Genomic DNA, 57671 nt, shown 5'->3' with positions numbered 1-57671 from the left:
CGGTGACACATTACAGAATATAATCACTGACTCCTGTGATGTTCTTGATTCCATGGCATCCAATGATCTTACAAGAAAAGTCAAGGTCCGTGGTGTCGGAGACTTTATGCAGTTGACCGATGGTGTGGAGAACTGCAGAGTATCTTTGAATGATATAGTAGTTCTTGTAACTGATAATGCAGAATGTATAGCTGCCACTGCACAGGAAATGTCATCTTCCAGTGAACAACTGTCGGCAACAGCAGAACAGTTAACAACTACGGTGACTGAGATCTCCCGTGGTACGCAGGTCCAGTCCAGCAAAGCCGAAGAAGTATCAAAGGCCATGAGTGATATGAGCCTGACCGTCCAGGAGGTTGCTTCAAATTCCGGCAGGGCTTCAGAAAATGCTGTTCAGTCTAATAATCTGATACAGAACCTCGGTCAGATGTCCGAGGATCTTAAAACCAAGATGGGAGGCATAAAGTCTGCTGTAGGAGAGTCTTCTGAAGTTATCAATGACCTTGATGATAAATCCAAGCAGATAGGCGAAATTGTCAACCTGATAACCAATATTGCAGACCAGACGAATCTGCTTGCCCTTAATGCCGCTATTGAGGCTGCAAGAGCAGGAGAACATGGTCGTGGATTTGCTGTGGTTGCAGATGAGGTAAGAAAACTTGCCGAAGATTCAGGTAATGCTGCAAAACAGATAGCACAACTGATCGGCCAGATGCAGAATGGAACCAATGAAGCAGTTGCATCCATGAAGAAAGGTGCTGAAGAGGTAGATACCGGAGCTGAATCCCTTGAACAGTCGGTAGCTGCCATTGGTGAAGTTGTTGAGGCTGGCAATACCATCGTAAGAATGGTGCAGGAGATCGCTGCAGCTGCCGAGGAACAATCCGCTTCCATTGAACAGGTTACAAGCTCTGTTGAAGAAGTCAGTGCAATATCCGAGCAATCCGCAGCAGGGTCGGAACAGGCTTCTGCTTCTGTCCAGGAACAGACAGCTTCCATGCATGAACTTGCAAAAGCTGCCGAAGGACTTGCTGATGTTGCTTCCAACATGCAATCTGTGGTTGCCAAGTTCCGTCTGGATAAACAATGTGTCAGTTCATCAGTTAAACAAGAGGATGTTGAATTTGACGACTCGATGGAATCCAATGACATGTTTGCCTCATTCTCGGCAAATGCACTTGTGTGATATATAATAGAATATAGTAAGAATAGCGGCTCTTTTTGGAGCTGCTTTTTTGTTTTTTTACATTGATCAGAAGATGTATTCCGGTTTATAGTCTCTCTAATTCCTGGACCAGTAGTTCATAGTTCTTTTCAAGTTCCGGAAGCATTTCCACAACCGCATCTATTTCCCCGGAGCCAGCCAGTTTTTCAATTTCAGCAGAAATGTTGCTCAAAGATATTCCGCCAACACTAGCAGATGAACCCTTCAGAGAATGGGCATTTTTAATAATATTTTCAATTTCTTCCTTGTTTACGGATTCTTTCAATTCATCAAACTGCCGGGGTGCATTTTTCTGGAAAATCCCTATTATTTCCCTGGCCATTGTTATGTCATCCATGATATTTTCCATGAATGAACGTCTGTCAAATATCAGCGTATCTTTGTTTTCTTCATCAGTTATATTTTCATGGTGCTTTTCTTCAGAAACCTGATCCGTCCATTTATCGATCACTTGTGCAAGTGCTTCCAGATTAACAGGTTTTGGCAAATAGTCATTCATTCCCGCTTCGATGCATTTATCTTCGTCTCCTTTCATTGCATGTGCTGTCATTGCAATAATAGGAACATTATGATTGATCACTGAGGATTGTTCATTGCGGATATGTCTACTTGCTTCCAGACCATCCATCTCAGGCATCTGTATGTCCATAAATACAAGATCATAAGCAATCGTTTCGAGAGCTTCGATGGCTTCCAGTCCGTTGTTTGCAACGTCTGCAGTAATGCCAAGCTTTTGCAGTATACTTTGTGCAACATGCTGGTTCACAACATTATCTTCCACAAGCAGGATCCTTGCTTCTTTTTTGTACATTCCGGATGCTTCAATTCCCTTTTTGGAAGTATCTTTTCTTTCACTTTCGTCATCCTCGGAAAACATTGCAGATAATTTAGTGAGCAACACAGAAGATTTGATCGGTTTTGAAAGGCATGCTGTAAAGTTGTTTTTATTCTGCTTCCAGCTATCAGACATTTGTGTTGCAGAACTCAGCATTATCAATTGAATATCACTCAGATCCTTGTCTGATTTTATGATACGTCCAAGCAGAACCCCATCCATTCCTGGCATTTGCATATCCAGAAGAGCTACTTTAAACGGATCACCTGATTCATAAGCTTTGAAAAGAGCCTGTATGGCAGAAGGTCCGTCAACTGCTTCTTCGACCTTCATATTCCATGATTTAAGCAAATTTGTCAGAACTTCGCGGTTTGTCCTGTTGTCATCAACCACAAGTGCGTGTATTCCTTCAATTTCTGAATATCTTTGTTCTGCTTTCTTACTACCAGAGTGCTTCTTGAAGTTCAGCCTGAACCAGAATTCAGAACCTTTGCCTTCTTCGCTTTCAAATCCAATTTCTCCATCCATCAATTCCACAAGCTGTCTGGAAATTGCAAGTCCAAGTCCTGTTCCTCCATAGTAGCGGGTAGTTGAGGAGTCAACCTGGCTGAATTTCCGGAAAAGCAAATTCTTTTTGTCATCAGGGATCCCGATACCTGTGTCTCTAACAGAGAAACGTATTGTTGCCCTGGAAGTTGTTTCGGATACAAGACTGGCCCTGATGACAACTTCACCTTCATGTGTGAATTTTATTGCATTGCCGCCCAGGTTTATGAGTAACTGTTTAAGTCTGACAGGATCCGCTTTGATGTAAGTCGGCACATCCGGGTCAGCCATACATATGAGTTCCAGTCCGCTGTCATTCGCTCTGACAGACAGAATAGATGCTATTTCTTCCAGTATCTCCTGTAGATTTATGTCAACTTCATCAAGTTCAAGTTTTCCTGCTTCTATCTTGGATATGTCAAGTATATCGTTTATAAGTTCAAGCAAAGCTTCTCCGCTTTTATTAACAGTGTCAACGTAGTGTCTCTGCTCTTCACTCAGTTTTGTAGTTAGCAGAAGGTTTGTCATTCCTATCACACCATTCATTGGTGTGCGTATCTCATGGGACATATTAGCAAGGAAATCAGTTTTTGCTCTGGTAGCTTCCTCTGCTCTTATCAGGGCTTTGTCAAGTTCTATGTTCTTATCTTCCAGTTCCTCAGCATACTCAAGCAGTTTTTCTTCTGCACTCTTGTGTTCTGTAATGTCCTGCAGTGTGCCGGTTATTTTTACTATTTTTCCATCCACTATCTTCGGATAACCGCTTGTCCTTACCCATTTATGATTTCCTTTAGCTGTTATGAATTCAAGTTCGAGTTCATATGGTTCGCCTTTTTCTATGAGTGTATTAAATGCTTTTTCCAGTATCTCCCTCGAATCCGGAGTGTAATAGGATAATCCCATATCAACATCTGCTGCATCATTCATATCCAGTTCATGTATCTTTGCAACTTCAGGTGTCCACGTAGGTTTATTGGATATCAGATCAAGTTCCCATCCACCGATCTTTGCAATGTTTCCTACATTATTCAGAAGGGCTTCCCTCTCAAGCAGTTTCTCTTCGTATTCTTTACGTTCTGTGATATCTTCTGTAAAGATAATTATGCCACCAATAGAGCCATCTACTGCTTTCCATGGTCTGAGTTCCCAGCGCAGCCATTGTACACTACCATCCTTTTTCTCTAAATAATCTTCATTGCTGTGTACAACTTCTCCTTTCAGGGCTCTTTGATGTGCTTCTCTCCATTCTTCCTTTACCTGTGGCATTACCTCATAATGTTTCTTCCCTATTATGTCCATATCAAGGGAGAAGTCGTCAAGCCAACGCTGACTCACGGCAATGTGTCGCATATCACGGTCCAGCATTGTCAAAGCTACCGGTGCATGTTCAATGAACAATCTGAGTTTTTCCTCGTTCTCAAACAGTTTGTCTTCTGCTTCTTTTCGCTTGGTAATATCCCTAGCTACTGCGTAGACCAGTTCTCCTACAGGAACAGAACGCCACTCAAGCCAGTGGTAAGTTCCATCTCTGGCACGATAGCGGTTTACAAAGTTCAGGACTTCATTCTGGTTAGCCAGTGTGAAAATGGATTCAATGGTAGCTTTCTTGTCATCCGGATGTACAAAGTCCATAAAGTTCCGTCCTTCCAGCTCACTGACAGGATATCCAAGCACCTTTTCCCATTCAGGGTTCAATCGAATAAAAATGCCTTCTGTGCTGGCAATGCAGAGGAGGTCAAGGCTGGATGTGAAATAACGATCAAGTTCTTCAGTCTTCTCGCGTAGTTCTTCCTCTGCTTTCTTTCGTTCAGTGATATTCCTGAATTCAACGACCCTTACCTTTTTTCCTTTATAGGGTATGTTTTTTGCTTCAAGTCTGAGGGGATACTCGCTGCCATCTTTACGGCGTCCAATTGCTTCATATGGCTTTTCATATTCCGCAAGGATGTTGGACATGACAAGGTCTCTGTGGCTTTCGGCTATCAACTGCAGCCCATCCATTCTTATGAGCTCATCATGGGAGTATCCTGTTATATCTGAAAGACCAAGATTGCAATCAATTATCCTGCCTTTATCATGAATTACAATACCGCCAAAGGATGCGTTGTGCAGAGCTCTGAATCTTTCTTCACTTTCTTTAAGATCCTTTTCGGCTTTTTTACGTTCAGTAATGTCCCTTACCGCTGCAACACGAACCTTTCTTCCTTTGTAGCTTATGCGATAGGATTCAATTTCAACCGGATATTCGGATCCATCTTTTCTGATACAGCGAACTTCATAGGGTTTTGCAACCTTGTTTTCCATATTCCGGATAGCTATGTTTATGTCTTCAGGATGGATGACCATTTCTACAATATTCTTTCCAAGGAGCTCATCTTTTGAATATCCTGTAGCACGGATAACGGCTTCATTTACATCCAGGACTACACCGTTATCATGGAATATGATGCCTTCAAAGGTCGCATCCGAAAGCATCTGGTACTTTTCATGGCTTTCCCTGAGTTCCTGCTCCATATCTATGCGCTCAGTTATATCCTGCAGTGTACCTGTTATTTTTATGACCTTTCCGTCAACAATTTTTGGACGAGCGCTTACTCGGACCCATTTATGAGTACCTTTGGCAGTAATGGTCTCCAGCTCCAGATCAAATGGTTCACCCTTTTCGATTGAAACGTTCGTTGCTTTTTCAAGTATTGCTTTTGAATCAGGAGTAAAGCGTTCTATTGCCTTCTCATAAGTGTCAATTTCTTCAGTTTCATGGATCCTTGCAACTTCTGGTGTAAATGTGATCACATTTGATCCTACATCAAGATCCCATCCTCCGATCTTTCCGATTCTCCCGACTTCGTTCAGAAGTGATTCACTTTCCCGCAGCTTTACCTCAGCATTCTTACTTGCCGTTATGTCCTGAAGTGTGCCTGTTATTTTTACAACCTTATGATTCTCAATTACCGGTTTTCCAATTGCATTGACCCATTTGTGTTTTCTTTTTGCTGATATGAGCTCCAGTTCAAGGTCATAAGGTTCGGCCTTTTCAACAACATTATTAAGTGCTTTTTCCAGCATCTTTTTTGATTCAGGCAGGAAGAGTTCCAGGCTTTCTGCAGGGTCTGAAATGTCATCTTTATCCTGGATCTTTGCAACTTCTTCTGTCCATGTGACTTTATTTGACTCAACATCCAGAGTCCATCCACCTATCTGTCCGAGCTTGCTTACCTCACTCAGAATAGCTTCATTTTCACGTAGTTTATCCTGTATTTGTTTTCTTTCAGTGATATCTTCTGTTAAGATCACAATACCGCCAATAGTACCTTCTGATGTTTTCCATGGTCTGACCTCCCAGCGTGCCCATTCTCCACTTCCATTGGCTCTCAAGATGAAATCTTCATCTTTGCTGGTAACCTCCCCTTTCAAAGCGCGGCGGTGTGCCTCTTTGAATTCTTCCTTTAGATCCGGGAAAACATCATAATGGGATACCCCGATAATATCCCTGTCAGCAAGGGAATATTTATCAAGCCAGTAACGGCTCACTGCTACATGTCGCATATCGCGGTCAAGCATCGCCAGTGCCACAGGTGCATGCTCTATGAACAGCCTTAGTTTTTCTTCACTCTCTAGCAGTTTGTTCTCAGCATTCTTACGCTCAGTTATGTCCTGGAATGACCCGGTTATTTTCACCACTTTTCCATTTTCTATAGTAGGACGTCCGATCGTCCTGACCCATTTGTGATTACCTTCTGGAGTAGTTAATTCAAGTTCAAGGTCATATGATTCTGCTTTTTCTATAGCATCTTTGAATGCTTTTTCCACACTTTTCCTTGAACCAGAAGAATAGAATCCCAGTGTATTTCCATAAGCAAGTTCGAAATCGAGTCCGAGGTCAAATGTCTTGTAAACTTCAGGAGTCCATTTGACGGTTGATGTTGGAATATCATACTCCCATCCCCCTATCTTAGCTATTTCTCCTACTTCATTCAGGAGAGCTTCACTTTCCCTGAGAGCAATCTCAGCTTCTTTCCTTTTTGTGATATCTTCAGAAAAGATGATGATTCCACCGATGGTGCCATCTGCTGTGTTCCATGGTCTGACCTCCCAACGGGACCATATCATATTTCCATCAGGCATTTTAAGAAAGTCTTCTTCTTTGCGGACAGTTTCCCCTTTCAGAGCACGCTTATGTGCTTCTTTGAATTCATCACTCAACTCCGCGTATACTTCATAATGTGGTATCCCAATGATATCCCGTTCTGTAAAGGTATCTTCAAGCCATCTATGACTTACTGCTATGTGTCGCATATCACGGTCCAGCATTGCTATTGATACTGGTGCATGCTCTATGAACAACTTTAGTTTTTCTTCACTTTCCTTCAGTTTTTCTTCAGCTATCCTGCGTTCGGTGATATCCTGGAAAACGGCAGCAGCAATGTCCTCTTCTACGGGATATGCAGCAATACTGAAATATTTATTCAGTTCTTCAGAATATAGTTCAACATTATAGGGACTTCTGCTCAGTATCACATTTCTGTGCAGATCGATAAAGGTGTTCTCCCTTTTTTCAATATCGGGATACACTTCAGTTGCACGCTTTCCTATTACATTTTCAGCTTTTAACCCAGTATGTTTCTCAAAAGCATCATTCACATCCAGAAATGTAAAATCTATTGGATGTCCGTTTTCGTCTCTGACGGATTTAGTGACAAGTATGCCACTCATGTTATTCTCGAACAGGGCGCGATATTTCTTTTCACTTTCTTTGAGGGATTCTTCAGCTTCTTTCTGCTCTGTTATATCTCTGAACTCAACAACTCTGACTTTTCCATCTTTGTATGGGATGTCTTTTCCATGTGCACTGATCGGATACTGGCTTCCATCTTTACGTATTCCAATTACTTCATATGCTTTTTGATAATCTGTATTGATATTGTTTATTACTTCATCCCTGTAAGCTTCAGCTGTAAGCAGCAGTCCATTCATTCCGATAAGTTCTTCAACTGTGTAACCAGTCATTTCTGCAAGTCCCTGGTTGCAGTCAATTATAATATTGTCTTTGTGGATGAAAATACCACTAAAGGATGCGCTGTGCAGTGTCTTGAATCTCTCTTCACTTTCCTTTCGTTCCTTTTCGGCTTTTTTACGTTCTGTGATGTCTCTTGCCGCAGCTACACGAACTTTTTTTCCTTTGTATGTGATTATGTGAGATTCGATCTCAGTTATAATTACAGTTCCATCTTTTCTAATGGTGCGGATTTCATAGGGTTTTGTGCTATCCTTTTTCATCTGCTTCTTTATGTTGTCAACGTCATCAGGGTGTGCAAGAACTTCCAGAATATTCTTGCCTATAAGTTCTTCTTTTGTATATCCTGTCAGTTGACATACAGCTTTATTTATCTCAAGGATAGTTCCATTGTCATGAATGGTGATTCCTTCGTAGGTCAGGTCTGAAAGCATCTGGCACTTTTCCTGATTTTCTGCCAGTTCTTTTTCTGTTTCTTTGATCTCGGTTATATCTCGAATGCTAAAACAGAGGATGTTTTCGTTTTCTATTTTGACCGGTATTGTAGATATTTCAACATTATATTTTTCTTTACCTGGAAACCGGGAAGTACAGATGAATTGATCCTGTTGTCCTTTGAGTGCTCTTTTGACACATTGACTGCAGTCTTCCCCGGGATGTGAGATGATTTCAAATATTTTCATCCGGGTCAGTTCTTCACAGGATGACTCATAATAGTAGCATGCAGCGCTATTAGCATCGATGATGTCCAGGCTGTCAGGATCAACCAGCAGCATAGCATCATGATTGTTTTCAAATAATGCTCTGTATCCTGTTGTACTTTTTTGCATTTTGCTGCCTGCTTAAAAGCTGACAATTTTTTTGTGTACCAGGTATTCTGTATGTTTGTACGATCAGTTTCTGATATGTCAGCTGCAACTTTTCAAAATCAACACAATTGGAGACCTGCATTCCTGTTTACTCTTGCCTGTTATCAGCAGATATGAACCCAATATCAATAAGCTGATCAAACCCACACAAATCATTAAATTGTCAATATTCTTTTGAAATTTATTTCTGCATTAGTGAATGCCACTAATATTATATTGGTGAATTGTATTATATTAATTTACTGATTTGAAGGTTCATGTATCGATTTTCTTCATATGATATTTTCATATTTTTATTTCTAATTCAATTTTCTGACTTCTAATTGGTGGCTATATTTTTTGAGAAAATTGTGGCTTATATGGTGATATAATCAGTGATTATAATAAATTAAAAATTCAATTGCTATTGCGTTATTTTCAGGGAATCTTTAAATAGACATTATCTAATATCTTTAAGTGGAGGGGGTTAAATTGACAAACAACTTAGATGGTGATATATCTTTACGTAAAGCTGCAATTATTGCCGGTTTCAGTTATCTGATCATATTTATACTTGGTATTGTTGCTAATTTTGTTGTGCTGATGAATCTTTTTGTACCTGAAAATGCTTCAGCGACCGTGGACAACATAATGTCAAATCTGGGTCAGTTCCGCATGGGAATACTTGGATTTATTATCATGGTCATTTTTGATGTGATTGTTGCATGGGCTCTTTACCTTTTGCTCAGTCCTGTAAGCAAAGGTCTTTCACTGCTAGCAGCCTGGCTTAGGCTTGTAAATGCAACGATCTTCGGAATTGCCATGTTTAACCTGTTCAGCGTGCTGCGACTTTTCGGAGAAGCCAGTTATCTTACGGAGCTCAGTACGGGTCAGATGCAGGTTCAGGTCATGTCGCTTCTATATGCTTTCAATGATACATGGCTTATAGGTCTGATATTCTTCGGACTTCATCTTGCGGTCCTTGGCTATCTGATTTTCAGATCGGGTTACATACCAAAATTCATAGGTATACTTCTGATGATAGCAGCTATTGGTTACCTTGCAGACAGTTTTGCAAGTTTCCTCATGAGTAACTATGCTGATTACGCAGGGATCTTCATGATAATAGTTATCGTGCCGGGAGTTATAGGAGAATTATCATTCACTTTGTGGCTTCTGATAAAAGGACGCAAACTTGAATTACAGCCAGAAATGAATTAACAGGGAATTTGTAGAAAATGATTGAAATTTGCACAGAACTACAGATATGTCTAAGGTTAAGATATTTGAATTTCCTCCAAAAGAAGTAAACTAAATAATAAACCGCACATTTAGTATTCTATTCTGAGCTATCACATGACTAATGTGTGTACTTTTCTTATTTTGAGGGATGCCATTGCAGGCCAGAATATTATATCTAGATGTCACGTATTGCTCAAACCGGCTAAAAGAGCAACAACAAACATCATTAACAGATATAAAGATATGACTACCGCTATCTTTGTATTATTAGATCTCATACCACCATTTATAAAAACACAACTACCTAATATAAATCTTTTTAATAAGTGATGTTTAATTAAAATGACCTGAATATATTGATTATTACATGAATATTATCGACGTGAAGGGGAATATTGATGAATAATTGGGTCAAGAATTTACTTGTAACTCTGGACGAAAATCTGGATGAATCAACCAGGATCAAAATAATGCAAACATGCGGTGAAGATTGTCCTTTCACCCACCTTAAAGATGATAAGCTGCTGGAGATCAAGAATTCATCTGAGGATGAATTCGATTTTCTTGAAAAAATGTCTCTGGAGTGGCGTGTAAGATTCGAGAACGGAAATGTCTATGTGGTCTTTGACAAATGCTACTGTCCGCTTGTTAATGAAGATATTGAAGGTACTTCAAAGACACTTTGCTATTGTACAATGGGGAATCTTAAAAGGAAGTTCAGGCTTGGACTTGGCAGGGATGTGGATGTTCTGATGGAGAAAACTGTACTTGCCGGGGATGATGAGTGTCGTTTCAGGATAATGGTGTGATTTTTCAAACTTAGCGAATAGTATTTGCATGTGAAGAACGATTGAGTAAAGGAGAAACATGCTTTCATTTGTTCTGACATTCTTCATATTCATCCGCTCGCTTTTCAATATGTTCAAGGAGCCTGAATTTCGAAGCATTTTTACTCTTGTTATTTTCACTCTTTCTCTGGGAACTGTTACCTACCATTCAATAGAAGGATGGACCTGGCTTGATTCTCTATATTTCTCTGTGATAACCCTGACCACAATAGGGTTCGGTGATCTAACTCCCGCAACTGATCTGGGAAAGATCTTCACCATTATCTACGTTTTCATAGGACTCGGAATACTGTTGGGTTTTGTTAATGCAAGCGGCGAACATTTCAGAAAACAACAGGTAGAAAGAATGTCCCAGCGCAATCCAAATTTCCTGTGGGATTCAGGCGATACTCTGGAAGAGATGGAAAAGGATATTCTGGAGAATATTAAGGATGAGTAAGAGGGTGATATTGGTAGGTAGGGTTTTGTTTTTTTATCCACTTGACAATTAACTGATATCTACTGCACAATGACACAGATGAAATTGCGACACAAGCTGTGTCGTAAATGGAGCAACACTTATTCCTTGCTATCGTTTAACCCTTTTCAAAAAAGTGCTTCTTTCTGAGGAACTACGATTAAGGCCGAATCTGAATGAATCTTTTGGCCAGTCTTCTTTTAATAACAATTGGAACGTTTCAATTTCTTTGTTATTTTCAACTGCAAAGGGCCAGGACAACTGGATTCATGTCGTATAACATACCGATAAAGATAATTGACAGGAGATGAACTGATATCAACTTACAAATAAACGATAGGTAATGCCTGATTAAAAGGTGTAGAAACAGATATTTAATCGCGACAATATCAATAATTTAAGGTGACTTTTAGAAGCAAAAAATAAAAATAGGTTATTTAAACCTATTCATTTGTCATAGAAGGTGGTAGTATTACCTTATCAATTACGTGAATTACTCCATTACTGGTTTCTATATCTGCCTGAACTACGTTTGCGTCATTGACCATTACATTTCCATCTGTTATGTATATCGTAACCTCTTCACCCTGCAAGGTTTCAAGTACCATCATATCTGACAGATCACCTGACATTGCTTTTCCTGCGACCACATGATATGTAAGTACGGATGTAAGTGCTTCCTCGTCCTCCAGCAATTCATCAAGTGTACCTTCAGGTAATGCGGCAAACGCTTCATCGGTTGGCGCAAAAACTGTAAATGGTCCTTCTCCGCTTAAGGTTTCAGCAAGTCCAGCTGCCTGAACTGCAGTTACCAGAGTATCAAATGAACCTGCAGCGACTGCTGTCTCAACAATGTTCATTTCTACTGCTTCTTCCTCTTCGGTCTCCGTCTCTTCAGTTACCATTTCTTCAGTTTCCATACTTTCTTCTTGGGTTTGTTCTGCACAGCCCGACAAGAGTAAACTTGTTGCAATAAGCAAACATAGTACTATTTTTAATAATTTCATTTACTCCACTCCTACTTTTCTATTAAATTTTGATCGCTTTTTTGCAAATCGATAAATAAAGGTGTTCTTCTATAGAATATATATATTTCGAATATTTACTAATCAGTCTATTAATTTCACTCCATATATAGTATAATAATAAACGTAATTGTAAAGATAATTAAAGATATATCTTATTACTTAAATAGAATCCACAAACTAAAAAATTATTTGTGTTTAATTGTAATTTTTGATACTGGTTAAGAATAAAGGATTTTTGACACTGCCATTATTCTCTTCATTCCAATTTGCTCAATAAAATAGTCATTCTGGGCTTTGTCTTAATTTATTATTGTGCATCCTTAAAAATCTCAGAATAAAGTACCCCATTAATTTATTTTAAATCAATCATTCTAAGGACATAAATAGTAGTCTCACAAGATGGTACATCTGTTAAGTCTTAATGATTAAAATAATGAAAAACATTTGCTTTCATTCGATTTTTTCTATAACAACAATTCCAAGATATCCATCAACGGTAACTTCATCCCCGTTATTTATGATATTTGTAGCATCAGGAATCCCTGTGACACAGGGAATCCCATATTCACGTGCGATTATGGCTCCGTGTATTAACATACCTCCCCTCCGTTCGACAATTCCTGCTACAAGTGGGACAACAAATGTCATGTTTGGTTCAACTGCATCACAAACCAAGATATCTCCTGCTTTCACGTAGAATAGATCATCTTTTTGTTCAATAACCCTTGCCTCCCCTGTAGCAAGCCCTTGACTTGCAGGTTGTCCCTGTAATTGTCTAACGACGCTTTCTCTTGAGAAATTAGGAACTTGACTAACTTCTTCTACCTTTGGAACATAATCCTTTTGTTTCAGAGCTTTTATTATTTCATCTGGACTTATATTTTTTTGAATACTCCTTTTAACAAGTCGCTTTTTTCCTTCTTCCAGCGAATTAAGATAATGTCCTTCAATAGTTCCAAGGTATATGTTGTCATCATCACGAAGTCGATAGCTTGCACGTCCCAGATCAAGTAATTCCGATGCATATTCTTGCTCTTGTAATTCAAACTTGGAAAAAAAAGTAATTTCCATTGACTTTGAATCATCTGAATTTTTTGTTTCGTTCTTCTTTTTCTCAGATAATTCAATAATAAGCTTTAATAATTGGTTCTTATCCTGCACATAGGATGATTTGCCAAAAAGTTCTACGAACTTATCGAGCTCTTTTTCAAAATTTCCCTCAAGTATCCTTTTTTCAATATTTTTCCTTAAATCCTTATCTTCTTTAACCATGGTTGCAAGTTTAGTCAATTGCCTGTTTCTCTGGATGCTTAGAAGGTTTGAATTTACCAGAAGGTGCATGAACTCATAAGGGTCTGAAGGTTTTATTTTCTTGTTATAGACATCACCAAAAAGTCTCATGCCATGAGCAAAAGGAATGAAATCTTTTCTGTAAATCGATTCCCATTTCAAAAATACTTTTCTTCTGTAATCAATAAGATCTGAGATTTCAGAATCGTTGAGGTTTTCAAGATGTTCTTCCTTGATTGATTTTGCATCTTCTATCATTTCTGGAATCAAAGTGTTTTCTATTTTTAAACGCAACTTCTTCAAGTTCTCAAAGGTTCTTTTCAGAGATAAATACCACTGCTTTTCGTTATCCTTGAGGGTAGTAATAGGTCTTGACTGTAGAAGGAATAATTCGCCATCTTTCATTGTCCACTCGATGTCCTGTGGACAAGAAAATATATTTTCTAAGGAGATTGAAACCTCGTATAATTTTTTAATATCATTATTACTCAAGGGCTCATTTTTTGAATAAGTGGCTTCCAACTCATTAATAGTAGTTCCAATTTCTTTCAGTATAATATTTTTTATCCTGGTTGAAGGAGCTGTATGCTGTAGAATTACACCTGTTTTTCTGTCAAGTATCCATCTGTCAGGTTCAATATCCCCACTAACCAATCCTTCATTAAGTCCATAAACTGATTCTAAAACCATCTGTTCTTCGTTGGTTGGATCTTTGGTAAATATAATTCCTGATTTATCCCCTTCAACTAATTCCTGAATAATTACAGCCATTGTGCTATTTTTAATATCAAGATTCAACTCTTCCCTATAGAGAATTGCAGCATCTGACCAGAGAGATGCCCACACAAGCTTTATACTTTCCAATATGTCCTGAATTCTGATTACGTTAACATAGGATTCGTGTATTCCTGCAAAAGAAGTGGTATCAGAATCTTCACCTGGTGCTGAAGAACGAATAACCAGTGATTTTTCAGTGTATTTACCTGCTATTTCAGCTCTGATTTCATCTTCAATATATTTAGGAATATTTTCACTCAAAAAGAGATTTTTTAGACGAAGGGAAGTATCCCACATCTCTTCCCATCTCATTTTTGAAAAGTCTTTTCTGGCCAGCTCAAGTAATATCTTACCTTCCAGTCCACTTTCTATTAAATAATTGCTGTATGCATTAACTTTAACGCAGAAAAAAGCAGGTACTTTGAATCCATTTTTGTGAATTATGGCCATGGAATAGGCTTTCCCACCCACATCAATATTGTCTTTTTCAGAAATATTTTCTACAGAGATTATGAAATCAGACATCTATGTTTATCTCCACAACATTCTGGAAATTGGTTGCAATAATGTACTTTTCAATGTACATCATCATAAGTGCAGAGGAAGGGGCATAAAAAAAATCATGAAGATGTTTATTTTTTGAAAGATATATTTCAGAAAGGATGGGGTCTTTGTCTACTTCTTTAATAGTTCCCATTGCATTGATTACTTTTGTAGCTTTAAAATCGGAAAGTTCATTTGACCGGTTATCAATCATAATTGATGCATTGTGTGAAGATAATATGTTAGAGTATTTTCTTGTGAATCGAGGTGTGACAAAGATTAATTTTTTGAAGTCTTCTGTTGTTGCAAAAGCTATTAAATTTGTGTATGGCTGTCCTTCTTTTTCAGTGGCAAGAACGGCAAGTTTTTCATTATTCAGAAGGTATTCTATAATACCTTTTGGAGACATTTCTACCATTTTAATCCCTTTACTGTAAAACTTTGCTTGAATCTATATATCCTTGCTTTACCAAATATGACATGAATTTACATTTTTATATTTACTACAGTCAAACATTGATTATTTTATAACTGTTATTTTGACTGTTCCTCAGAATTTGGAATAGGGAAATTCGACCAGAAATCCCTACCTCTATCAGCCTCAGATTCAGTTTTTAATTCTTCAGGGTAAGGATAGAATAATCTTGAATATTTGGATTTAGAATGGCTAAAACGAATAACATAAAGCTTGAGTATTTCTAATAAAGTTTCGTTTCCCAACCTGTTATCAGCATACTTTTGAATAACTTTGTTAAGATATTTCTTTTCGGCTTTGTTAAGGTAATCATCCACACTTAAGAATATTACATTTGCAAGATTTGTGTATTCATTTGTTCCTGGATGATTTAAAAAAATACGATGAAATAGCTTTTCATAATTTTTAGATTCAGTGTCAAAGCTATTATCAGTTATATTTTCAATAATTTTTTCCATTTTTGTTGCTATATCCCTTTCATACAAACGAAATAGATAACAGTTCTGCTTATGAAATTGACACAATTTTTCCGCTGATTTTTTCATTTTAACTTTTCTAAAGTCTGCAAAAGAGAAAAGCATTGTAAGAAAATGATGCCTTATTATTTTATTTCTCAGCCTATCATCTTCTTCCATAGGATAATGAGCGTACTTATTTAATATTTTTTCTGCAAAGAATCCACTTCCATGATCTATAACAGGACTGTTTTCTGCCGCTGAATATATTTTTATGTTCCTGATTCCAATTGTCGGAGATCCTGATTTAAAAATGAATCCATCCACATCATTCAGATTTTTTAAGAAATCATCAGTAAAAGAATTCATTAATTCGGTAACATCCCTTTTGGTTTTTGGTTGAAAAAGTTTTTTTTCTCCACCTGTTCGAACGATTCTAATCGTTTCTCTTGGAACCCCAAGTCCAATTTCTACTTCGGGACATACAGTTATGAAGTCAACTAAATGTTCAATGTCATTGATGATCTGACAATGAACTATTCCTCCGTCATAGCGTACATTTTCAAATCCAAGACACTTACTGACAACTACGCAGGGTCTTTCAAAAGGATACTCTGGAATTCGGTCTAATGCCATTCATTTCCTCATTAAATTCACTTACTGTATAAGAAAAATAAAAAATAAATAAAATGACAGTAGGATAACTACCTTAATCTTTTTTAGTTGCGAAATATATCATATAAACTGCTGATAAACCAACTAGGATGTAAACAACTCTTGCAATTATACTATAGCCAAAAATTAAAGCTACAAGATTCAGATCCTGTGATATTCCAAATAATCCCCAGTTTAATCCCCCGATTATTACAAGAACAAGTGCTAGCCAATCTAATGTTGTCTTTTCTACTATGAATATACCCCCATGTATTGTTAATTCTATTTTATATTACATTGTACTTAAATTTAGTTACCCGCTGAATAAAATAACATATATAATATCTTTTAGTTTATTTTTAATTTAGTAATTAAACCTGTATTGCTATGACTCTGCAGAAATCTAAATTTTTAATATTTAATGCAAAACTCAGTTATTGATGCGCATTATTTTCCATCAATTCGATTTTTTCCTTGAAACCCGATAATTTCTACAGAGCCAAAAAATCATGACTTGAATTATATTGCTTTTATATTGATATTTGTTCATTCATGGTTGATTGGTACTGATTTCCAATCAGGAATAATGCAATTACTTTGTTTCATCATGTTTATTCTGATAATAGGTATATTCATCCATAAACACATTATTAACTCAGACTTAATAAAATATTAGACATTAGAATTTAAATGACTACTTATCCCTCTGGAAAAATATCAAGTCCATTTGAACCACCTGTCTTGGTTCTATCAAGACAGGTGAGGCTTTGGACTGCAATTTATAGAGCCCCTGGAGAGATTCGAACCCTCGGCCTGCTGATTACGAATCAGCCGCTATACCGCTAAGCCACAGAGGCAAAACTGAACGACAGTATAATTCTATATAATGATTTAATAATTTCGCTTAAGCTTTACTAATATCGGCTAGAGCACTCTCACTTCAATGCAGACATTGAACTGGTGCGGAGCATAGGAACGGACGACACGTGACTCTATAAGTTCAGTAGTTCTGCCTGCTCTTTTTGCAGCCTCATTGATAAGTTTCAGTGAACTATCGAAAAGGTCGTCCTCAGGAGTGATATCGTAATAGTGAATAATTCCATTTGGAGCACAAAGTTTCACAGCAGCGTCAAGAAATTCATTTGCGTTATGAGGCAGGTTCATAATCACATGATCTGCAATACCGGCATATTTTTCAGCTTCAAGGTTCGCGTCACCTTCTATAGCTTCCACGTTTGGAACTGAATTGAGATCAACATTGCGGCGCAGGAACTCAACAGCATCCGGATTTTTGTCAATGGCAACCACATGGATGTCGGGACTCTTCCTTGCCAGCATGATGCTGTACGGACCGACACCTGCGAACATGTCCACAACTGTTTCGCCCTCTTTTACCTGTTCCAGTATACGTGAACGTTCGGTTGCAAGACGTGGTGTGAAGTAAGCTCTCTCAAGATCAATGTAAAATCGCGAACCATATTCCTTGTGGATTGTGGATGTTCTGTCCTCTCCTGCTACAGTCCTGAACCTGCGTGTTCTGAATTCTCCCTCAACAGGACTCTGGGCCGCAAGAACGGTCTTAACGTTCTTCTTCACTTTCATAATGGCATCAGCCATTTTCTCAGGTTCGGGAACATCATCCTCGATGAGTGCAATATCTCCAACTATTTCAAAGTGGGGCACAACGTCAAGCAGGTCTTCGAGTTTAAGCTGGCCTTTCTGTTCCTCGAACTCATGCTCGGTTAGTTCAAACTCTCCGGGAAGCTCTTTCAGTTCTGCTTCCTCCGGCTTGCATGTGAGTGGAAGCAAGAGGTATTCTTCATCTGAGCTAATGCGTGCTGAATTATCCAGCAGGTCCATTTCCAGCAGTAATCTGCGTATTGGCTCACCTTTTTTTTTCAATACTCTGATACAATCTCTTTTCATCTTCATGCACCTAAAATGAACCATGACCCGAATAGAACCAGAAATAATCCACAAGAAAGTAGCACTCTTTCATAAACCTTTGGTGACATGAGTTTTTTTCCCTTGCTGAAAGATGTGGAAACAACAGTGAAATATCCCAGGTCTGCAAGCCAGTGTCCGGCCATGAACATCACTGCTGCTATCAGGCCGATCTCCATACCCCTGAGCACAAGGGCACTACCTGCTGCCAGCCACCATATCCAAAAATAGGGGTTTGAGGCTGAGGTGACAATTCCTGCAAGTACAGGCTTAGAGGTGCTTTTGTTGTGCTCATGCATAGAGTCTGCTGCGCCTTTTGCACCTCTCATTGTCATAAGGCCAAATATCACAAGGGTGGCTCCGCCTAATATGGATATTGCCATGACCGTGCTATCACTTACTGATGTAATACCGTAGATTATCAGGAGGCAAACCAGAAATTCAAGAATTGCATGACCGACAAAGACCTCTGGTCCTGCTTTCCATCCTCTTTTCAGAGATGTGTCTATTGTCACAAAAAGCATCGGTCCTGGTACAAGTGCACCTGTCAGTCCCAGAATGAATCCAATTCCCAGCATCTCCAGCAATTCGAACATAGTTTCCACTGCTAAATCAAATTGAACGTTAAAATAGATTTGGAAAATCCAATGATAATTACTTTTATAAGAAAAAAAGAATTTGTAACAAAGGAAGTGTTGATATGAACTTCCTTTGTTTATTTTAATTATATGTTCTTGTGCTTAGAGAATGATCTCAATGTCAAGCTCTTCTGCAAGTTCCTTGTACCTGTTACGGATGGTAACTTCTGTTACACCTGCAACATCGGCGACCTCACGCTGTGTACGGCGCTCACCACAAAGTATTGAAGCAATGTAAATTGCTGCTGCTGCTACACCTGTTGGACCACGGCCACTGGTAAGTTCCTTCTCGGAAGCCTGTCTGAGGATTTCAACACCTCTTGACTGTACTTCTCCTTTGAGGTTAAGTCCTGAGCAGAACCTTGGTACATAGTCAATTGGTGAGGTTGGCATGAGTTTCAGTGAAAGTTCCCTTGAGATGAAACGGTATGTTCTACCGATCTCTTTCCTGCTTACCCTTGATACTTCTCCTATCTCGTCAAGTGTTCTTGGAACACTGCACTGGCGGCATGCTGCGTACAGGGCTGCTGCAGCAACACCTTCAATACTTCTTCCACGTATGAGGTTCTTGTCAACTGCCTTTCTGTAAACAACAGCGGCGGTTTCACGTACAGTTCTTGGCAGACCAAGAGCTGATGCCATACGGTCAAGTTCGGACAGAGCGAAGGCAAGGTTCCTTTCCGTAGCGTTACTTACTCTTATCCTACGTTGCCATTTTCTCAACCTGTAAAGTTGTGCCCTGTTCTTTGATGAAATGGATTTACCGTATGAGTCACGGTTTCTCCAGTCGATCATAGTGGACAGACCCTTGTCGTGTATTGTGTAGGTCATTGGTGCACCCACACGGGAACGTTTCATCCTCTGGTCATGGTCAAAAGCACGCCATTCAGGACCTTCATCTACGAATTCTGCATCAACCACAAGTCCACAGTCAGAACATACGAGTTCAGCTCTCTCGTAGTCCTGCGCAAGATTGCGGCTTCCACATTCTGGACACTGGACTTTTGCTTTTTCGACTTCAGCGCTCTTATCTCTCTCTTTACGTGCCTTGATCATTGCACGTATCTTCTCCCTTTCGGAAGTATCGGAATATCGTACCCTTTCTACTTCGACCATTCAAATCACCTATAAAGAATCTCTCATGAAAATATATTTGATATGTTTATCCTCAATCATTCACAGCTCACAGCATAAGTAATATATCATATAACTGCAACCTTTCATTGAACGTAAACTCGTTCATTCACAAGTCGTTCCAATCCGGAAGCTATGACTCTCCTGTCAGGCTTAAGAGTAAAATAAGGCTGATCAACAGGACCAAATATGCCGGAAAGCTTTCCGACGGGCTTGATGGATTTGTCAAGAACAAAAGAGTTTATTCGGGGTAAGTCCCTCATAGACCCGGAAAACTGTTTTTTATCGCCTCTAACGACGACTTCATTCTGCTTTGAAATATGCAGGATTTGACCTAATCTTTTCATATGTCTTCGTTCATTATATTTAGGTTTTTGTACTATATGTCACTCTTATTGTATATAAAAGTATCGTAAGCGTTTTAATATTAGTTCTTTTCAGTACAAAAACATATCTATAATCTTCAAGATTATGTCGATATCATGCCGCATATGCCCTCCGTGTCATACAGTCGCAGACCACAACCTTAAAGTTATAAAAGAACAATTGTGGCACGACTTAATAATAGTAATGAATGTCCATCATATTCTTATGCATGGAGGAAATTCGGTGGCAGATAACAAATTCGTATATTTTTTCGGGAACGAAGAAACTGAAGGTAAAAATAGTATGAAAGATCTGCTGGGTGGCAAAGGGGCTAACCTGGCAGAGATGGCCAATCTGGGAATCCCTGTCCCTCCAGGATTTACTATAACAACAGAAGTTTGTTTACTTTATCTTGAAAAGGGGGCTTACCCTGAAGAGGTTATTGACCAAATAAACAACGCGATAATAAAGCTCGAAAAGGTAACTGGCAAGAAGTTCGGAGAAACTGAGAATCCTTTACTTATTTCTGTCCGGTCCGGTGCAAGAGTATCCATGCCAGGAATGATGGACACTGTTCTGAATCTTGGTCTTAATGATGATACGGTTATAGGTCTGTCCAGAAAGACAGGCAATGACAGGTTTGCATATGACAGCTACCGCAGATTCCTAACCATGTTCGGTGATGTGGTACTTGCTATTGAGCATGAGAAATTCGAATCTGCTCTCAGCGCCAGGAAAAAGAAACTTGGTGTAACACTGGATACCGAGCTGGATGCAGGTGCCCTCAAAGAACTTGCGGAAGATTTCAAGGAGATTATCAGGAAAGAAACAGGTAATGATTTCCCTCAGGATCCCCGTAAACAGCTTCAGATGGCAATAGATGCTGTTTTCAATTCATGGAACAACCAGCGAGCAATCACCTACAGGCGTCTTAACAAGATACCTGGAGAATGGGGTACGGCTGTTAATGTACAATCCATGGTATATGGTAACATGGGCGAGACATCAGGTACCGGCGTGGCATTTACCCGAGATCCTGCAACAGGAGAAAAACGGTTCTTCGGTGAGTATCTCATAAACGCACAGGGGGAGGATGTTGTTGCAGGTATTAGAACACCTGAACCTATATCCACTCTTGAGGATAACCTGCCAGACGCATATGCACAACTTGAGGAGATCTACAAGAAGCTGGAAGACCATTTCAAGGATATGCAGGACATTGAATTTACCATAGAGGAAGGTAAACTCTTCATGCTGCAGACGCGTACTGGTAAACGCACTGCTGCGGCGGCGTTAAAAATTGCTGTTGATATGGTCAATGAAAGTCTCATTGATAAACGAACAGCAATCACAAGAGTTTCTCCCGAACAGATCGATCGTCTTTTACATCCTACTATTGATTCTCAGGCCGAATATGAAGTTCTTGCTACTGGCCTTCCAGCATCTCCCGGCGCTGCTGTGGGTAAAGTTGTTTTCACCGCAGAGCATGCCGAAGAGATGGCAAAAGCCAATGAAAAGGTAATTCTTGTACGTACCGAGACCTCACCGGAGGACATTGGTGGAATGGATGCAGCTCAGGGAATCCTGACTGTAAGAGGAGGAATGACCTCACATGCAGCAGTAGTTGCAAGAGGAATGGGTAAACCATGTGTTGCCGGATGTGGTGCAGTCAATATTGATATGAACGCCTGTACTTTTTCAGTTTCTGAAACCACGGTGAAAGAAGGAGATTATGTTTCCATTGATGGAAGTACTGGTAATCTCATTGTTGGCGAAGTTGACCTCATAACACCAGGTGTAAGCGGTGAGCTTGACACACTTCTCTCATGGGCTGATGATCTCAGGGAGATGGGTGTAAGGACAAACGCAGACACACCTCACGATGCTCAGGTTGCAAGAGACTTTGGTGCTGAGGGTATTGGTCTTTGCAGAACAGAGCACATGTTCTTCGGAGAGGACCGTATTCCTGTAGTTAGGGAAATGATCCTTGCAGAAGATACGGAAAGCAGAAAAGAAGCTCTTGATAAACTTCTTCCGATGCAGAAAAAGGATTTTATTGGCATATTCAAGGCTATGGAAGGCTATCCGGTCACTATCCGTCTTCTTGACCCACCACTTCATGAGTTCCTTCCGAAACATGAAGAGATCGCAGAAAAACTTGCATCTCTTGAATCTGAAGGTGGGGATGCAGCAGAAGTTGAGCGTATCCACAAGATACTGGAACGTGTGGACTCCATGGCAGAAACAAACCCGATGCTCGGACACCGTGGATGTCGTCTTGGTATTACCTATCCTGAAATATATGCAATGCAGGTCAAGGCTATCATTGAGGCTGCATGCGAGCTTAAAGCAGGTGGAATGGACATAGTTCCTGAAATTATGATTCCGCTTGTGTCACATGTAAATGAGCTCAGTTCCACAAAGAAAGACCTTGTTGATGTTGCAGAATCCGTAATGGCAGAAAAAGGTTGTAAACTGGATTATCTTGTAGGTACTATGATAGAGCTTCCAAGGGCAGCACTCACAGCAGATGAGATTGCACAGGAAGCAGAATTCTTCTCATTCGGAACCAACGATCTGACTCAGACAACATTTGGTTTCAGCAGGGATGATGCAGGAAAGTTCCTTCCGTTCTACATTGACAATTCCATACTGGCAAATGATCCGTTCGCTGTTCTTGACCGTAATGGCGTAGGAGAACTTGTAAGGATAGGAATTGAAAAAGGACGTTCAACCAGACCTGATATTAAAATAGGAATCTGTGGTGAGCATGGAGGAGAACCAAGCTCTGTTAAGTTCGGTTATAATATCGGGCTGAACTATGTAAGCTGTTCACCTTTCCGTGTGCCAATTGCAAGACTTGCAGCAGCACAGGCAGTAATTGAGAAGCAGGACAACTCCTGATCTCAATTCTCTTTTTATTTCATTTTTAATCAAATCAAATTTTGAATAATTGTTTTCCATTTTAGATTAGAGCTTTAGCTTTGCACTGAATTCAATATGAATGCATTGTTATCACTAGCTGGGAATTTGAAATTTATAAAAGAAGAATTGGCAGATCAGTATGATCTTGTGATCATATAATCTGCAATTGCCATAAGGATGGTCTTGGCTTCGGAATCCTCTACAACATTAAGAAGTTCTTTGCCTGTTGCGATGTATCCAAGTGCAAGATCTCTTACGTAATCGATAGAACCTGCTTCCTCAAGCTGGTTTACTGCTTCATTAATCTCTTCGGCTGTAGCTTCACCTTTTCCGAAGATCTTGAGCTCAACACCGTTGTTAAGTGCATGTATTGCAATAAGGGTCTTCTTACCTTCCATAAGGTCACTTCCCCTGACTTTACCAAGCACTTCTTCGGGTGTTGTCATATCAATAACGTCATCATATATCTGGAATGCAATGCCTATGAGTCTTCCGAATTCATAGAATGCATCTGATACTTCATCTGATGCACCTCCGAGAATAGCACCGATCTGCATAGATGCTGCATAAAGTACACCGGTCTTCTTCTCGATCATTTCAAGATATTCTTCTTTAGTGACATCATCGCGTCCCTCAAATTCAACATCCATCCACTGTCCTTCACAAATATCTCTGCAGGTTTTGGAAAGGATATCAATGCACTTCAGATTACTTTCAGGCTTTCCTGGTGCATGTGTCAGTATTTCAAAAGCCTTTGAATAAAGGGTATCTCCTGCAAGGATAGCTCCTGCCTCGCCCCATTTCACATGGACTGCAGGCATACCGCGGCGAATATCGTCCCTGTCCATAATATCGTCATGGACAAGTGTGAAATTATGAACCAGTTCCACAGCCACTGCTGCCGGAAGAACTGTTTCGAGATCCGAACCAACAGCTTCCGCTGCAAGAATCACTGTTGTCGGACGCAGTCTCTTGCCGCCGGCATCAGGAAGGTATCTGGCTGCCTTGTACAGTTCATGTGGCTTGTCGATGGGGAGGTATTCACCTATTCCTTTATCGACATGTGATGAACGTTTTTTTATCTCTTCGATAAGATCCATAAACATCCCTGGTTAATATTTTACTCTTCATCTATGTAGAGCTCTTCTCCGTTCCTCAGAAGGTGAAGAGTGTCACCAAGTACATATCCGGCATCTTCAGCCATCTGGATGTACTCACTGTGCATTTGTATGGTTCCATGAGCAGGTATCACGTGTTCCGGATTGAGCATTCTGAGAAGTTCCCAGTGATCCTCGCGATATGCGTGTCCTGAAACATGTACATTATCATAAATCCTGGCTCCGCGCATCTTCAATTTTGTCTCAAGTGCATAGCGGTTTGCCTGTGTCATCGGATTTGGAATAATATTTGCAGAGAATATTATGCGGTCTCCTTTGTCTATCTTGAAAGGAGTTTCACCTGTTGCGATCCTTCCAAGCACAGCACCCGGTTCACCCTGGTGACCTGTGACAACAGGCAGATACTTTTCCTTACCCTTTTCCATGATCTTTGCCAGGGCTTTGTCTATCTCTCTGCGGTTCCCGTATATTTCCACGGTTTCAGGAAGCTCAATGTATCCCATCTGGTGAGCAGTTGCGATATATCTTTCCATAGAACGTCCCATGAGTACAGGAATCCTGCCCATTTCCTCAGCAAATTTAACAATGGAATTCACACGGGCAACATGTGATGCGAAGGTTGTTACAACCATCCCGACATCAGATTCTTCAGTCTCGATCAGTACGTCTCTTAACATCGAATGTGCTATCATTTCAGATGGTGCTTTTCCATTACGTCCTGCGTTTGTACTCTCTGTGATAAGTGCAATGACCCCTTCCTCGCCAAGCTTCTTGAGTCTATCAAAGTCAGGAGCTTCTCCAAGAGTTGGAGTCCTGTCAAGTTTGAAGTCACATGCATAGACAATGGATCCGCTTACAGTGTGGATCACAAGGAAAATAGTGTCTATTATACTGTGCTGGGTGTTCACGAATTCAATGGAAATATCTTTTGTGATCTCCAGTGAATTGCCTGCATTCAGGGATACAATATTGTTTTTAACTCCGAATTTTCTCTCTGAGTCTATCTGGTGCTTTATAAGAGTTGTTGTGTATGGAGTTCCGATAATAGGGGCAGTATATCTGTGTGCCAGTTTTGAAATAGCACCAATGTGGTCAAGATGGCCATGTGTGCAGACTATTGCACGTACATTCCCGTTAACCTCTTTCATGATGGTATCATCTGGTATTGCTCCCATTTCGATAAGTTCGAGAGAATGCATTTTATCTGTTTCAACGTCTTCGTGTATCTGGACTCTGTCCAGACGAAGACCCATATCAACGATGATGATATCATCGTCGATTCTGATGGCAGTCATGTTACGGCCCATTTCGTTATAGCCGCCGACTGCAATAATTCCTATTTCTGTCATATATATTAATCTCCAATTATTAAAACAGTTTTATTTTTAAAAACTTCCCTTTAATAGATGAATGTTAAACTGTCTGGAAATCTTTGTTCTTTGAACGAAGGGCGAAGTCTTTTACATTAAAACCCCGAAGTTCCAGATATTCACGTGTCCAGCCACTTATTATGGCTGGTGCAAGATGCAGGTCTTTCATATTCCTGCAACCGCATAGGAACATTGCTACCTTTAACTCCTTTAGCATATGTTCAATACTTTTCACTACGTCTTCCTTTCCTTTCAATGCCGGTTCAACAAAAGGAAGGGCTGCACTTGCAACTGATGCACCAAGTGCAATGGATTTTGCCATGTCAAGTCCGGTTCTTAATCCGCCAGTGGCAATTACAGGCAGGGACACACTGCATTCAACAATACTGGGTGCAGTGGGTATTCCAAAGTCCCAGAATAATTCACCAAGCATTTCTGATTCTGTATCATTTCGTTCCCTGGCACGGTAAACTTCCACGCCTGACCAGCTTGTGCCACCAACACCACCAACATCAATAGCGGAGACTCCTGCATCCTTCAGTATGAATGCATCTTCATGTGATATTCCTGCACCCGTCTCTTTGATTATGACCGGTACTGAAAGTGAACAAATCTCTTTTATCACATCAAGGGCTCCTGTTGCATCCCTGTCACCTTCGGGCTGTATGGCTTCCTGAAGGAAATTCAGATGAACTGCAATGGCATCCGCCTCTATCATATCTATTATCTTTTCCACGCCTTCAACGCCGTATTCCATTATCTGGGCAGCACCGATGTTTCCGTAAACAAATGCATTGGGTGCTTTATCCCTGACAATACTGAATGATTCTTCCTGGGATGGATCTTCAATGGCAGCACGCTGACTGCCTACACCTATTCCAAGTCCGAGCTCTTCAACTGCTTCGGCAAGTGCTGCATTGACCGCAGTTGTCTCCGGGTGTCCTCCTGTAATAGAAGCTATCATGAACGGTGCATTCATTTCTTTTTCCAGAAAACAGACTGAAGTATCTATCTCATCCATGTTCATTTCAGGCAATGCCCTGTGAACAAGCATCACATCATCAAACCCCGGTCCTGTTTTCCTTGATTCTACCGGACTTGCAGCGCATAGTTCTAGATGCTCGATCTTTCTTCTGGAAGTGCTCATGTTGATACCTTTACTAAATTGTCCTGGTACCTGAAATTGCGGTACCTATATTCTTACCATTCAGGAAATCACAAATATTGCCTGTATTGCCTGCATTAAATATATAAGAAGTACTGTTTGATTGCTCACTAAGTTCTAAAAGCTCAAGTACTTTTCCCAGCATTCCACCTGTCACATCGGTGTTTGTGGAACCGCCAAGATAAGCCTTTATTTCCTCGAAATTTCCATTGCTGATGAGAGGTATTACTTCCTTTTTATCATCAAGCACTCCCTCTTCTGCGCTTCCTATTCCTATTCTTGAGGCTTTCATCTGTATTGCAAGATAAGGAACTATCTGATCCCCTGAGAGAACGGAAGTTCCAAGTTCCGTGTCCATCACCATGTCACCATGAAGAACAGGTACGAATCCGCTTTCAAGCATTTCTTCAATTTGTTCAAGGAACATACTCTTTATGCGGCTGTTACTTGATACTGCGCAAGCCATTGGGTGAACAGGCAGTGCATTCACTCCGACAGAGTTTAAGGCTTCAACAACTATTGTGTTGAGCTTTCTTACTGACATGTGAGTTATTATTGAACCTTCATGGTCGAATTTTCCTGTAAGGCCAAAACGCTTTACCTGTGGATGTCCGAATGATCCGGCACCATGTACGATAATAAGTTTTCCTTCAAAACCTGCAATCTCTCTGGCAATACGTTCTATCTGATCTGTTCTTGCAGCGCCGTCATCAGCACTTTTATCCGTAATGACACTGCCGCCGATCTTCAGAATGGTAATATTACTGTTATCCATGGAATGACTCCAATCGCACGCCTTCTTCTGTATTCTTGGTAATGATGGCTTCTCCGCCAGCATTCTCTATTGCTTTTGCAATGCCCTCTGCATTGTTTTCCCTGGCCAGTGCGACCATACAGCCTCCTCCGCCAGCACCTGTGATCTTTGCACTTATGGCACCGCTGTTGCGAGCTGCATATACGAGGGTTGATAGCTCTGAGCTTCCCACGCCAATGGCATCCAGAAGTCCCTGGTTCACATTCATCAGTTGTCCAATGGTCTCATAATCGCCTTTTGCAACAAGTTCCTCGGCAACAATTGACATTCGTCCGATATTGGAAAGTATTGGCTCGATTATAGATGGGAAATCGCTGCGTAGTTTTGAAACATTGCTTACAAGTTCTTTTGTAGAAGAGAATTTGTGTGTATTACCAACTACAATGGGGCAATTAATAAGGTCAAGTTTCTTCCTCTGCGGGATCATTACGACACCACCCATAGTGCTGACGTATGTATCCGTAGGACTTGCATTGCCCTGAACCATTCTTTCGATCTCATGTCCTGTCTTTGCTATGTCTTCCAGAGAAAGTCCGCATTTATAAAGATGATTCAATGCCTGTATGATTGCTACGGTAACTGCCGCTGATGAGCCAAGTCCCGAACCAACAGGAAGTTCTGATTCTATAACGATTCTTATTCCCTGAATGTCTGCCAGCTGACTCATTTTTTCAATGGCATGGGATACGTAAGGATGAATCTCGTGATCCAGTCCGGTACGTCCCAGAACAGACTCGATGATCATATCATCGGATTTCTCAACACTTACCTTTGTGCGAAGTTCCACTGCACAGCAGATAGCGCTCTCTCCATATACAACTGCGTGTTCACCAAAGAGGTAAACTTTTCCGGGCGCGGAGCAAGTGATCATAGCTTTCTTGATCCTTGTGTGATATTATGGTCTATTTTTGAATATTGGCCTTACTGACATTCATTCTATGATAATTGCCGCGTATCCTACCACTCCTGAAATATCACCGCTTACATCACCACTGGTTGCATATTTTATCAATGATACATTACTTGCTCCAAATTCCTTTGTAGCTGCGAGCGTGGCCGCTATTGGCCCAAATCCACATGCAGAAATACTTCTTTCCTCTCTGCGCCTGTAAAACTCTGGAATGTCCATTTCCAGTATGGCTTCTATCAGATAGCTGTCCTGCTCCCGAGCAACTGAATCAGGCTGATAATGGGTGAAATCACTGGATGCAATAAAAACCACTTTCTTTCCAGTAGTTTTAGCTGCAAGGGCAACTTCTTTACCTACTTCCATTGCAGTTTCTTCATCCTGAAGTCCCATACATATTGGAAGTATTTTAAAATCACTGCCGAAACGATGCTGTAAAAATGGGATCTGAACTTCTATGGAATGCTCATAATGGTGTGCAAGCTCATCAAAGTCTATAATGGTTCCTGCAAGCTGCTTTCCTATTTCTCTGTCTGTTTCTACAACACCGAGCGGAGTTGTCCAGGTATCCTGGGAAAGTGCAACAGGAGAGCCATATCCTGTGTGGTTAGGTCCAAACAGGATGTAGGTATCAGCTCTGGGCAGCTGAGCATATGCCTGCGCTGCAACATGTCCGGAATAAATATATCCTGCATGTGGTACAACAGCACCAAGGATGGGCTTTTCCGAGATCGCCACATCCTTAAAGCATCTGCCAAGTTCCTTTTTAAGACTTTTAAGATTTTGCGGGTAGAACTGACCGGCAACGGTTGTCTGTCTCATACTACTGATCACCCTATAATTATTCTATAAGGCTTTTTGATATATGTAGTATGCTTCAATTGTATCTATGTTTATACTCCTGCTTCAAAGTCTTCAAGTTCGTATGTGAACATTGAATCGTTTGCCTTTGCGATCTCTCTTGCAAGCAGCCAGTAGACAAGTGAAAGTGCCTTTCTACCTTTATTGTTGGTTGGGATTACAAGGTCAACATTTGATGTCATGTTGTTTGTGTCACAAAGTGCAACTACCGGAGTTCCTATGTTCACAGATTCCTTGATAACCTGTGCGTCACCCGTTGGGTCGGTTACTATGACAACATCCGGTTCGTAGAAGCTCTCTATCTTCGGGTTTGTGAGAATACCCGGGATGAATCTTCCTACCATTGATTTTGCACCAATTGCCTTTGCGAACATTTTTGCAGGGAACTGGCCGTACTGTCTTGCGGAAACCACAAGTATTCTCTGTGGGTCGTAGTTTGCAAGGAATGCTGCTGCAAGCTTGATCCTCTCGTCTGTTGCCTGGATGTCCAGCACATAGAGACCATCTGTTCTGACACGATATACGAATTTCATCATGTTCTCGGTCTTCTGCTGGGTACCAATGTGTACACCTGCTGCAAGGTATTCGTCTATAGGTACAAGAGAAGTTGTTTTTTGTTCTTCTCCTGCCTCGGTTGTTACTTCAGCATCTACTTCAGTAGTATTAACTTCGTTAGTTGTAGTTTCTTCAATTGAATCCATAAAATCACCTGAAATTATCAAATATCTCTTTTAACAGTAATTGGAATTACTTCCAATTCAAATTCTCTCTTGGCAAGGAATAATGAGTTCATGCTCGGATCATCTATGAGCACTGGTGCTCCCATTGAGATTTGAAGCGCTCTCGCACCAACGATTCTCGCCTTTTCATACCTGGTGTAGTGTTCTGTAGTCAATAGATCACCTGATCAAAATATACATAGAAATATCAACAGCCTATTTATCGATAGCTACCCCTATTGCTTCCAAAAAGTGTTCCTGTATGAATAGCCATTAATGCGGTCAATGATAACCCTGATAAATATAAATTTATTCGGAATCCCTCCGAATGTGGTCATATTACTTTCAATCCATATCAGTGTGCCTTAAATGGGTATGGGACCGCTGAGATTTGAACTCAGGTTACGGCGTGTTTCGCATAGCAGATACATATGTCCCGAACGCCGAAGGATGGTCCAGGCTACCCTACGGCCCCTTCACTGGTATGGAGCAAGCGTATCTACTAGCTCGACATGTGAGAGTATCATCCTTCTGCAGCAATAACGGACGACTCCTAAGTCATCCAGTACAGCAGCCGGTTCTTCACCCTCAGCAACACGCTGTTTATATTCTTCCCAAACATTTGAGACAACTTTTCCACAGCTGAAACATCGAACTGGTAACATCCTTTCGCCTACCTGTATGATTTCTGATATTTGGCACGTGCACCCGGTCCACCAAACTTCTTGGTTTCCGTCTGCCTGGAATCGTTTACCAGGAGATTACGGTCGTATGCCATGTAAGTATCTCTGAGGGCTGTATCGTTGGTCCAGTCAACAATACCTCTTGCAATTGCAGTCCTTGCGGCATTTGCCTGTCCGATGATTCCACCGCCCTTTACTGTAACATCTATATCCACGTCTGCAGCAGCGTCACCTGCAAGCATAATTGCTTCGGTGATCTTAAGCTTTGCAAATTCAGGGTCGAATATCTCCAGTGGTTTCTTGTTGATACGTACCCTTCCATTTCCCTTTTTCAGTGTTGCGCGTGCAATAGCTGTCTTCTTCTTACCTGATGAGGTTATAACTTTAGTAGTCATTATGATCTTCCTCCTTATTAGATCTTAGCACCGAGTTTCTTACTTAGGTCGCCAAGCCTGAGGTATTTGTTTGAGCTAAGGCGGTTCATACTTGCTTCATCCATTGTTATGCATTCCTTTTCCTGAAGCTCCTCTGGTACTCCTACATACACTTTAAGGTTGGACATTGCAGCCTTTCCTCTTGCACGTTTGTATGGAAGCATTCCTCTGACAGTTCTTTTGAGAATCCTGTCCGGTCTTTTTGGGAAGAATGGTCCGAATTCCGGTTTCCCTCTTCTCAGGGTTTCGTCATACTCTCTCATTGTAGCGAACTTTGAACCGGAAATAACTGCCTTTTCAGCATTGATGATATCAATTTTCTCACCGGCAAGAAGCTTTTTTGCAACGGCACTTGCAAGCCTGCCCATGATAAGTCCTTCTGCATCGATAATTGTCATCTTTTTCACCTACTGCAAGATCCTGATACCTGATCCCTTTGGGTTTTCTTCCATTATCTGTTCGATGGTCAGGCATTTTCCGCCAACCTCTGCAATCTTTTCCATTGCTGTTGCACTGAAATTGTATGCTGCAACGGTGACTGCCTTTTCAAGAAGTCCTGATCCAAGTACTTTTCCTGCAATAAGGACAGTCTCTCCGTCCTTTGCGTACCTGTTGATCTTACTGAGATTCACCTGTGCGTAGTTTTTTCCAGGTTTTTCCAGTTTCTTTGCCACATCTCTCCAGATAGCAACTTCGTTCTGGCGCGCCTCTTCCTTCAGTGCTGCAATTAGCACGGGAGTGCGAGGGTTTGTCTTTCTTTGGATTTTTGCGTTTGTATTCTTGCTCATAATGTTCCTCCGCAAGAGTTTGTCTCACTCACGCATAATATGCGTTCGAACATCCGTTAGGTGTCAGTTAAGTAAGAACATATTTAGTCTGTAGACTCAGACTGGTGTCTGAATAACATTAATAGTACATAAAGATTATGTGGGTTTTTCTTCTGTCCTAAAAACCCTTTCATAAACGCGGTCGTAAATAGGATTGATATCGCATCCCAGATCTTTTGCAACAAGAAGTCCTGCGATTTCAATATCTACCAGGTCATCGAACTCTTCCTGCTTATTATTTATCAGGACGATAACGTCTTTTGTATTCTTTCCGCATCTTGCCACTATTATAGCAATGATGTCCTCAATTAGTGATCTCTCCTGAAATAGAGATGGAGAAGGCTTGAAACCAGGGGGTATATCTATTTTCTCAATATCAAATGCAGGAATTAGCTCTGACCCTTCAAACCTGAGGAGTTGCGCCCCGATGGCTTTGTCCCTTATCTTCGAAGCAGCATCCGGGGCCATCCACTTCAGATCAAAGGAAAGCACAAATTCGAAATCCTTAATGGGCAGGGATCTTTTGTTATTTCTCTTGAACGGGGTCGCTGCAACAAGCATAAGCTCGTCCATCAGGACCCCTTGCGAAGTTCATCTATGATAGTATCGGCAACCCTGCCACACTCGGTTCTCTTTGGACCATCAATGTGATTTATCTGGAGCACCAGCAATTCATGCTCAAGGATGGCCCTGGCAAGGTAGATATCTCCTCTGAAAGGTACCCGATTATATTTTCCATCGAGATAACTGTATCTAAGATGTATCCTGAAATCAACTATGCCTTCCGGTTCCAGAGTATCGAGTACATCCTCTACAGTATCATAGTTAAGCGGTGAAAAATCAATTCCATTGTAAACGATCTCAACGCTTATCTCTCGCTTGGCCTGAATACGATGTCCTCTCTTTGTCACCGATTCGGTGACGAACATACCGAACTTACCATCCATGTTAGCCATCACTTTCACAAAAAAAGGAAGGTCTGAATGGTAGCGGTATTTCTGTTCAAACTCTACAGTCCTGTGCGGAAATCGATGATATATTCGCTTTCGCATCATTTTAAACTGCTACCATCCTTTTATTTTATAATATCATTCAAACTTATCATAATCTGATGAGCTTGGCATCGATAATTCCTTCAACTGATCTCATCTCTTTCAATATTTCCTCGGGTACTTCCGAATCAACATTAAGCACCATTATGGTAGTTCCACCTATTTCAGCTCTCCCTACCTGCATGCCGGAGATATTGATGTTATTCTTTCCAAGTACTAAACAGCAAGGTCCGATAACATTCGGCTTGTTTAAGTGTTTTGCCACGATCATGTATCCGGCTGGCACAATATCTACATGTTCTCCATTGACACTGATTATCTTTCCTTTGCCACCTACAACAGTACCACCAATTGAAACTTTCTCATCATCCATAGTAACCTGTACCTTGATGGTGGAACTGAATTCTTCTGTGGTTTCTGACTTGCTTTCAATGACTTCTACTTTCCTTGACTTTGCAAGGGCATTTGCATTGACATAGTTTACTGCAGAACCAAGTGCAACCTGCAGCATTCCTTTTACCGCAGCAACGGTGACAGGTCTTGTATCCTTCTCGGAAATATCTCCGTTATATGATATCTCGATTTTCTGGTAGTTCTTGCCCAGAAGTTGCGCACATGCATTACTCATTGTCTCAGCAAGCTGTATGTAAGGAGCAAGCATTGTCATAAGTTCCGGTTTTACGGAAGGTATATTGATAGCGTTCTTTGCAGTTCCGCCATTTAATACCGCAACAACTTCCTCTGCAACGGAAACTGCCACATTGATCTGAGCTTCCCTGGTTGATGCACCAAGATGCGGAGTTGCTATAAGAGTTTCACAGTCAAGGAGTGGACTGTCAAGAGGTGGCTCGTTGACAAAAACGTCTATTGCGGCACCAGCAATCTTGTTATTGTTAAGGGCATCTGCAAGTGCTTCTTCATTAATGATGCCTCCGCGTGCACAGTTGATTATCCTTGCATTGCTTTTCATCATGTTGAACTCTTCAGCATCGATAATATTTCTCGTGTCCTTGGTAAGTGGTGTGTGAACTGTGATAAAATCTGCTTCCCTGGCGATCTCCTGCACAGACATCATTGTTACACCCATCTCTTTTGCTCTCTCCTCGGAGACAAAAGGATCGTATGCAAGGATATTCATGTTCAGGCCCTGTGCTCTCTTTGCCACTTCAGCACCGATACGCCCCAGTCCGATAACACCAAGTGTCTTTCCGTTGACTTCAACACCCATGAACTTGCTGCGTTCCCATTTTTTGGATTTGAGTGATGCGTTTGCCTGTGCTATGTTCCTTGAGAGTGCCATCATCATTGCAATAGTGTGTTCTGCGGCGGAAAGCATGTTTCCTTCTGGCGCATTAACAACTATGATTCCTTTTTCTGTGGCTGCTTCAACATCGACATTGTCAACGCCAACACCGGCTCTGCCAACGATCTTTAACTTGTCGGCAGCTTCGATGACATTTCTTGTAACCTGTGTACCGCTTCTTATGACAAGTGCGTCATATTCCGGTATTTTCTCTACAAGTTCCTCTTCGGAAAGTTTTGTAATGACATCAACTGTGAAATGCTGCTGAAGTATTGCTAATCCCTGTTCTGATAATGGATCACTAACTAGTACTTTCATTTTGAATATCTCCGCAGATAAATGCAATAATTAATTGCTCATTTTGATTTAATAGGTTTAAATGACAAATGCAATTATATCTTTTTCTACATAATGTCCTGTAAGTCCCTGGTTCAGTTCAAGTGACCTCAACCTATTTTAACCTACTTCGTGAATGCGTCATTTTACATATACTTGTCTCTTTAAAAACTTAAGTACATGATACTATAAAGGTGAATTGTAACAATACATTGATAGCCAGGCTAAAATTATCTTCTTTCTTCCTTGTGTTTCTGTATGAATGCCTTCTCATTTGTGTTTTCCCGGATAAAATAGGAAGATATATATAAAATCCTCTATATTAGATTTACATAGTCTAAAAGCCGTTGAAAATAGATTAAGGCATCCATATTGCCAAAATTAATTATTCTCTTTGCAGCAGGATTGTATATGAAAAAAGACGTGAAGATACTACTGATTTCAATATTTTTTGGTCTTACATTTCTGGTTGCTGATACTTATGTAGTGCATCTGCTCTTTTCTCACAATATACTGCCTTTTTCCATGGAACAAAAAGAGACTTTTTATGATGTCTATGTACGTTCTTTTGTTTTTCTTGTTTTTCTTCTCTTTGGGATGACAGTTTCAAAAATGGCACGTAAATGCCAGTATGCAGAATCTGAGCTTCTCTCTCAGTTAAGGTTTGAAAATCTTGTCGCAGAAATTTCTTCTAATTTTATCGGGAAAAAATCGGAACATATTGACGATGCCATTGAGCAGTCACTAAAAAAAATAGCTGATTTTGCAGATGCAGATCGCAGTTATTTAACATTATTATCCTCTGAACCGGAAGAGACTGATACTGTATATCAATGGCATACTAATAATATGGACAACAGGAAAATTTACTATTATCCCGGCCGTGATTTTCCCTGGTGGATGGAAAAGATGGCCAGCCCTGAGATAGTCCATATACCTGACACATCAAAACTGCCTGCATCTGCCAGCAAAGAAAAAAGTGTATTACAACAGGAAAGCATTGGATCAGTTCTCTCTATTCCTTTACAGTCTGATGGAGAAATGATAGGTTTTCTGGGATTTGATACCATTGGACGTAAAAAGCAATGGTCACAGAACTATGTCAAACTAATGAGGGTCGTAGGCGATCTTTTTATCGATAGTATTGAAAGAAAGAAAGCAGAAGAATCCATCCTGAAACACCGTGAAAGACTGGCAAGGGCGCAGGAGATATCCCGTGTGGGAAGCTGGGAGATCGACCTGCGTACAAAGAAACATTTCTGGTCAGAGGAAATGTACCGGATCATGGGTTATGCTCCCAGTGAAGTGAATATTAGCCGCGATACCTATCTTGAGCGCATGCATCCGGAAGACCGGGATGTTTTTAATTCTGCTGTGGAACTGGCACTTACAATTCCCGGTTATAAATTTGATGTGCGTGCCAGGCTGATAAGAAAGAATGGCAGGATCTGCATACTTCACTCTCTTGGTGAAGTAACGTGGGATAGCGAAGGAAGAAGAGTACTATTTCGGGGAACTACTCAGGATATTACTGAAATATCACTTGCTCAGGAAGATCTCCAGAGAAAGAACCGCAATCTTCTGATACTACAATCAACTGCCATGATTGCCGCAACTTCAGTTGAGATGCAGGATTTTCTCAGAGAGATTCTTAAAGAGATAAACTCTTATGTTGATTGCTCTACAGGTTCTGTTTATCTTTTCAATTCTATTGAGAACAAATTTATTCTTTGTTCAGCTACAGGTTTCAGGGATGAAATTACTAAAAAACTGGACTGTTTACAAGAGAATGACCCCCTTTTCCAGATCATTCCGTATATGAAGGATACCTGGATCACAGGAAAAGTTAGTGAAATAAAAGGCTGTTTGAGAGATATTATTATCAGTGAAAATATCGGGAAATTAGTTTACGTGCCTATAATAGCCCGGGAAGAGCTTGTGGGTTTTATATTGCTACTGCCCGATAAAGATACCATCATTTCAAAGTCCGACCTTAATATATTGGGCAACGTGGGTCATCAGATAGGTATCACCGTAGAGAATATCCGACTTCTTAATGAAACACGTAAAGCCTATGAAGAACTGAAATCACTGGACAGGATGAAAGACGAGTTTGTGGCCAATATAACCCATGAATTAAAGACACCTCTTATTTCTATAAAAGGTTATAGTGAAGTAATATATGAGGGTCTTCTGGGTGACCTGGAAGAAAAGCAAAAGCAGTGTATGAAGGTCATTGTTTCTAACTCAGAGCGTCTGGAAAGGCTTATAGAATCATTACTCAATATGAACTCCCTTTATTTTGAGAAATATCATGTACTTTCACCTATACATTTAAAAGACGTTCTTGACAATTCGATTAACAGTCTTTCCTTAAAAATAGAAGATAATGACGTAAATGTTGTAAAAGAATATCCTTCAGATATGCACCTTGTTTATGGTAATGGTGAATTCCTCAAATATCTTTTTGTTTATATTCTTGACAATGCGATCAAGTTCTCAGCAAAAGGATCAGAAATAACCATAAATGCACTTGAAGGAGATAAAGACGTGCAGATTACTGTCACTGACCATGGTATAGGCATACCCGGTGCATGTATGGACAGGATATTTGACAGGTTCTATCAGGTGGACGGATCAGCCACTCGCATTCACGGAGGTAATGGTCTTGGTCTGTATCTGGCAAAGAATATTGTTGAACTGCATTCCGGAACAATAGAGGTGGAAAGTGAGGAAGGAGTTGGAACAACAGTTCATTTATCCCTGCCTCTGTTCAATCCTGAGATCCACGATACTGAATGACCTTTAAAAATAATACTAGATCCTTTTCATTCATCGACAAATTTGAAATAGACTCTCCTGTTGTTCTTTCCTTTGTTCTCTGCTTTTATTATTGATATGTGGGGAATATCCCCTGTGTTTGCAATGTGTGTACCTCCACATGCCTGTATATCAATATCGGGGATAGTGATTATCCTTATGTTCTCGATTTCAGGTGGGAATGCATCCTTGAGCTTGACAACAGAGGGAATACTGAAAGCTTCTTCACGGGACATTATATCTATGCTGACCGGAATATTTCTGTCTATAACCTCATTGACCTTGCTCTCATAGGAAGCTATCTGCTCTCGGTCAAAGTTTTCCAGATTAAAATCAACCCGTGTTTTTTCTTCCCCAAGCTGGTTTCCGCTTATTCTGGCACCTGTTTCATTGTGGATTATTGCACTTAGTATATGACATGCAGTGTGATACTGCATGAAGCGGTATCTTCTGTCCCAGTCAATGATACCTTTTACCTTATCACCGGGTTTAAGTCCTGGAACTGAAACTTCATGGCTTATGTTTCCGTCAAATTTTCCTGCAAAGATCACCGGGAACTCAGTTCCGTCCTCTCTTACAAGTTTACCGGTATCGTGTGGCTGGCCACCGGATTTAGGATAAAAAGCTGTCTGGTCCAGAACCACGAATTTATCGTCCTTTACGCTTTCAACAGTAGCATCAAACTCTTTCAGGTAACAATCGTTAAGGTATAGTTCTTTCATGGATAAAGGTAAAGTCACTTATCCGAATTAATTTTTTGCATTTACAGTGAGCTCTAAAAAAGTAAATAATGATTAAATTACTGCAAGCCTTCCAGAATCGGTTATGTCGAAACCATCCTCATCTGAGATATAACCCATATCTTTCAATTCCCGAATATGGTTATAGGCCATCCCTCTGGAGATCCCAACCTTTACAGCGATCTTACTTACTGTCTTCTCACCCTGTTTTATATGTTCAAGAATGGCCTTTTTGGTGGGAGATATGTTGAATCCCAGTATCGGGAACTCTATCATGACATTATCTTCTTCTGTCACATAGACAACTCTCTTGACCATGTCACTCCGGGCATAGGCTCCGAACAGCGCCCCGAAAGCCTGAGGCTTCCTGCCACCGGATACGTTGATAACTACTTTGTTACCCCAGTCATGCTCCTTTTCGATGGCATCAGCAACATCCTGTGCAACTCTCACCGGATTATAGAGCGAGGTAATTATTTTCTGAATTTCGATTACTTTCCCAAAAGTAGTTTCAAGCATCTGTTCTGCCTGGACTTTTTTGTCCACAGCTCCGTCTTCTGTGAGTATTATTACTCTGGTTGGCGAAAGGCGTGTTATGCAGACCAGTACGGGGTCAAGGGTATATAGTGTTGTGATTAGAGTTAGATCAGGCATTGAATGTTGATATGTGGTAGAGGTATATATTTGTAATTGGGGTATGTATGGATATTTAGTATTGGATGTGGTATTGTTTTTAGTTGCTATAAAAAAGTATATATCTAAGGTATACAGTTATACTTTTAGTAATCATTTGACACTTGAATTATTTGATTACTTGTAGTTCATTTATATTGCCATTAATCTATGGGAGTGACAAGAAATTGGGTGATATGTATAAGAATTGGGGGAAGTCTGTTTTTGCAGATAGTAATTCCAATTCAGATTATCATTTATTGGCATACCATTGTTTAGATGTAGCTGCAACAGGAAATCTCTTATTGAGAAAAGACAACCTGATTCTGCAAAAATTTAAAGATTATATTCCACTAAATGATGAACAAATAATTTCATTGGTATCATTCTATCTTGCAATTCATGATTTAGGTAAATTTTCAGAAAGATTTCAAAATCTTCAACCAGATATACTAATGTCTTTAAGAGGACATGGTAGTAACAAAAGTTACATTTTACGACATGACAGCATGGGTTTTTACCTCTGGAGAACGATCTGGCAAACTGTATGGAATGAAAACTGGCTTTGTCTGGACAAAAGTTCTTTTGATTCATTTGATTGGAATGACCTTATTCTTCCATGGGTTATATCAGTAACAGGACATCATGGAAATCCTCCAAAACGATATATGGACAATGGACTTGCGGTGAATCAAAATGAATTGTTTACTGAAGAAGACCTCGCAATGGCAAGTTCATATGTACAAAAAGTATCATCTTTGTTATTGAAAGATGCTTTCAAAGGTCTCTCTGGACCTGAGGGCTATGAATATGAATTTGAAGATTTGGAAACTGCATTCAAGAGTACTTCGTGGTTGCTTGCAGGCACTGTAATAGTAAGTGATTGGATTGGTTCTTCAAACGAGCAGTTCCCATATTTCTCAACCTCCATTCCTCTGGAGGAGTATTGGGAAAAATACGCTTTGCCTTCAGCAGAAAAAGCGCTGAACAATTCAGGTATTTTGCCTTCAGTGATTTCACTAATTACTGGAATGGGTATTCTCTTTCCTAAAGTTGATGTTCCGAGTCCAATGCAAGATCATATATCGAGCTGTTTTATTGCGGATAATGCTCAACTTTTCATATTGGAAGATGCTACAGGAAGTGGCAAAACAGAAGCTGCTTTATGTTTGGCTCATCGTATAATGGCAAAGGGTATTGCAAACGGTATTTATTTTGGTCTGCCAACAATGGCAACTTCTAATGCAATGTATGGAAGGTTAGTGGATTCTCACAAAAAATTGTATGAACATAATTCTCTTCCTTCACTTGTGCTTGCGCACGGTCAAAGTCACCTATTGGACGTTTACAGTAAATCTATTGGGGTTGAGAGTGACGAAAATAGTAATTATGGATATTCTTCGTCAGATGATGATACCGTTTCCTTCCAATGTTCTACATGGATAGCTGATAATCGCAAAAAAGCTCTGCTTGCTAATGTTGGTGTAGGAACTATTGATCAGGCTTTGCTTGGAATTCTTCCTTCGAACCATCAATCACTGAGATTACTGGGTTTATCACGTAATGTCCTGATAGTTGATGAGGTTCATGCATATGATCCATATATGCATAGATTGCTATGCAGTCTTTTGGAGTTCCATGCTTCATTGGGTGGTAGTGCAATTCTTCTTTCCGCCACACTACCAATTAAATATCGTCAGGAGCTGGCGTCACATTTTTGTCGTGGACGCGGTTACTCGATAGAGGGCATTTCCAGTGGAAACTATCCTCTTATAACACATGTTTGTGAAAGTGATCTTTCGGAAATTCAAATAGAACCTCGTGCTGGTACGGAACGTACTGTAAATGTTGAATTTTTCAATGATGAATCATCAATCAGAGAAAAGCTTGTTAAATGTTCAATTGAGGGAAAGTGTTGTTGCTGGATTCGCAATACTGTTGATGATGCAATTGAAACATATGATACACTTGTGTCTGAGCTGGGAAAAGAGTCTGTAATCCTTTTCCATGCAAGATATGTAATGGGAGATCGCCTGAATATTGAAAATGATGTTCTTAATACATTCGGAAAAGAAACTGATGTTCAAAAACGTAAGGGTAAAGTGCTGATAGCAACGCAGGTTGTAGAACAGTCTTTGGATATAGATTTTGATTATATGGTTACTGATCTTGCTCCAATTGATCTGATTTTTCAGAGAGCTGGTCGTTTACAACGCCATTGTCGTGACAAAAATGGTGCTTTAAGTGATTGCGATGAACGAGGCATTCCTCTTCTCGGAATCCTTTCTCCAAAATTAAACGGGGAAATCTCAGCAGACTGGTATTCGGATATGTTCCCTAAAGGGGCATATGTTTACCAATCTCACGGACAATTGTGGCTTACTGCTAATTTGCTTGCAGAACGCAGAAAATTCTGTATACCGGATGAAAGTCGATATTTCATAGAGGGTGTTTTTGGCAAAGATGCTAGCACCAAAGTTCCCTCTGAATTAAAAGTTCTTGATGAACGTGCCTATGGAGATTCAATGGCTCAAACCTCCATGGCTAATTTCAAGTCTTTAAACTTTTCACAGGGTTATGAACGTTCGGGTACTCAATGGCTGGATGACGTTGTAACTCCAACTCGCCTTGGTGAATCGGTGAACATTCGCCTTGCACGGTTTGAAGATGGAATACTTATTCCTATGGTAAAATCTGATACTTTTTCATGGGAACTGAGCCAGTTATGTGTTAGTGGTGGCCGTATTAGGTACTCAGAGGACTATGGAAAGGAAGTTAATGAATTAATCCAAAAAGTTCAGGATTCAATGAAAGACAAAGGTAAGTGGAGTATATTGATTCCTATGTTCTCGGAAGACGGGGATAATTGGAAGGGTACTGCAAAAGACAAATACAACAACCAAATCCAGTTAGTTTACAATTCGGAAATTGGTCTCTGTATAAATAAATAATGAAGAAGGTAATACCATGGTTTTTAATTTGATTCATGAAAAATGGATATGGGTAAATAGACAGGATGGTAAAAAGGAACAGATAGCTCCATGGGAGATTACTGGCAAATTGGATTCGAATCCTATAATTTCTCTGGCTGCACCACGCCCTGATTTTAATGGTTCTCTGATTCAATTTCTAATCGGATTAGTACAAACTACTATGTCTCCTAACAATGAAAGGGAATGGAGAAAACATTTTACAGCACCTCCAAAACCCGATAAATTATTGGAGATATTTAACAGTGTATCTCATGTTTTCAATCTGGACGGGGAAAACGAACGTTTTATGCAGGGTTATGAACCATTTGAAGGGACTGAAAATAGGGTGGATGTGTTGCTTATGGAAATGCCAGGTAGTAACACAATTAGTAATAACGTAGACCACTTTTTAAAGAGAGACACAGTGACACAAATGTGTTTTTCTTGTTGTGCAACTGCATTATTCAATTTACAATTAAATGCTCCTACGGGTGGAAAAGGTTATCGCACTTCACTCAGAGGTGGTGGACCTTTGACCACTTTAGTTCTGGGTAACGATCTTTGGCAAACAATTTGGTTGAATATAATTTCAGAAAATAATTTTGAAAGTTTAGGTGATATCGATCATAATGCAATAAGTGATATTTATCCGTGGATGGGACCCACCCGTACAAGTGAAAAGAAAGGAACGGAAACAACTCCAATGAGCGTAAATCCCAAACAAATGTATTGGGGAATGCCACGTAGAATTAGTATTGATTTTGATGATCTCGGGGATGGGGTCTGCGATGTATGTGGATGTGAATCTGACAGACTTGTCTCACATTATGTTACAAAGAATTACGGAGTAAACTATGAAGGAGGTTGGTGCCATGTCCTGAGTCCGCATCGTGAAACAAAAGATAATATAATACCACTTCATCCGGGGCCTGGTGGCATAACTTATCGCCACTGGCTGGGTCTGGTTCAAAATGACCCTGAGAATGGACAGCATCCTTCTTTGTCTTTTGAACGATTTGTAGGGAAACAGTTGGATTTGGCAAATTTGGATAATGTATTCCAACGGTCTCCTCAACTATGGGCATTCGGTTATGATTTCGATAATATGAAGGTCCGTTGCTGGTATGAAAGTATTATGCCTTTGTTCAATGTTCCTGAGAATATCAGGCTCTCTTATGAATCCATCGTATCTCAACTGATAAAGACTGCTGAAATTATAGGTGATAATACAAAAGGCTGCACAAAAAAAGCATTATACGGCAAAAATCCGATTAGAGGAGATATCTCTTTTATCGATTCCAGATTCTGGAATGATACAGAATCTGTATTTTATCATGTACTCAATGAATTAATCTCCGCACTGGAAAGTAATTCGGATGCCATTGATTTGAAAATACAATGGGTTAGGAGTCTTTCAAAAGTATCTGAAAGATTGTTTGATCAATACTCTCAATCCATGCAATTCAGTGTAGTTGATCCTGAAAGAGTAGCTTTAGCTCGCAGAGATCTTAGAAGATACAATTACGAAGGTGGTAAGAAAATAAGAAAGACTCTGGGATTGCCTGAGAAATCTAAAAAATAACAATGTTTGATTGTACTATAATTGTATTTGAAAAGGTGATTGGAATTGACTATAAAGAAAAGTTCTTTGGAAAAAAATCCAGAAGCATGTCAGGCTTTACTGACATGGTGGAGGGATTTGGACAATAATCGAGGAGATCGTGCAGATCTTCGCAGATGCCACAATACTGTGGATGTGGTGTTTAATCCGGCTTACCATAAATTGTGGTTGACTTTAAACAAGATTGGGTTTGGAAACAGGGACTCTGTTGCAGTAATTGCCGGAGTGATGGCTCATGTGAAAAATCATCAGGGTGGAGAATCATTTGCTTCTCAAATGGCAAGTGTCAAAGATGGTTCAAATGCACAGGTTAGCGGGTTACGTTTTAAGAGACTATTAAAAATCAAGGACAAGGAAGAACTGTTCAGTTCAATTGTTCGAATTGTTAAGTTAATGGATGGAAATGTCAATGCCTGCAACCTTGCGAACAGTCTCTACTGGTGGAATGATATCACAAAGAAAGAATGGGCTTACAGTTACTATGAAAAAGCACCCGGAACAAAAAGTTAAAATTTAGGAGAGAATAAAATGACAAAATTTGTACAAATACATACACTCGTATCGTATCCCCCATCCAATTTGAACCGTGATGACCTGGGAAGACCAAAGACTGCTGTTATGGGTGGAACTCAAAGACTCAGGGTCTCTTCACAGAGTCTTAAGAGAGCCTGGAGGACATCAGATATCTTCAAAGAAAGCCTTGGTAGTCATATTGGTATCCGCACAAAAAACATGGGCGTTAATATTTTTAAGGCATTGACAACTGGTCTTAGTTTAGTAGATATATTGAAAGACAATACTGAAGTATCATCAAGTAATTCAATTATTTCTGAAAAAGAAGCGAAAGAGTGGTCTAAAGCAATAGCCGGTGTTTTTGGAAAATCCAAAAAAGGTTCCAATAAAGAAGCGAAAGATTCCTTAGTGGATCTCGAAATAGAACAGTTGGCACATTTCAGTCCAGAAGAGATATCTGCGATTGATCAGCTTATAACTAAAATATCATCAAGTGGGAGCGCTCCTTCTAAAGATGAACTTAATCTTTTGAGAAAGGACCACACCGCTGTAGATATTGCTATGTTCGGACGTATGCTTGCATCTAATACAAAATTCAATACTGAAGCAGCAGTACAAGTTTCTCATGCTATTACGACCAACGAAGTTGCAGTTGAAGACGATTTTTTCACAGCAGTTGATGATCTGAATAGAGGGGATGAGGACATGGGTTCAGGACATCTTGGTGAAACAGAGTTTGCATCTGGTCTTTTCTATACGTATGTTTGTATTGATCGTGAACTTCTGGAAAGCAATCTTGGTGGAGATAAAGAGCTTGCAAATAATGCTTTATGTGCTTTAGTTGAATCAATGGCAAAAGTTTCTCCTACAGGCAAACAGAATAGTTTTGCTTCAAGAGCATATGCTTCATACATGATGATAGAAAAAGGAAAGCAACAACCACGTTCACTTTCAGTTTCCTATCTAGAACCTGTAAAAGGGAGAAACATGTTGAAAAATGCTATAGAGTCTCTCCAGAAAACAAATGAAAAAATGGAACATGTGTATGGTGACTGCTGCGAGGAAAGACTGGATATGAATGCCTATACAGGAGAAGGTAGTCTAGAAGAAATGCTGAAGTTTGTAAGCAGTTAAGCAGAAAGGAGTCGATTAGCGTGAAAGATTATTTGATTTTCCGCTTATACGGTCCAATGGTTTCATGGGGTGACATTGCAGTAGGTCCCTACAGGCCTAGTTTTGATCACCCTTCAAAATCAGCGATATTCGGTCTGTTGGGAGCAGCTCTGGGTATTCGTAGGGACGAAGAAGAAAAACAACTGGAGCTGGCTTCTGCTTATCATTATGGAGTTCTTATAAACTCTTCAGGCGTTATGCTTCGTGATTATCACACGTCTCAGGTTCCTGCTTCAGGTAAAGGCAGAAATAAGAAGAAATTTTTAACAAGGAAAGATGAACTTGCTGTTCCAAAATATGAATTAAATACTATTCTTTCGACAAGAGATTACTATTGTGACGGACTTTATACCGTGATTCTTTCTTCAACAATTGATAATCCGCCTTATTCTCTTGAAACGATTGGCAACAGTCTGAAAAAGCCTTCATTTTCTATGTATCTTGGAAGAAAATCATGTCCTTTATCACTCCCCCTTGATCCAATAATAGTATCTGGTTCTAATATGAAAGAAGCACTTACGAATGCTGAGTTTAAAGATGAAGCTTTTGTCAGGAAATTAATCAATGATGGTGTTTGCAGATTCTATTGGGATAATCCTGAAGAAGATATCGCATTCGAACATAGTGTCTCCAGACGTGATAATATATTGAGCCGGAAAAGGTGGCAGTTCTCAGATAGGAAGGAATACTATTCGATGCTTGATTGGAGGAAAGATACATGTATATGAGTAGAGCACGCTTGCTTCCGGCTGTAGTCTCAAATAAAACCTCATGGAAAAATATGGGAAACAGCTATAATATTCACCGTTTGGTATGGCCTATATTTTCAAGAGGTGCTGACGATAAAAGGAGTTTTATATATCGTCAGGAATCAGACGGAAAATTACCTGCTTTTTACTTTGTATCTGAAAGGGAGCCGGAAGATGAATCTGGTCTGTGGGATATCGATGTAAAGCAATATGATCCAATATTAAAATCCGGGCAGAATCTATCTTTTTCTCTTCGTGCAAATCCAATTGTTTCAAAAAGAGATGAGAAAGGAAAACAGCATAGGCATGATGTGGTCATGGATGAAAAGTTTCGTATAAAAAATGAAAACAAAAGAAATGCTGTCTATCCTGATATCTCTGAGATTGTTCAGACGAAAGGTGTTGAATGGTTGCAGAAGAAGGCTGAAAAGAATGGTTTTTTAATTGATTCTAATAAAGTACGTGCGGATAGCTATCGGAAGCACAAATTCTACAAACCAAGTGGTAAACATCATGTCAGCTTCAATACTATTGATTTTACCGGGTTTTTAACGGTAACTGAACCAGAGCTGTTTAAACAAGTACTTTTTAATGGAATTGGTCCTGCTAAAGGTTTTGGCTGTGGTTTGCTTCTTGTACGTCCTATTCGTTGAGTGGTGATTTTATTGCTTCCCAAAGTCAAACCCATTGCCATAAAAGAACGTTTCTCGTTACTTTTCCTTGAAAGAGGCGAACTTGATGTTATAGACGGTGCTTTCGTACTTGTGGACAAAAATGGAGTCCGTACACAGATCCCGGTTGGTGGTATTGCCTGTCTCATGCTTGAACCGGGTTCAAGGGTATCTCATGCAGCAGCTTCTCTTGCAGCACGCGTTGGATGTTTGTTGATATGGGTAGGAGAAGCTGGTGTCAGGCTCTATTCTGCAGGACAACCTGGAGGTGCACGTGCTGATAGGTTGCTGTATCAGGCAAAGCTTGCCCTGGATGATGATCTCAGGCGTAGGGTCGTCCGGAAAATGTATGATATGAGGTTTAATGAAGTATTGCCAGATAGTTATAGTATTGAACAGATGCGTGGAATGGAAGCTGCCCGCGTAAAGAAGATGTATCAGATGTTTGCTCAGCAATATGGAATCGAATGGAAGGGAAGAAGCTATGATCCGGGAGATTGGAATAGTGCTGATGTCCAGAACAGATGCCTTAGTTCTGCAACTTCATGTATATATGGTGTGACCGAAGCTGCAGTACTTGCAGCAGGCTACTCTCCTGCAGTGGGATTTATTCATACTGGAAAGCCGCGTTCCTTTGTCTACGACATTGCCGATCTGTTCAAATTTGAGACAGTGGTTCCAATTGCTTTTAGAATTGCATCTGAAAAGCATACTAATTATGAGAGAGCTGTGAGACTTGCCTGTCGTGATTCCTTTAGAGAAACCAGATTGTTGAAAAAGATCATTCCTGCTATAGAAGATGTTCTTTCGGCAGGTGGAATTGATATCTCAGATACACCTAAGGATCAATGGCCACCTGCAATTCCAAATGAAGGGAGTATTGGCGATGTTGGTCATCGTGCTTGAGAATGCACCCGACAGACTGCGTGGACGTCTGGCTTTGTGGCTGTTAGAGGTTCGTGCAGGTGTTTATGTTGGTGATTATTCAGTAAAGGTAAGAGACATGATTGTCAGGAATATAAAAGCAGGCCTTGAAGATGGAAATGCAGTCATTATATGGAACTATCCTAATGAAGCAGGGTATGATTTTATTACAATGGGTGAAAACCGCCGAATCCCTAAAGAAATGGATGGGGTTAATTTAATATCTTTTTTATCTGATACTAAATAATCAGGTCTTATTATGTTCATGGGTTTTACTGATGCAGAGGTCAAACATATGGATATCTCATTCAAATCCCATAAAACCTTAACAATAATGGAATACGGAAGCTTATTTCTTTATTGATTACATAAAAGACGCACAGAGTTCCCCACACACGTGGGGATGAACCGGAGAAGAGTGTGTTGTCATAACCGTCACAAGCGAGTTCCCCACACACGTGGGGATGAACCGAAGAACCAGAACGAGAAACCGGAGAACCGAGAGAGTTCCCCACACACGTGGGGATGAACCGCCAATCAAAATAATCATCAAACTCATTCATGAGAGTTCCCCACACACGTGGGGATGAACCGTTTGACCCCTGTACCCATCCGAGATATTCGTTGAGTTCCCCACACACGTGGGGATGAACCGACAGTGGAATCAACAAGACCAGAAACTTCAAAGAGTTCCCCACACACGTGGGGATGAACCGGACGATGTGACCGGTCTGGTGGCAAAAATAGAGAGTTCCCCACACACGTGGGGATGAACCGACGTAGAACTCGTCAAAGCGAGGATCTCTCTCGAGTTCCCCACACACGTGGGGATGAACCATTTCAGGACATTTGTTGCAGCTGTCTTGCAGGGAGTTCCCCACACACGTGGGGATGAACCGTAGTTGGTGCAACATTCAATCTTTGCCCGTATGAGTTCCCCACACACGTGGGGATGAACCGTAAGAGGATCGCCAGCTCTTGACTTGTACCTGGAGTTCCCCACACACGTGGGGATGAACCGACTGCGCGATGTCATCAAAAACAACAGTGGCGGAGTTCCCCACACACGTGGGGATGAACCGCGAAGCCACCACCAACAGCTACAAATGTCGGAGAGTTCCCCACACACGTGGGGATGAACCGTCAGTGTACCGTCCGTGGTTGTGTCTTCTGCTGAGTTCCCCACACACGTGGGGATGAACCGCCCGGTATATGGCCACTATTAAGAGATATGAAGAGTTCCCCACACACGTGGGGATGAACCGCACCTATACATCAAATTACAGACGATGGTGATGAGTTCCCCACACACGTGGGGATGAACCGAAGCCCGTACACAGGAGTAATTTCAATCCAGAGAGTTCCCCACACACGTGGGGATGAACCGAATCTAAGGATAAGGAAAAAAGCGGCGGGTATGAGTTCCCCACACACGTGGGGATGAACCGGCTTTCATGTAACCCTCACTTGAAAATGTTTGGAGTTCCCCACACACGTGGGGATGAACCGAACCCACCACCATTGGCCGTAAACCTGTCCTAGAGTTCCCCACACACGTGGGGATGAACCGAAGGAGATCATAAGATGAGAACTGTTGAACTAGAGTTCCCCACACACGTGGGGATGAACCGTTCTATGTAACTGGATTGTACCTGTATCTGAGGAGTTCCCCACACACGTGGGGATGAACCGACGTATTGCCGGTAACATAGTCCGTAAATTCAGAGTTCCCCACACACGTGGGGATGAACCGCTCGTCTGTAGAGTCAGAGCTAACGCTATTATGAGTTCCCCACACACGTGGGGATGAACCGACACCATCTTCTTTTAGTTCCTTTCTGATGTCGAGTTCCCCACACACGTGGGGATGAACCGTGACCGTTTAACGTGCTCGGTGTTAATCTCTGGAGTTCCCCACACACGTGGGGATGAACCGCGAATTACCGGGGAAGTGTGGATTCGAACGAAGAGTTCCCCACACACGTGGGGATGAACCGGATGATATAAAAAACATCGGTAACGATGTCATGAGTTCCCCACACACGTGGGGATGAACCGAAAAATTATATGAAATATATAATACTGTTTTCGAGTTCCCCACACACGTGGGGATGAACCGGTTACTATCTATGTAGCTGATGAGGTTAAGGAGAGTTCCCCACACACGTGGGGATGAACCGTTCTATGTGTTGGTTGTCATGTTAAGGCAAGGGAGTTCCCCACACACGTGGGGATGAACCGTACAATACTGCTATCGATTTCCCTAGCACAACGAGTTCCCCACACACGTGGGGATGAACCGTTACCTAATCTGAATAGTGAACAGCAGCAATTGAGTTCCCCACACACGTGGGGATGAACCGTGATTTACATGCACTGGAAACTACCCCGAAGAGAGTTCCCCACACACGTGGGGATGAACCGAACTTCAATGGGAAAACAATGCTTTAAGAAGGGAGTTCCCCACACACGTGGGGATGAACCGAGATCTCCCAGGGATGAAGAAGAAATCAGAGAGAGTTCCCCACACACGTGGGGATGAACCGCCCTCGAATCAAGTGCCGAATCGTGGACCAATGAGTTCCCCACACACGTGGGGATGAATTGTATAATATGTATACAATCCATTTCCGTATTTTAGGGTAACAGACTTCTTTCAATCCCCTCAATAATATCATATAGTAGCTGCACCCTAAAAATATTAACAAATGTCAGAAGAAACAGGGAACAAAATATCTGTGTATCCTCTTCTCATGGTGAACTTTATCGGTACCATGGGGATAAGTCTAGTTCTTCCTTTCCTTATTTTTCTGGTGGAAAGATTTGGCGGCAACGCTCTGATATATGGGATTCTTTCCTCGATGTATCCGTTTTTCCAGTTGATAGGTTCCCCACTTCTTGGCAAATGGTCTGATACATACGGCAGGAAAAAAGTCCTGTTTGTCAGCCAGGCAGGTACTCTTTTTTCATGGATACTTTTTTTTATAGCTCTCTTTGTACCCATAATAATACTGGTAAATGTAAACTCAGGTCCCCTTGGGACATTTATGCTCACTGTTCCTTTGTTGATTCTTTTCATAGCAAGGGCACTTGATGGTCTGACAGGGGGTAATGTTGCAGTAGCAAATGCATATATCGCTGACATCAGTACTGATAATGACCGGAGCAAGAATTTTGGCAAACTTTCCGTATCAACAAATTTAGGTTTTATAGTGGGACCTGCGCTTGCAGGTATTCTGAGTGTAACGGTCTATGGTGAGGCACTCCCGGTGCTGGCTGCAATATTAATTGCCCTTGCAGGAACTTTGATGGTAGCATTCTATATTCCGGAAACCCGAAACTACAGGACTGATACAGGACAGGTGGATAGTAATTCACATCCAATAGCCGTAAATAATTCCGGTGAAGATCACAAACGTGGTTTAAGGTACGTCTGGAATATGGGCAACCTTCGGCTTATGTTCATTATCTATTTCCTGATATTTCTGGGTTTCAGCACATTCTACACTTCATTTCCTGTTCATGCAGCGGATTATCTCCAGTGGAGCATTGCAGAACTCGGTTTCTTCTTCTCATTTTTGAGCATAGTGCTTGTGATAGTAGAAGGACCTGTACTTTCCTATGTATCTAAGAGATCAAGGGACTCTACAATGATAATAGGCGGAAGTTTTATTCTAGGTCTGAACTTTGTAGTGCTGGCATTTGGAGGTACATTTTTTACATATGTGGCAGCCGTCCTTCTTGCTCTTGGAAATGGTCTTATGTGGCCTTCGATACAATCAATGCTTGCCAGACTGGCGGGAAAAGATGATCAGGGTCTTGTTCAGGGAATTTCAGGTAGTGTTACAAGTTTTGCTGGTATTTTCGGACTTATTGGCGGTGGTCTTATTTACGAACTTGCCGGAAGATGGTCTTTCCTTATAACAGCAGCTATAATTGGCTGTGTCTTTATTCTCTCCATGCGCCTGCGTTCATTTGACGGATCAGGCAGTTCAAGTGCATCAGAATAGACAAATAGGTCGATGAAATAAATACTCACTTGAGCATATACTTCACGTCATAACTATTGGCAGGATAAGCATACATTGCTTCTCTTACCTGGGAAAGTGTAAGTCCTGATTTTACAGCAAGGGTAAAGATGTTGATGGTATCATCCGCTCCGGGACCGATCACATGGGCTCCGACGATCTTTTCTGTATCTTTTTCAATTATGACCTTGGAAGCAGAGTATCCAAGATTTGTCCTTCTTGCAGAATAAAGCTTGCTCAGGTCATTAAAGAGGACTTTATGATTTTCATTGGTATCTTTTTCCATAAGACCCACTGCAGCAAGTGTTGGTATGGTAAATACTGCGGAAGCTATTCCTGAATAGTCCACTGTATATTTATTTCCTTCAATGATATTGGATGCTACTACATTTGCCTGAAGGCTGGCCGTTGGAGTTAGTGCAGGTCCGGGCCGGATACAATCTCCGGCAGCATAGACTGAGGGATTTGAGATGCTTTGCAGGTATTCATTCACTGCGATTGCACCATTTTCAATTGCCACTCCGGCCTTTTCAGCTTCAAGTCCGTCGATGTCAGGTACTCTTCCAAGACCGTGAACAACCATGTTACAGTTGTGGATTACTTCAGATTCTAATTTTTTACTATAAGTGATAATTTCAAGTTCTGTGTCACATACATCAGCTTTTAAGTTCTTTTTTTGCTTTTGCCTGACCTCTCTGAGTTCCTGCCCGGTTATTATTTTTATTCCTGCTTTTTCCGATGCGTCCAGCAATATGCGGACAAGATCAGGGTCAAAGTTTTTCAGGAGATTCTCTCCTCTGTGGATAATGGTCACATCGGCTCCGGCTCTTGCGGCAATATGAGCAAATTCGAATGAGATATATCCTCCACCTGCAAAAATTATTTTATCAGGCAGTTCTTTCAGATCCAGATATTCATCGCTTGTAGTAAGGTATTCTGCACCGGGTATGTCTATTTTTCTTGAAGTTGCGCCTATTGCCAGTAAAATATGCTTTGCAGAGACAAGTTTGTCTCCGACAAGTAAGGTGTTATGGTCGTGGAAGCTCACCATTCCATGATATGTATCAACGCCTGCTTTTTTGAAAGCTGCTTCTTTAGGGTCGGTAAATGAGTGGACCAGCTGGTCCTTGAAACGTATTATGTCAGTCCACTGCAGTTTTGGATCGCAACTGACACCCTTTCCTTTCATGCGTCTTCCACCATCAACGATCTCAGCTGCACCGCTCAGTATTTTCTTGGGAATACAGCCGTGGTGTGCACAAATTCCTCCAAAATCAGTTTTGTCTGCGATGCCAACTTTCATCCCTGCGGCTCGTAATTTGTACGCAAGTGAAGAGCCTGCAACTCCGGTACCAACTATAAAAGCGTCGTAATCCATGTCCATTATCTATGACTCCGGTAACTGATCTGTTTAAAATAGGTTTTCAATGGGTTATAATTTTCCTGTCTGTCCGATACATTAAGCACCATGGATTATAATTATATGCAATTTCGGCTCTGTAGAAATCATATTCAATTTAATATCATCAACCAAATTCAGTAAATTAAGCAAAATATATAATTTTTGAATATATGTGTCACAAATATAATTTCTGTGCATAGACTATATCATATACACAGGTATAAATAATAAAACCACATCTGTTTAACTATGGTTCACAATAAAGGACATATGGGAATACGTAGACAACAAGGAAGGGGTAGTACTGGTAGAAAATTACCAGTCTGTCACAAATGTAAATCTGCTTATCTTGTTGCTTTGTATGCTCAAGAAACAGTGCCTACGGAAGGTAAAAGAAAATGGATTAAAAAGGGTTATTTTTGTAATAACTGCGAATATTTTGAACCTGTTAAAGATTCAGAAATGATCGAGTAAAGGAAATCTTTCCAAAGGTTTCCTATTCAACAACCATTGCTATTTTGTCAAATTATTTCTAAGTTAAATTTGCACACAAATACTGGAGATTTCTACAAAGCCATAATTTCAAAAATAGTAAAACTATTCACTATCAGGAATTATCATCGTAATTTATAGTTATTATACTGTTGATGGATATATGTGAATAACGTTTTTCGGTAATCTCAAGCGTCAGGACGCCGTCACTGCATGCTTTGACATTTCCGCGGAAAGTCAGGATGCCACCACAGTATACCGAAACATCTTTTCCCATCAGGTGTTCCACAATAAATGGTTGCATTTTTAAGCTGTCATCCATCTTTATCACCTGTACATCTTAAATTGTATTGACACAGTTAATATATGTATTGATTCGTGGTTTTTATATACTTCAATCATGGGTCATTCGCCCCAAAAGAATGAAATAGTTCCCAAAGCATAAATAGTGCGACTTCTATCTACCTAGCAAAGCGGTGTTTATCTATGGCTGACAAAAGAAAAAAGCGAGGTTTTTTTGACGATATCTTTATCGAAGGCAGTTTTACAGATATAGAAGATATCATAGATCAGATGATAGAAAAGTTCGGTCTTAACTTCGATGATTTTGAAAAGCAGCCATTCTTTTATGGTTTTTCAGTGTCCCGACATCCCGGGGAAGAACCGGAGATCAGGGAATTCGGGAATGTATTCTCTGATGATGAAGATGAGGACGAGGAAGCAGAATCCATTATACAGCAGTTCAGGGTAAATGACAGAAAGCTTCTTATGGATGTATTTGAGATCGATGACAGGGTACATGTTACAATCGAGATACCTGATGTTGAAAAAGAGGATATAGGACTGAACGTTACTGAGACATTACTTGAGCTTAGTGCGGAAAATGAAGAGATGATGTATGAAGAGAGCATCGATCTTCCAACCAGTGTAGACCCTGATTCTGCCAAAGCAAGATATCATAATGGTGTCCTTGAGGTCATAATGGACATAAAAGAACTGGGTGTTGCACGTTCTGTACATATAGATTGAAACCATACGGTTTCTATCACTTTCTAGATATATCATAACCACAATGTATATATGAGCCCCAGCTATACTTTAGTTGGATTGGATTACAAAGTGGGATTTAAATGTCTGCTAGTTCTGAAAATACGGCTGGCTCCGTTCTGCCTGAACTCCTGGAAAATATTGAACAGGATCTGTTCACAAGACTAAATATAGGGATTATTTGTTTTGATGAATATGATCAGATCTTTTATTCAAATACTGCTGTTCAGGATATGACTGGACTTACAGCCGAAGAACTAATGATGAAAAGATCAGATGACTTTCTTTTTTCTGATAATAAAGAACAAGATTACTTTTCTGAGTTCATTCTTTCATCAGAGGGTATGTGGGAAAAGGAAAAATCCCGTACCTTCAAGATCATAGACTCAAAAGGTAATCTCAGGTATTTGACCTGTGAGGTATTTTCACTTGATGGGACAACTGGATCCGGCAGGAAAATGTGCCTTTTAAGAGATGATACAATTAGGACAGTATGTGCAAATGAATCTTCATTTGATGGAAATGACCTGAAGGCATCACATCTGCCGTTCGTATCTTTCCTATGGCGTGGTGATGATGTATGGTCTGTGGAGTATGTCTCAGAAAACATATCTCAATTTGGATACAGCCCTGATGAATTTGTTTCGGGAAATCTTGCTTATGCGGATATTGTTCATCCCGATCATCTGGATTCTGTGAAGGATTCTGTTGAGAAATGTATGGGAAATCATTTTTCAAAAGAGTACATGATTCGTACAGCAGATGGTGAAAAAAGATGGGTTCTGGAACGCTCCTATGCAGTTCGCGATAATGGTAATGATATAACCCATTTCCACGGCGCTATACTGGATATTAGCGAAAGAAAAGAATTTGAGCATGAAATGGAGCTCATGAATCTCCAGGAAAGTGCTCTTTCCAGGCTTGGAGAAAAAGCTCTTTCGTGTAGTAATATAAGCGCTTTGATGGATTATACATTAAAACTGATAGCTGATACTCTGGGAATAAAATATTCTCTTATTATGGAAGTGCTTGAGGATGGTAATTTTCTGCTAAGATATGGCTACGGTCTTAGTGAATGGTGTATAGGTTCCGCACTTGTGGAAAAAGATACTGGTTCTCCTGCAGGGTACACAGCTCTTACTGGCATTCCGCTGATAATAGAGGACCTGCATAAAGAGGAAAGGTTCTTTGTGCCCCGTTATCTCCATGAACATGGCATAGTGAGTAGTGCAACTGTGATCATAGGTGAAAGGGGAAATATGTATGGTGTATTATGTGTTCACTCTGACAAAAGGAGAATATTCAACGAACACGATATTAATTTCCTTCAATCTGCCGCAAATATCCTGGCTGAAACTATCAAACTCAGGGACTCCTTCACTTCACTGGAACTTTATCGTAATCTGATAAATCAATCCAGTGATTATATCATGGTGCTTAATGCAATAACAAAAAAATTCATCTATGTAAGTGACAGGATCTTTGATGATCTTGGTTATTCAAGATCTGAAGTACTTGAAAAAGACGTTTTTAATTCCGGATGTATTATTGCCGGATGCAACATTCAGAAACTGGTAGGTGATGTTGCTGAGCATGGTCATCTTGTAATGGAGTCCGAACTTCTAAGAAAGGATGGTTCTTCTTTCCCTGCGGAGATAAGTTTTTCATTTGTTGAGAATGAGGGTATAACATACATTGTTCTGATAGGTCGCGATATTACTGAAAAGAAAAAAGCCGGCATGTTTCTCAGGGAATCAGAAACAAAAATGCGTGCTATTTTTGATAATGCCAGCGACCTTATCTGTCTTTTTGATACTGAAGGACGTATACTGGAAGTCAACAGGGCAATGAAAGACATACTGGGTATGCAGGAACATGAATTCACAACTCTTAATGTGGCGGAATTGCTTGAACCTGAAATCCGTCCACAGGTTCCGGATATCATAGCTGAGACAATGGAAAAAGAAATTGTGACAATAGAGCTGGAGATTCTCAAGAAGGATGGTAGTTCCGTTCCTTTGGAAGTCAAGCTCCAGATGATGGAATTCAATGGCAAGAAGCGAATGTTTGCTATTGGTCGAGATATAAGTGAACGGCGGGTGCTGGAATCAGCAATAAGGGAACATGCACAACAGCTTGAATATTCCAATGAGGTCAAAGATATGTTTGCAGATATTACAAGTCATGACCTTCTCGGGTCGGTTTCTTTGATAGAGGGATTTGCCGGTTATCTTGAGGAAATGGAAACCGATGAAGAAAAAAAACATCTTCTGGAAAATGTTGTGAGCAGTACTGCTAAACTAAAGAAAACAATAGATTCAGCTTCTTTATTTGCCAGGCTTAATTATGCATCTGATATGACTACAGAGGTGCTTGACCTGCAGCAGATTTATTACAGTGCACTCGAAAGGCTGCTCTTAAAAGCTAATGATGACGGTATAAATATTGAACTGAATTCTCCTATGCAGTGCAATGCGCTTGTTAATCCAATAATCGAGGAAGTTTTCTACAATCTGCTTTCCAATGCTATCAAATATTCTCCGAGAGGTGGAAGGGTCAATGTTGAAATCCTGAATGAAGGGGATAAATGGAGAATCAGTGTGTCTGATGAAGGTCCAGGAATACCTGAAGATTACAAAGAAAAAATATTTGATAGGTTCCAGAGGGTTGGTACCTCGCGCGTAAGCGGTCAGGGACTTGGGCTTACTATTTCCCGGATGGCACTGAAATGTCATGGTGAAGAGCTTTTTGTATCTGATAATGGGGCAGGTCAGGGTAGTACTTTCTGGTTCACCGTCCCGATGGCTGACAGATGAGAATCACAAGTTTAACTCAAAAGTGAGAAGTCCCCTTCCTCGGAACGTAGCGACAAGTAGGGGGTGAAAGCGTCATAAACCAATCAAAAAACAGTATCAAACGCTAACAATTAAATAATCTTAAATCATAATATAAATCAGGTATTTTTTATGCAATTGACATTACCAATTAAAATACAGTCTACTCCAGAACAGGAA

47 protein-coding genes, 2 tRNA genes and 1 CRISPR repeat array (1 of these 50 running past the window's edge) are annotated in these 57671 nt (G+C 40.5%); of the genes, 18 read left to right on the top strand and 31 right to left on the bottom strand.

Annotation, left to right across the window (positions count from 1 at the left end; translation table 11 throughout):
- The coding region annotated (locus J2746_RS11930; RefSeq protein ID WP_209621215.1) for a methyl-accepting chemotaxis protein crosses the window boundary (this coding region is incomplete at its 5' end): on the top strand, positions 1-1186 show 1186 of its 2551 nt. Its footprint begins 1365 nt before the window's first position.
- Between the two features lie 85 nt (positions 1187-1271).
- Here J2746_RS11930 and J2746_RS11925 read toward each other — a convergent pair.
- On the bottom strand, positions 1272-8450 hold the full coding sequence (locus tag J2746_RS11925; RefSeq protein WP_209621212.1) for a PAS domain S-box protein: 7179 nt from the start codon (positions 8448-8450) through the stop codon (positions 1272-1274).
- Between the two features lie 510 nt (positions 8451-8960).
- Here J2746_RS11925 and J2746_RS11920 point away from each other — a divergent pair.
- The 3 genes from J2746_RS11920 (at position 8961) to J2746_RS11910 (ending at position 10997) form a co-directional block, all read left to right on the top strand.
- Positions 8961-9689 carry a DUF4386 domain-containing protein gene (locus J2746_RS11920; protein WP_209621208.1) on the top strand — a complete coding sequence of 243 codons (729 nt, stop codon included), beginning with the start codon at positions 8961-8963 and terminating at the stop codon, positions 9687-9689.
- Positions 9690-10108: 419 nt separating this feature from the next.
- Positions 10109-10519 carry a DUF6144 family protein gene (locus J2746_RS11915; RefSeq protein ID WP_209621205.1) on the top strand — a complete coding sequence of 137 codons (411 nt, stop codon included), beginning with the start codon at positions 10109-10111 and terminating at the stop codon, positions 10517-10519.
- 58 nt (positions 10520-10577) lie between these two features.
- A complete protein-coding gene (locus tag J2746_RS11910; RefSeq protein ID WP_245250136.1) occupies positions 10578-10997 on the top strand; it encodes a potassium channel family protein in 420 nt (139 codons plus the stop codon).
- A gap of 461 nt (positions 10998-11458) precedes the next feature.
- Here the strand turns inward: J2746_RS11910 and J2746_RS11905 are convergent, their stop codons facing one another.
- The 10 genes from J2746_RS11905 to J2746_RS11860 form a co-directional block, all read right to left on the bottom strand.
- Positions 11459-12022, bottom strand: a complete 564-nt coding sequence (locus J2746_RS11905) for a fasciclin domain-containing protein (protein ID WP_209621202.1) — start codon at positions 12020-12022, stop codon at positions 11459-11461.
- A gap of 471 nt (positions 12023-12493) precedes the next feature.
- The gene (locus J2746_RS11900; protein WP_209621197.1) at positions 12494-14635 is read right to left on the bottom strand and encodes a PEP/pyruvate-binding domain-containing protein; all 2142 of its coding nucleotides are present in this window, start codon (positions 14633-14635) and stop codon (positions 12494-12496) included.
- Entirely contained in the window at positions 14628-15071 is a 444-nt protein-coding gene (locus tag J2746_RS11895) for a pyridoxamine 5'-phosphate oxidase family protein (RefSeq protein ID WP_245250135.1), read from the bottom strand. The genes J2746_RS11900 and J2746_RS11895 overlap by 8 nt, the downstream gene beginning before the upstream one ends.
- Positions 15072-15187: 116 nt before the next feature.
- On the bottom strand, positions 15188-16219 hold the full coding sequence (locus J2746_RS11890) for a YbgA family protein (protein ID WP_209621194.1): 1032 nt from the start codon (positions 16217-16219) through the stop codon (positions 15188-15190).
- Between the two features lie 73 nt (positions 16220-16292).
- Positions 16293-16493, bottom strand: coding sequence for a DUF378 domain-containing protein (locus J2746_RS14740; protein WP_209621224.1), 201 nt, complete (start codon positions 16491-16493; stop codon positions 16293-16295).
- A gap of 529 nt (positions 16494-17022) precedes the next feature.
- A tRNA-Thr gene (locus J2746_RS11880) sits at positions 17023-17094 on the bottom strand.
- A gap of 67 nt (positions 17095-17161) precedes the next feature.
- Entirely contained in the window at positions 17162-18163 is a 1002-nt protein-coding gene (locus J2746_RS11875; RefSeq protein ID WP_209621191.1) for a class I SAM-dependent methyltransferase, read from the bottom strand.
- 2 nt (positions 18164-18165) lie between these two features.
- Positions 18166-18777 (bottom strand): LysE family transporter, encoded by a 612-nt coding sequence (locus J2746_RS11870; RefSeq protein WP_209621188.1) that lies wholly within the window; start codon positions 18775-18777, stop codon positions 18166-18168.
- Between the two features lie 144 nt (positions 18778-18921).
- Positions 18922-19935 carry a transcription initiation factor IIB gene (locus tag J2746_RS11865; protein WP_209621185.1) on the bottom strand — a complete coding sequence of 338 codons (1014 nt, stop codon included), beginning with the start codon at positions 19933-19935 and terminating at the stop codon, positions 18922-18924.
- A gap of 104 nt (positions 19936-20039) precedes the next feature.
- Positions 20040-20300 carry an H/ACA ribonucleoprotein complex subunit GAR1 gene (locus J2746_RS11860; protein WP_209621182.1) on the bottom strand — a complete coding sequence of 87 codons (261 nt, stop codon included), beginning with the start codon at positions 20298-20300 and terminating at the stop codon, positions 20040-20042.
- Between the two features lie 262 nt (positions 20301-20562).
- On the opposite strand from J2746_RS11860, the gene ppdK reads away from it, so the two are divergent.
- Positions 20563-23223, top strand: coding sequence for a pyruvate, phosphate dikinase (ppdK, locus tag J2746_RS11855; RefSeq protein WP_209621179.1), 2661 nt, complete (start codon positions 20563-20565; stop codon positions 23221-23223).
- Positions 23224-23378: 155 nt separating this feature from the next.
- Here the strand turns inward: ppdK and J2746_RS11850 are convergent, their stop codons facing one another.
- The 16 genes from J2746_RS11850 to serA all read right to left on the bottom strand — a co-directional run bounded on the left by J2746_RS11850 (position 23379) and on the right by serA (position 34815).
- Positions 23379-24344, bottom strand: a complete 966-nt coding sequence (locus tag J2746_RS11850) for a polyprenyl synthetase family protein (protein WP_209621176.1) — start codon at positions 24342-24344, stop codon at positions 23379-23381.
- Positions 24345-24364: 20 nt separating this feature from the next.
- Positions 24365-25711: an RNase J family beta-CASP ribonuclease gene (locus tag J2746_RS11845; RefSeq protein ID WP_209621172.1), complete on the bottom strand. Its 1347-nt coding sequence runs from the start codon at positions 25709-25711 to the stop codon at positions 24365-24367.
- Positions 25712-25775: 64 nt separating this feature from the next.
- Positions 25776-26879 carry a type 2 isopentenyl-diphosphate Delta-isomerase gene (fni, locus tag J2746_RS11840; protein WP_245250134.1) on the bottom strand — a complete coding sequence of 368 codons (1104 nt, stop codon included), beginning with the start codon at positions 26877-26879 and terminating at the stop codon, positions 25776-25778.
- Positions 26880-26892: 13 nt separating this feature from the next.
- On the bottom strand, positions 26893-27672 hold the full coding sequence (locus J2746_RS11835; protein WP_209621169.1) for an isopentenyl phosphate kinase: 780 nt from the start codon (positions 27670-27672) through the stop codon (positions 26893-26895).
- Positions 27665-28582 carry a mevalonate kinase gene (locus J2746_RS11830; protein WP_209621166.1) on the bottom strand — a complete coding sequence of 306 codons (918 nt, stop codon included), beginning with the start codon at positions 28580-28582 and terminating at the stop codon, positions 27665-27667. The genes J2746_RS11835 and J2746_RS11830 overlap by 8 nt, the downstream gene beginning before the upstream one ends.
- 60 nt (positions 28583-28642) lie before the next feature.
- Entirely contained in the window at positions 28643-29440 is a 798-nt protein-coding gene (locus J2746_RS11825) for an MEMO1 family protein (RefSeq protein ID WP_209621162.1), read from the bottom strand.
- 71 nt (positions 29441-29511) lie between these two features.
- Entirely contained in the window at positions 29512-30180 is a 669-nt protein-coding gene (gene rpsB, locus J2746_RS11820) for a 30S ribosomal protein S2 (protein WP_209621159.1), read from the bottom strand.
- A gap of 17 nt (positions 30181-30197) precedes the next feature.
- Positions 30198-30374 (bottom strand): DNA-directed RNA polymerase subunit K, encoded by a 177-nt coding sequence (locus J2746_RS11815; protein WP_209621156.1) that lies wholly within the window; start codon positions 30372-30374, stop codon positions 30198-30200.
- A 200-nt stretch (positions 30375-30574) separates the two neighbouring features.
- Positions 30575-30673, bottom strand: a tRNA-Pro gene (locus J2746_RS11810).
- 1 nt (position 30674) lies between these two features.
- Positions 30675-30863, bottom strand: coding sequence for a DNA-directed RNA polymerase subunit N (locus J2746_RS11805; RefSeq protein ID WP_209621153.1), 189 nt, complete (start codon positions 30861-30863; stop codon positions 30675-30677).
- Between the two features lie 8 nt (positions 30864-30871).
- Positions 30872-31276: a 30S ribosomal protein S9 gene (locus tag J2746_RS11800; protein ID WP_209621150.1), complete on the bottom strand. Its 405-nt coding sequence runs from the start codon at positions 31274-31276 to the stop codon at positions 30872-30874.
- A gap of 17 nt (positions 31277-31293) precedes the next feature.
- A complete protein-coding gene (locus J2746_RS11795; protein WP_209621148.1) occupies positions 31294-31713 on the bottom strand; it encodes a 50S ribosomal protein L13 in 420 nt (139 codons plus the stop codon).
- Positions 31714-31722: 9 nt separating this feature from the next.
- Positions 31723-32103, bottom strand: coding sequence for a 50S ribosomal protein L18e (locus tag J2746_RS11790; RefSeq protein WP_209621145.1), 381 nt, complete (start codon positions 32101-32103; stop codon positions 31723-31725).
- 135 nt (positions 32104-32238) lie between these two features.
- Positions 32239-32715, bottom strand: coding sequence for a DUF2240 family protein (locus J2746_RS11785; protein WP_209621142.1), 477 nt, complete (start codon positions 32713-32715; stop codon positions 32239-32241).
- Positions 32715-33197: a hypothetical protein gene (locus J2746_RS11780; protein WP_209621139.1), complete on the bottom strand. Its 483-nt coding sequence runs from the start codon at positions 33195-33197 to the stop codon at positions 32715-32717. Before J2746_RS11780 ends, J2746_RS11785 begins: the two co-directional genes overlap by 1 nt.
- A gap of 46 nt (positions 33198-33243) precedes the next feature.
- Positions 33244-34815, bottom strand: a complete 1572-nt coding sequence (gene serA, locus J2746_RS11775; RefSeq protein ID WP_209621137.1) for a phosphoglycerate dehydrogenase — start codon at positions 34813-34815, stop codon at positions 33244-33246.
- Between the two features lie 429 nt (positions 34816-35244).
- Between serA and J2746_RS11770 the strand changes: the two genes are divergently transcribed.
- The gene (locus J2746_RS11770) at positions 35245-37635 is read left to right on the top strand and encodes an ATP-binding protein (protein WP_209621121.1); all 2391 of its coding nucleotides are present in this window, start codon (positions 35245-35247) and stop codon (positions 37633-37635) included.
- A 26-nt stretch (positions 37636-37661) separates the two neighbouring features.
- Here J2746_RS11770 and alaXM read toward each other — a convergent pair whose 3' ends face one another.
- Positions 37662-38375, bottom strand: a complete 714-nt coding sequence (gene alaXM, locus J2746_RS11765; RefSeq protein ID WP_209621118.1) for an alanyl-tRNA editing protein AlaXM — start codon at positions 38373-38375, stop codon at positions 37662-37664.
- A gap of 72 nt (positions 38376-38447) precedes the next feature.
- A complete protein-coding gene (csa3, locus tag J2746_RS11760) occupies positions 38448-39047 on the bottom strand; it encodes a CRISPR-associated CARF protein Csa3 (RefSeq protein ID WP_209621115.1) in 600 nt (199 codons plus the stop codon).
- Positions 39048-39262: 215 nt separating this feature from the next.
- On the opposite strand from csa3, the gene cas3 reads away from it, so the two are divergent.
- From cas3 to J2746_RS11715, 9 genes are all read left to right on the top strand, one after another.
- Entirely contained in the window at positions 39263-42016 is a 2754-nt protein-coding gene (gene cas3 / locus J2746_RS11755) for a CRISPR-associated helicase Cas3' (protein ID WP_209621112.1), read from the top strand.
- A 16-nt stretch (positions 42017-42032) separates the two neighbouring features.
- A complete protein-coding gene (gene casA / locus J2746_RS11750) occupies positions 42033-43619 on the top strand; it encodes a type I-E CRISPR-associated protein Cse1/CasA (RefSeq protein ID WP_209621109.1) in 1587 nt (528 codons plus the stop codon).
- Positions 43620-43658: 39 nt separating this feature from the next.
- Positions 43659-44168 carry a type I-E CRISPR-associated protein Cse2/CasB gene (gene casB, locus J2746_RS11745; protein WP_342451843.1) on the top strand — a complete coding sequence of 170 codons (510 nt, stop codon included), beginning with the start codon at positions 43659-43661 and terminating at the stop codon, positions 44166-44168.
- Between the two features lie 18 nt (positions 44169-44186).
- The gene (gene cas7e / locus J2746_RS11740) at positions 44187-45305 is read left to right on the top strand and encodes a type I-E CRISPR-associated protein Cas7/Cse4/CasC (RefSeq protein WP_209621102.1); all 1119 of its coding nucleotides are present in this window, start codon (positions 44187-44189) and stop codon (positions 45303-45305) included.
- Between the two features lie 20 nt (positions 45306-45325).
- A complete protein-coding gene (gene cas5e, locus J2746_RS11735; protein ID WP_209621100.1) occupies positions 45326-46072 on the top strand; it encodes a type I-E CRISPR-associated protein Cas5/CasD in 747 nt (248 codons plus the stop codon).
- Positions 46063-46746 (top strand): type I-E CRISPR-associated protein Cas6/Cse3/CasE, encoded by a 684-nt coding sequence (gene cas6e, locus J2746_RS11730; protein ID WP_209621097.1) that lies wholly within the window; start codon positions 46063-46065, stop codon positions 46744-46746. Before cas5e ends, cas6e begins: the two co-directional genes overlap by 10 nt.
- A 12-nt stretch (positions 46747-46758) precedes the next feature.
- Positions 46759-47670 carry a type I-E CRISPR-associated endonuclease Cas1e gene (cas1e, locus tag J2746_RS11725; RefSeq protein WP_209621094.1) on the top strand — a complete coding sequence of 304 codons (912 nt, stop codon included), beginning with the start codon at positions 46759-46761 and terminating at the stop codon, positions 47668-47670.
- Complete coding sequence (cas2e, locus tag J2746_RS11720) at positions 47651-47935, top strand: type I-E CRISPR-associated endoribonuclease Cas2e (RefSeq protein WP_209621091.1); 285 nt, start codon at positions 47651-47653, stop codon at positions 47933-47935. Before cas1e ends, cas2e begins: the two co-directional genes overlap by 20 nt.
- A 135-nt stretch (positions 47936-48070) precedes the next feature.
- A CRISPR array of direct repeats spans positions 48071-50295; the repeat unit is 29 nt; unit sequence GAGTTCCCCACACACGTGGGGATGAACCG.
- A gap of 101 nt (positions 50296-50396) precedes the next feature.
- Positions 50397-51698 carry an MFS transporter gene (locus tag J2746_RS11715; RefSeq protein WP_209621088.1) on the top strand — a complete coding sequence of 434 codons (1302 nt, stop codon included), beginning with the start codon at positions 50397-50399 and terminating at the stop codon, positions 51696-51698.
- Positions 51699-51723: 25 nt separating this feature from the next.
- On the opposite strand, the gene J2746_RS11710 is transcribed toward J2746_RS11715, so the two are convergent.
- Complete coding sequence (locus J2746_RS11710; protein ID WP_209621085.1) at positions 51724-53100, bottom strand: dihydrolipoyl dehydrogenase family protein; 1377 nt, start codon at positions 53098-53100, stop codon at positions 51724-51726.
- A gap of 267 nt (positions 53101-53367) precedes the next feature.
- On the opposite strand from J2746_RS11710, the gene J2746_RS11705 reads away from it, so the two are divergent.
- Positions 53368-53592: a hypothetical protein gene (locus tag J2746_RS11705; RefSeq protein WP_209621082.1), complete on the top strand. Its 225-nt coding sequence runs from the start codon at positions 53368-53370 to the stop codon at positions 53590-53592.
- 133 nt (positions 53593-53725) lie between these two features.
- On the opposite strand, the gene J2746_RS11700 is transcribed toward J2746_RS11705, so the two are convergent.
- The gene (locus J2746_RS11700; protein WP_245250132.1) at positions 53726-53932 is read right to left on the bottom strand and encodes an MM0924 family protein; all 207 of its coding nucleotides are present in this window, start codon (positions 53930-53932) and stop codon (positions 53726-53728) included.
- Positions 53933-54096: 164 nt separating this feature from the next.
- Between J2746_RS11700 and J2746_RS11695 the strand changes: the two genes are divergently transcribed.
- Both J2746_RS11695 and J2746_RS11690 read left to right on the top strand, forming a co-directional pair.
- On the top strand, positions 54097-54639 hold the full coding sequence (locus J2746_RS11695; RefSeq protein WP_209621079.1) for an Hsp20/alpha crystallin family protein: 543 nt from the start codon (positions 54097-54099) through the stop codon (positions 54637-54639).
- Between the two features lie 101 nt (positions 54640-54740).
- Complete coding sequence (locus tag J2746_RS11690; protein ID WP_209621076.1) at positions 54741-57473, top strand: PAS domain S-box protein; 2733 nt, start codon at positions 54741-54743, stop codon at positions 57471-57473.
- Positions 57474-57671 lie beyond the last annotated feature (198 nt).

Origin of the sequence: Methanolobus bombayensis (assembly GCF_017873415.1) — an archaeon.
Classification (GTDB): Archaea; Halobacteriota; Methanosarcinia; order Methanosarcinales; family Methanosarcinaceae; genus Methanolobus; species Methanolobus bombayensis.
Note: the sequence above shows the minus strand (reverse complement) of the source record. Positions and strands in the feature narration are given on the sequence as shown.

Coding starts and splice junctions, on each gene's coding strand:
- J2746_RS11925 (WP_209621212.1), bottom strand. CDS start 8,450: ATGCAAAAAAGTACAACAGGATACAGAGCATTATTTGAAAACAATCAT.
- J2746_RS11915 (WP_209621205.1), top strand. CDS start 10,109: ATGAATAATTGGGTCAAGAATTTACTTGTAACTCTGGACGAAAATCTG.
- J2746_RS11910 (WP_245250136.1), top strand. CDS start 10,578: ATGCTTTCATTTGTTCTGACATTCTTCATATTCATCCGCTCGCTTTTC.
- J2746_RS11905 (WP_209621202.1), bottom strand. CDS start 12,022: ATGAAATTATTAAAAATAGTACTATGTTTGCTTATTGCAACAAGTTTA.
- J2746_RS11900 (WP_209621197.1), bottom strand. CDS start 14,635: ATGTCTGATTTCATAATCTCTGTAGAAAATATTTCTGAAAAAGACAAT.
- J2746_RS11895 (WP_245250135.1), bottom strand. CDS start 15,071: ATGGTAGAAATGTCTCCAAAAGGTATTATAGAATACCTTCTGAATAAT.
- J2746_RS11890 (WP_209621194.1), bottom strand. CDS start 16,219: ATGGCATTAGACCGAATTCCAGAGTATCCTTTTGAAAGACCCTGCGTA.
- J2746_RS11875 (WP_209621191.1), bottom strand. CDS start 18,163: ATGAAAAGAGATTGTATCAGAGTATTGAAAAAAAAAGGTGAGCCAATA.
- J2746_RS11870 (WP_209621188.1), bottom strand. CDS start 18,777: ATGTTCGAATTGCTGGAGATGCTGGGAATTGGATTCATTCTGGGACTG.
- J2746_RS11865 (WP_209621185.1), bottom strand. CDS start 19,935: ATGGTCGAAGTAGAAAGGGTACGATATTCCGATACTTCCGAAAGGGAG.
- J2746_RS11860 (WP_209621182.1), bottom strand. CDS start 20,300: ATGAAAAGATTAGGTCAAATCCTGCATATTTCAAAGCAGAATGAAGTC.
- J2746_RS11850 (WP_209621176.1), bottom strand. CDS start 24,344: ATGGATCTTATCGAAGAGATAAAAAAACGTTCATCACATGTCGATAAA.
- J2746_RS11845 (WP_209621172.1), bottom strand. CDS start 25,711: ATGACAGAAATAGGAATTATTGCAGTCGGCGGCTATAACGAAATGGGC.
- fni (WP_245250134.1), bottom strand. CDS start 26,879: ATGAGCACTTCCAGAAGAAAGATCGAGCATCTAGAACTATGCGCTGCA.
- J2746_RS11835 (WP_209621169.1), bottom strand. CDS start 27,672: ATGGATAACAGTAATATTACCATTCTGAAGATCGGCGGCAGTGTCATT.
- J2746_RS11830 (WP_209621166.1), bottom strand. CDS start 28,582: ATGATCACTTGCTCCGCGCCCGGAAAAGTTTACCTCTTTGGTGAACAC.
- J2746_RS11825 (WP_209621162.1), bottom strand. CDS start 29,440: ATGAGACAGACAACCGTTGCCGGTCAGTTCTACCCGCAAAATCTTAAA.
- rpsB (WP_209621159.1), bottom strand. CDS start 30,180: ATGGATTCAATTGAAGAAACTACAACTAACGAAGTTAATACTACTGAA.
- J2746_RS11805 (WP_209621153.1), bottom strand. CDS start 30,863: ATGTTACCAGTTCGATGTTTCAGCTGTGGAAAAGTTGTCTCAAATGTT.
- J2746_RS11800 (WP_209621150.1), bottom strand. CDS start 31,276: ATGACTACTAAAGTTATAACCTCATCAGGTAAGAAGAAGACAGCTATT.
- J2746_RS11795 (WP_209621148.1), bottom strand. CDS start 31,713: ATGACAATTATCGATGCAGAAGGACTTATCATGGGCAGGCTTGCAAGT.
- J2746_RS11790 (WP_209621145.1), bottom strand. CDS start 32,103: ATGAGCAAGAATACAAACGCAAAAATCCAAAGAAAGACAAACCCTCGC.
- J2746_RS11785 (WP_209621142.1), bottom strand. CDS start 32,715: ATGGACGAGCTTATGCTTGTTGCAGCGACCCCGTTCAAGAGAAATAAC.
- J2746_RS11780 (WP_209621139.1), bottom strand. CDS start 33,197: ATGATGCGAAAGCGAATATATCATCGATTTCCGCACAGGACTGTAGAG.
- serA (WP_209621137.1), bottom strand. CDS start 34,815: ATGAAAGTACTAGTTAGTGATCCATTATCAGAACAGGGATTAGCAATA.
- J2746_RS11770 (WP_209621121.1), top strand. CDS start 35,245: ATGAAAAAAGACGTGAAGATACTACTGATTTCAATATTTTTTGGTCTT.
- alaXM (WP_209621118.1), bottom strand. CDS start 38,375: ATGAAAGAACTATACCTTAACGATTGTTACCTGAAAGAGTTTGATGCT.
- csa3 (WP_209621115.1), bottom strand. CDS start 39,047: ATGCCTGATCTAACTCTAATCACAACACTATATACCCTTGACCCCGTA.
- cas3 (WP_209621112.1), top strand. CDS start 39,263: ATGTATAAGAATTGGGGGAAGTCTGTTTTTGCAGATAGTAATTCCAAT.
- casA (WP_209621109.1), top strand. CDS start 42,033: ATGGTTTTTAATTTGATTCATGAAAAATGGATATGGGTAAATAGACAG.
- cas7e (WP_209621102.1), top strand. CDS start 44,187: ATGACAAAATTTGTACAAATACATACACTCGTATCGTATCCCCCATCC.
- cas6e (WP_209621097.1), top strand. CDS start 46,063: ATGTATATGAGTAGAGCACGCTTGCTTCCGGCTGTAGTCTCAAATAAA.
- cas2e (WP_209621091.1), top strand. CDS start 47,651: ATGTTGGTCATCGTGCTTGAGAATGCACCCGACAGACTGCGTGGACGT.
- J2746_RS11715 (WP_209621088.1), top strand. CDS start 50,397: ATGTCAGAAGAAACAGGGAACAAAATATCTGTGTATCCTCTTCTCATG.
- J2746_RS11710 (WP_209621085.1), bottom strand. CDS start 53,100: ATGGACATGGATTACGACGCTTTTATAGTTGGTACCGGAGTTGCAGGC.
- J2746_RS11705 (WP_209621082.1), top strand. CDS start 53,368: ATGGTTCACAATAAAGGACATATGGGAATACGTAGACAACAAGGAAGG.
- J2746_RS11700 (WP_245250132.1), bottom strand. CDS start 53,932: ATGGATGACAGCTTAAAAATGCAACCATTTATTGTGGAACACCTGATG.
- J2746_RS11695 (WP_209621079.1), top strand. CDS start 54,097: ATGGCTGACAAAAGAAAAAAGCGAGGTTTTTTTGACGATATCTTTATC.
- J2746_RS11690 (WP_209621076.1), top strand. CDS start 54,741: ATGTCTGCTAGTTCTGAAAATACGGCTGGCTCCGTTCTGCCTGAACTC.